We start from the raw sequence: 57,671 nt of genomic DNA, 5'->3' as shown, positions 1-57,671 counted from the left end.
CTGGGCGTCACCGGCAAGCTGCTGACGAAGTGGATTTGCTTGGGGACCTTGTAGCCGGCGATGTGCTGGCGGCAGTGCTCGATCAGATCGGCCGCACTGAGTTGCTGATCCGGCAGCAGCACCACGGCGGCGACCACGCGCTCGCCCCATTTGTCATCGGCAACACCGATCACGGCGCTCATGTTGACCGCCGGATGCCGCTGCAGCGCCTGCTCGACTTCGGTGGAATACACGTTCTCACCGCCGCTGACGATCATGTCCTTGATCCGGTCGACAATGTAAAAGAAACCTTCTTCATCCCGCTTGGCAGCGTCGCCGGTGCGATACCAGCTGCCGCTGAAACTGGCGGCGGTGGCTTCGGGCTGATTCCAGTAGTGGCTGAAGATCGTAGGCGTGCGCACCCAGAGCTCGCCAATCTCGCCGTGCGGCAGATCATTGCCCGCCGGATCGACCACGCGCAGTTCCATCAGCGGCATCGGCGTGCCGCAGGACTTGAGTTTCTGCTCGTCGTCGAGCCGATGCTGTTCCGGTCGCAATAAGGTCACCTGCCCGGACAGCTCGGTGCCGCCGTAGAACTGCATGAACCGGCATTTGAGCTGTTTCAGTGCGCGCTTCAGCAAAGTCGAGCTGATCGACGAGCCGGCATACATCACCAGGCGCAGCGAGGACAGATCGGCGGTCGCGGCGCGCGGATGGTCGAGCATCATCTGGATCGCGGTCGGCACCAGCGCGCAGATCGTCGGGCGATCGCGCTCGATCAGATCGATCAGCTTGCCCGGATCCAGCGCCGCCAGGATCGACACGGTCGATCCGTTGTACAGCGACTGCAACGCCAGTGCAGTGCCGACCAAATGAAAGTTCGGCATCACCATCAGCATCACGTCGTCCTGCTGCCAGCTCAACGCCGGCTCCAGGTGTTCGCAAAGGCGCATGTAGTTCAGCGCCTGATGCGAGATGCACACGCCCTTGGGCTTGCCGGTGGTGCCCGAGGTGTAGATCAGCAGCGCGGTCTGGCGTGGATCGATCGCGGCACTGACCGCAGGCTGCGATGCGGCCGCAGCCAAGCGCGCGTCCAGCTCGCTGTCGCCGCTGCGCGCGGAGTCCGCCTCGATCAGCGTGAACGTCAGCCCGGCGAGTTCCTTCGCCGCCTGCGCCATCGCCAGGAATTCGCGATCGGCGACCACCAGGCTGAGCTGCGCGTCGGCCATCACCGAAGCCAGCTCCGGCACCGCGAGTCGCCAGTTCAGCGGCAGCAGCGCGCAGCCGGCGCGCATCGCGCCGAACAGCACCTGAAAATACAGCGCCGAGTTCTTACCGATGAAGCCAACGTGTGCGGCTTCGGCGACACCCGCCGCGTTGAGCACACCGGCGAAACGCGCGGTGTTCTTCTCCAGCTCGGCGAAGCTCAGCTGGCCCGCAGGATCGACCAGCGCGATGTGCTGCGGCCGCTCCTGTGCATGGATACTCGGAATCTCCGCTAGGTTGCGGATGTCGGCGTGGCGCCACATGGCGATTCTCCCCCCGCTGCTTGTCGTTATGAGTTACCGCGTTTTGTTAGCCGCCGCCGGCTCAGAGTCCCTTGAACTGCGGCTTGCGCCTGCCGGCAAAAGCGGCGATGCCTTCGCGCGCATCGGCTCCGCCGGTCAGGCGTATCAGCGCCTGGGCCTCGTCTTCGAGCTGGGCTTCGAACGGTTGCTGCAGCGAGGTGCGGAACAGGCGGCGAATTTCGCCGTAGGCGCGGGTCGGGCCGTCGGCCAGCTTCAACGCGGCTTCCTCGGCACGCTTGAGCAGATCCGTGTCGTCGACCATGAAGTCGATCAACCCGGTTTTCTCGGCTTCTTCTGCACCGATGACTTCGGCGAGCAGCACGAAGCGTCGCGCGCGACCGATGCCCATGCGCGATGCCAGGCCGAAGGTCGCACCGGCGTCGCAGCTGTAGCCGAGCTGAGCATAGGCCGAGCCGAAGCGCGCCGAGCGCGCGCCGAACACCAGATCGCAATTGGCGATCAGCGCCAGCGAGCCGCCCATCGCGGTGGCATGCGCGGCCGCGACGATCGGCACGTCGAGCCGCGCCAGCCGCGCCAGCGCCATGTGCAGGTCCGCGGTCCACTGGCGGATGCGCTGCGGCAGGACCTCGAGATCGCGCATGAACGCCTGGATGTCGCCGCCTACGCTGAAGAAGCGCCCGCCGGAAGTGATCAGCAGCGCGCGCACGTCGCCGCGGTTGGCGATTTCGGTGGCGGCCAGCAGCAGGTCGCGGCACAGCGGCCCGTCCATCGGGTTGCCGCGTTCGCTCTGCGTGAAATGCAGCCGCGCCAGCGTGCCGTCATAGCGCAGATCCAAGGTCTCGTAGGCCATGGCCGCCTCAGATGCCGATGGTCGCGGGACGCGCCGATCCGCTGCGCTCGTAGCTTTCGTTGAACCAGTCCGGCCAGCCGGCGCGACGGTTCTGCGCGGCGGCGAGCGCCCGTTCTTCCGGCGTCGCGTATTCCAGATCCCAGCGCTTCAGCGCCGGCATAATCACCAGGTGATGCCAGACCGGCGGCAGCAACGCGGTCAGAAAGCACACGAACACGCTCGGCATTTCGATCGACTGGCGATGCGGCTTGAGTGCGTAATACGGCTGGTAGGAATTCTGGTGATGGTCGGCATGATTGGTGATCTCGAACGTCGAGGTGCGCGATAGCCAGCCCAGGTGATTCCACACATGACGGCGGCCGATGGTCGCGCCCGGCACCCGCACCAGGCCGTAGTGCTGGAAGTAGTTGAACGACTCGACCCAGCAGCGCGCAATCAGCTGCGCGCCGAGCGCGCACAGCACGCCCGTCCAGCCGCCGATCGAAAACATCACCACGTGAAACAGCAGCAGCGCCAGCGCTGCGCGATACGCGCGATGGCGGATATTCCAGCTGCTCAGGCCGCGTTTGCGCAGCGCCTCGGCCTCCTTATTGAACGCGTAGCGCGTGCTCTCGAGCACCGAGTTGGCGGTGAACAGATAGAGATTGCGGCCGCGCGGTGCGGTGTCGCCATCGTCGACCGTCGCCACGTCGATGTGATGACCGACGACGTGGCCGATGTCGCGCGTGCAGTCGAGGATGCACAGATGCGCGTAGTGACCGACGGTGCGCGCGATGCGGCCGCGCATGTGATAGAGCTCGTGTGCGGCCGGGATCAGCGGAATCACGCTCATCCAGGCAACGCTGAGTATCGCGCCGAACAGCTGCACGCCGCTGAGTTGCGAGTGAGTGACGCGCCAGACGAGCAGGCCGTACAGCAGCACCGGACCGACCGAGCAGATCCAGATCGGAATGTTCGCCAGCGTCGGCGAGCCGATACGGCGCGTGCTGTAGTCGCGCGGCAACAGTGAATCGATCACCGCCAATGCGGGGAACGTGGCAACGCCGAGCCAGACCCAGTCGCCGCCGAGGCTCAAGCCGACAGTGGCGGTGGCGAGGATCGCGACCGGCACCCAGTACTTCAAATAGTCCGTCATGGTGGTCTCCTCCACTCAAATATGAACATTGTGTTTATTCTTAATGATCATAGTGTAAGCTTTCAATAGTCGTATGTGTTCAACTGATAGACGGTCGTTATGCAAACTAAAAAGGGACGCAGCGCGACATTCCGATAACCAGATGAAGAGGAGAGAGCCATGCCGCTGTTCCACCCCGAAGCGCTAGCGGGAAAACGCATCCTGGTCACCGGCGGAGGCACCGGCCTGGGTAAGGCGGTGGCGACGCACCTGGCGCGACACGGCGCCGAAGTGCATCTGTGGGGACGCCGTCAGGAAGTGCTCGACGCGGCGGTCACCGAAATCAGTGCGCAGAGTCCGGGCAAGGCGTTCTGCCAGTCGGTCGATATCCGCAAGGCGGAACTCGTCGACGCCGCGATCCAGCAGATCTGGGATCGCCACGGCCCGCTGACCGGCCTGATCAACAACGCGGCGGCGAACTTCATCGCGCCGACCAAGGACATCAGTCCGCGCGCGTTCGAGGCGATCACCTCGACCGTGATGAACGGCGCGTTCAACACCACCAACGCGATCGGCCGGCGCTGGATCGACCAGGGCCTGAAAGGCTCGATCGCCTCGACCCTGGTGACCTGGGTGTGGACCGGCTCGGCCTTCGTCTGCCCGTCGGCGATGGCCAAGGCCGCGGTCCATGCGATGACCATGTCGCTGGCGGTGGAATGGGCGCGCTACGGCATCCGCATCAACGCGGTCGCGCCTGGCCCCTTCCCCACCGAATACGCCTGGCAGATGCTCAATCCGACCGGCGAGTCCTCGGTCGGCGCGACCCAGGCCAGCGAAGTGCCGATGGGCCGTTACGGCGAACCGGAGGAACTCGGCAACCTGATGCTGCTGCTGATGAGCGACGGCTGCGACTACATCACCGGCGCCTGCATCGCGATCGACGGCGGCCACCACCTGGCGGCGCCGTCGACTTTCGCCGGCCTGACCAAGCTCAGCGACGCGTCGTGGAAGGAAATACGCGATGCTTCCCAGGCGGCGAGCGCCGCGGCCAAGGCGCAACGCTCGGTCTGATGCCGACCGTGCATGGATGCGGCCACCCGCGGCAGGGCACACTAGGCGGTATCGCATCCACCGAGCCGGAGCCCGGGTTTTGATGGCAACGCTGACACCTCGCACCACGCGCCGCACGCGCGCCAAGCACGGCGGCCGCAAGGAGACCGTGGAAGAACGCCTGCTCGCGGCGATGGAGCGGCTGCTCGAACGCGGCCTCAAGTTCGGCTCGCTGACGGTCGAGCAACTCGCCACCGAAGCCGGCATGTCGCGCGGCACCTTCTACCTGCACTTCAAGGACAAGGGGGAGCTGGTCGCGCGGCTGATGGGCGTGGTCACCGAGGAGATCGTGCAGAGCGCCGGCGCCTGGCTCGCCTACGCCGACAAGCCGCAGCGCAAGGACATCGAAGCCGCGCTGTGGGGCGTTTCCGGCGCGTTCAAGAAGCACCGCACGATCATCGCCGCGCTCAACGACACGGCCTCGTCCGATCCGGCGGTGGAAGCGCTGTACATGGAAATGATGCAGACCATCTGCACGCGCTGCCGCCACTCGGTCGCTGCCGCGCGCCGCGACGGCGTCGCGCGGCCCGGCGCCAACGACGCCGTCGCCGACGCGCTGTCGTGGATCGTGGTGCTGTACTTCGGCCGCTTCGCCGCGGTACGCGAAGGGGACGAGTTCGAGCGTCTGACCAAGGCGGTCACGCATATCTGCGCGACCGCAGTGTTTCTCGACCCGGGCGAAGTGCCGGCCGAGCCAGCGCAGGCGCCCACCGCCAAACCGATCAGCGCGCGACGCCGTTCCTGAATTCGCGCGGCGTGCAGCGCTGCAGCGTCTTGAACGCGGCGGAGAAATGCGACTGGTTGGCAAAGCCCAGTTCCTGCGCGATGTAAGCCAGATCCAGATCGGACTGCTTCAGCATCTGCCGAGCGCGCGCGATGCGGCGTTGTGTCAGGTACTGGTGAAACGACGTACCGGTGGCGCAGCGAAATGCGCGGTTGAAAACAGCGCGGCTGACGCCGGCATGCGCGGCGACATCGTCGATGTTCAGCTTGCTACCGAGGTGCGTATCGACGAACGCCAGCAGCGTATGGAGTTCGGCATGGCCGATGCGGCCGGATGCATCGGGGACTTCGTCGGTATCGATCGCCGCATTACGATGCGCCAGATGGCAGAGCAGCGCGTCGCTGAGCTTGTCGACGTAATCCGGTGAAGGCGCATGGCCCCGGCGCGCGACGCGCAGCAGCGCCTGCATGCTGGCGCTGGCGTAGGCATCGCGGAACGCGAACGGATGTGACCCCGCCAAGGCACGCGTATCGAGGCCGCTGCGCGGCACGTGCAAAGTCACAAGGCTGATGCTGCCGGCGGTGCGGAATTCGGCGCGGCGTCCCGGCGGTAACACCGTCACCAGTCCGGGCATCGACACCGTCCGGCTTAGACCCGCGCCGGTAACCGCGCGAACCTGGCGCGAGCCGCCCAGATGCAGCGCGACGATCAGGTCGTCGGTCTCGGGCAGCGCGAAACCGTCCATTGGCGGCGTGCGCCAGCTGTAGACGCCGAGCGGCGCGCGGCCGGCCGGCTCACTGATGCGCTCGGGTTTCACGCGAAACGCGCTCTGCATCGCCTGTGCCGATGGCAGGTGCAAGGTGTGCCGGTGCAGTGCTGAGTTCATGCGCGCAACCCCGTAGGCAGCTGATCCGATTCTAGTATGGTTTTCGATCCGCTTTTGATAGATCGCCGCCCCGCGCGTCGCACACTACCGAGACCAGAAGAACCGAACATCAGGAGCGCGCGATGAAGAACCCGACACCGTCCACCGACTACGCGATGTGGAAACTGCTCGCCTGGTGCGGGCCGATTTTCATGGCGATCTTCTTCGTGCTGTGGGGCCTGCTGGCGAAGAATTTTCCGCCGCGCGGCGCCAATCTGTCGCCCGACGAAATCTATGCGCACTATATCGAAAACGGCATGGCGATCCGCATCGGCATGTCGGTTTGCATGGTCGGCGGCGCGTTCTACATGGCCTGGGGCTGCGCGGTATCCAAGCTGATGCGCAGAGTCGAAGGGCCCGAAGGTGTGCTCTCCAACCTGGAACTGATGGGCGCGACCGCGACCTTCACGCCGATCCTCATGGCTTGCGGCATCTGGCTGATCGCCAGCATGGAAGCTGCGGCGCTGGGCCCGGCCTGGGTACACATGATGTATTCGTTCGGCTGGATGGTCGTCGACCTCGCCTACATGGTGACTAGCTTCCAGATCTTCGCGGTGGCGATGGTCTTCATGCGCGACAAGCGCGAAAAGCCGCTGATGCCGAGCTGGGTCAGCTGGGAAGGCTTCATCACCGTCGCCTCGTTTTTCCCGGTCAGCCTGATTCCGTTCTTCAAGAGCGGGCCGTTCGCGTTCCACGGCCTGTTCAATTTCTGGATCGCCTTCCCGACTTGGTACATCTGGGTATCGGCGGTGAGCTTCTACACGATCAAGGCGATCCACAAGCTGGAGCAGGAAGAAGCGCAGACTCAGCCGATCGACGATCACCATCCGCAGTCAACGCCGGCCTTCGTGCGCGGTTGATCGCCAGCGATGATCGAGCGCATCGCGGCCGCAGGCCGTGCCCGGCGGCTGCCCGGCATTGAGGGCGTCTGGGTGTTCATCGCCGCGGACTTGGCGATCTTCGGCTTGCTGTTCGTGTCGTTCGCGCTCGATCGTCAGGAACAGGCCACGTTGTTCGAGCATTACCGCCGCCGGCTCGACGCAAACTTCGGGGGCATCAACACGCTGATACTGCTGAGCAGCTCCTATCTGGTGGCGCTCGCGGTGCAGGCGGCAAAGGCCGACCAGCGCCGACGCGTCGCGCGCTACCTGGCCGGCTCGCTTCTGTGCGGCTTCGCGTTCGGCGTGTCGAAAATCGTCGAATACCGCCGCGAAATCAGCGCCGGCTTTTCGCCGGCGACGAATGATTTCCTGATGTACTACTTCACGCTGACCGGCATCCATCTCATGCACGTGATCGCCGGCTGCGTTGTACTGAGCGTGCTACTGAAGAACGCGCGCCGCCAGGCTTACGGTCGCGACAGCCTGTGCGGCCTGGAGACCGGCGTCAGCTACTGGCACATGGTCGATCTGCTGTGGCTCCTGATCTTTCCGCTGCTATACCTGATGCGATGAACCGCGCCGACGCACCTACGCCGCTTCACCGGCAGCCGCTAAGCTGGGTCTGGCTGGCACTAATGGCCGCGACCGCGATCAGCACCTGGGGCGTGTCGGCGCCAGGCTTGCCGGCGGCGCCTTCGCTGATCGCGACCCTGCTGATCGCTGCGTTCAAGGCGCGGCTGGTGCTGCTGCATTTCATGGATCTTCGCGACGCGCCGTGGCGCTGGCGCGGCGTGTTCGAAGCCTGGATCCTGATCATCACTGCAGCGCTGCTGGCGATCACGCTGCAGCGCTGAACTAGTCGTCGTCGTCACCCGGCGATACGCCGAGGGCGACCATGTCGTGCTTGACCATCGCCAGCATGCTGCCGAGCTCCTTGCGCTGACCCGCCGACAGGCTGCCGAGGATGCGATTGCCGAACTGGCCGGCGAGCACCGACATCTGGTGAATGATGTGATGCGCCGGCCGCACCAGATAGACGCGCTTGACGCGCTTGTCCAGCGGGTCGTCGCGACGCTCGACCCAGCCTTCGGACTCGAGCTTATTGAGCATCACGCCGACCTGGGTCTTCTTGATGTCGAGCATCACGGCAAGCTTGGCCTGGACCATGCCGTCGTGGCGCGACAGCTCCGCCAGGATCGACCACTGCAGGCGATTGATGCCGAGCGGGCGCATGAAATCATCGTAGGCGCTGCGGTGCAGGCGCGCGACGTCGTAGATCAGAAAGCACAGGCGGATGCTCTCGCGATAGGCGTCGCTGGCATCCTCCAGGCCGTCGACCGCATCGGCCTTGGATAGGCTCCTGGTCGGGCTGGGCTCGGGCAGCCCGTGCATCGATCGCATCGCCGCGATGACACGCGTCATCCGAGCCGTGTTCTGGGTTTTGATGATTCGCGCCATTCTCTAACTTGTTGGATAGCGGACAGCCGCCACAGCAGCGGCGCCGGGTGCATGACGATTCTATGCGTTTACGGCCGACCCTTGCCTGCCGCCGCAAACCCGAGGCTTGCATTGACGCGCTCGGATTGTCCATAGCCGGCGTCGCGGCGGGCTGCGAACGCGCTTATCCGGCCGCGCGCCGGGCGCGCATGTGCTCAAGGTACGTGCTCGGCCACATGAACTCGGACCAGCCAACCCCGGTACGGCCGTTGATCTCGCAGATCATCGCGCCTTCGTTGAGAACCGTGTGCGGGCCTGGCACAAGCGGAAAATGCGCATAGTTGTGGGCGGTCATTTTTGTGATGCGGCCCGCCGAGTCGTGCAGCTGCAGCTCGATGTGGGTCTGGTTGCACTGGTCATCGACGGCGAAATCGATCACCAGATCGTCGACCTCGGCGATCACGCCTTCGCTGAGCACGTAGCCGCGCAGCTCGACCTTTCCGCGCGCATAAAACTGCCAGAAATGCAGGCACAGGTCCGGGCCGGCCTGCGCGTGCAGCCACTTCCAGTGCTGCGGCATCTGCCAGTCGCGCGTACCCCAGCTGTGATCGCGCGCGCCGAAGGAGTCGAACGCGATCTCGCGCGCGCCGATGCGCACCGTGCCGTGCACGCGGCCGGCCTGCTCGATGCGGTTGGTCGCCGCGTAATCCGGGCAGCCGTCGGGATGAAAGCCATAGGCGTAGGGTCGATGCAGCGCGTCGAAACGCGCATGAATGCCGGCGCGCTCGCCTTCGAGGCGCAACTCGGCTTTGTTGAACTGCAGGTCGTGTTGGAGGTGCACGGTGCCGACGCGCCAGTCGTCGAAGTTCATGACCTCGGGCACCTTGATGCCGTCGACGGCTTCTGCGATCGGCGCGTCGCCCACGCCCTTGCCGAACAGCACGAAAGCCGAGCCGGCTAGTGAATCCTTGTTGACCCAGGTATAGCAGAACGCGGCGATCTGCTGATCGGGCAGCACGAAGGTGTACGGGATCGACTCGCGCTCCAGCGGCAGATCGCGCAGCCGGTGACGGCCGTCGTTGGCCGGATCCAGCGTCGGCAGATTGCGGAACGGCAGCGTCGTACGCATGAAAAACCTCGCTATGACGTCAGCGCAGGCGGCGCAGCGGCGCGCCGCCTGAGAAAATAGAAAGCCCCCGACACGATACCGGGGGAGAGTGCGGTCGGAGGGGTACCGGCCGGCATGAAAGTCGCAGGCCCGGTGACGCAGCGACGCGCGCGGCGTCACCGGGCGAACATCACCGCTAGTTGAACGGCGTCGTCTCGGCGGCGGCTGGCTCAGCCGACCCCGCAGCAGCAGGCTCGACTACGGCCGGCTCGGCGGGCGCTGCCGCTTCCGCCGGCGCTTCCATCGATGGTGCCGGACCTGCGCTCGACACCGGCGGCATCGCGTCGCTGCCGGTGATCTTCAGCTCGATGCGGCGATTCATCTCGCGCCCTTCGTCGGTGTCGTTGTCGGCCACCGGCTGGGTTTCGCCGTAACCGACTGCGGTCATGCGGCGCGCCTCGATGCCCTTGTCGCTCAGATAACGCTGTACCGAGTGGGCGCGCTGCTCAGACAGCCGCTGGTTGTACTCGTCCGAGCCCTTCGAGTCGGTGTGCCCGCCGATTTCGAACAGGATATTCGGGTGCGCGATCAACTCGTCGCTGACGCCATCGAGAATGACTTTGGCGTTCGGCGTCAGGCGCGACTTGTCGAACTCGAAGGTCACGCCCTGCAGCACGATCAGGTCACCGGTTCCGCAACCCGCCAGCGACATGCGCTCGCCCGGTAACGGCGCCCTGCACGGATCGGTTTCGTCGTTGTCTTCCTGCGAACTGCAGCCGGCGTCGGCCGGGAAGTCGATCTTGCCGTCGCCATCGTTGTCCTTGCCGTCGGAGCAGGCCGGTGGATCGGTTTCGTCATCGTCGTCGGCGCTGCCGCAGCCCGGATCGGCCGGATAGTCGGACTTGCCGTCACCGTCGTTGTCGGCGCCGTCGGAGCAGGCCTTGGCGATTGGCACCACGGCGGCCACTTCGGGCGGCGACGCCGGCGGCGGCGTCAGGCCGATCGGCAGATACAGGCCGACATTGACCAGCACCGGCTCGAAGCGGCGAGGCGCGTCGATATCGATGTCGCGATCGTTGTATTCCTTCTCGCGGCGACCGACGCGATAACGCGCTTCCGCGCGGATCGCGAAGTCGTAGCGGCCGACCGACAGCGGCAGCAGGTAGCCGACACCGCCATCGACGTTGACGGTGTTGAAGTGCAGCTTGTCACCGTCGGCCTTGTAGTCGGTGTACTGAATGCCGGACAGGCCGATGGTGCCGTACAGATTCGGCAGGCCCTGGAACGGGAACAGCAGGCCGTTGACCGCAATGCCCTTGAACGTGCCCGGCTTCTGCTCGCCATACGTCGGCGCGATTTCCATCGCGTAGAAGTTACTTCGATAGCCACCGGCAAGTATGCCGCCGTAGCCGTTGTCGAGCGGCGTCTTGTCGGTTGGGAATACGCCGCTGGCCATGGGCGAGACGTAGGCGCCCTTATAGAACGGCGTAGGCGCATCGTCGGCTGCTGCCGTTGAAGCGTGGCCGAGAAGTCCGATGAACAGGGCGCTGGCTAGCGCCAGGCCGAGGCTGTGCGCGCGGCGAGAGTCATGCATGGTTGAGATTTCCGTAGCCGGTTCTTGATCGTGGCTGCAATCCTTGGGGCGATGGGCGTTCATGCTCAGAACTCCCACGAAACGGTGGCGCCGTAGGTGATGGGCGGCGCGATGGTGAACACGCCACCGAAGTCGGTCGAGATCACGCCCTGCGTATAGAACTTGTCGGTGAGGTTGTTACCGAACACGCGAATGCCGAGATGCCAGGGCGTGTACTGATAGCGCGCGTAGGCGCCGACCAGGCCGTAGGACTTCTGCTCGTAGTTCGGATCGTTGGACGCGCTGTAGTAGAAACCACTGTTGTAGTAGTAGTTGGAACCCAGCTCGATTTCATTGTTGCCTTCAACCCACAACTTGCTCAGCGACACCGTGCCCGAGAACTTCGGCGTGCGCGTCTGGCGGTTGCCGCTGAAGTCGTTGTTCGGGCTGAACAGGCCGGTGGTCTTGCTGTAGCCCGCCGCGCTGGTATACGTGCCGAACTTCGCATCGATGAAGGCACCGTTGAGCGACATCGCCAGGCCGTCGATCAGGTTCGGGAACAACTCGGTGGTCGCGTCGAAATCGATACCGGTGGAATGTGCCTTCGGAGCGTTTTCGAAAGCCAGAGCGCCACCCGAAGCCAGCGATACGTACTGCGTCTGCAGGTTCTTGATGTCGTAGCGAAACAGCGCGGCACTGACACGCGTCAAACCATCGAACAGCGAGGTGCGCAGGCCCAGTTCATAGGCCGTGGTTTCCTCCGGCTTGATGTACTGCGGCGGCAGGTAGATCGCGAACGCATTGAAAGCGGCGGCTTTCTTCGCCGTCTGGTAGGACGCGAACACCAGCGTGTCGTCCAGGAACGGATGGAAGTCGACGGTGACTTTCGGGAAGAAGCCCTTGGTGCGCTTGTGGTTGGGCACGACGTTGCCATCGGCGTCACGCGCGTTCTGCCAGACGATCGGCGGACGATCCAGCAGGGTTTCGCCGATCGCGGTCTGGAATGCGACGACATCGATGCTCGAGCGATACACGCTGCGTTCTTCGTTCTGGTAGCGGCCGCCAAGCGTCAGCGACATCCAGTCGGTGAACTTCATCGTGCTTTGCAGGTAATAACCGGCCGACTGCGTTTCGATGCGCGCGACAGCGCGCACACGATACGCTCGGCCATCCGGCAGTGCGCCGCCGGCGATCTGCGCAAGCAGGCCGTTCGGACCGAAGGCCTCGGTCAGCTGGTCGATGGTGCCCTGCGGCAGGAAGTCGGTGTACGAGGTGCCGAATAGCAGACTAGACGGCGATGTCGGATCGAAGTTGGCGACCGTGACTTCCACCGGGTTGAAGCCCTGGATGTTGTGGAACAGGAATACGCCGCCGGTAAGCTTGAGCCAGTCGTCATACGGCATCGAATCGTTGGAGATCAGCTGCAGTTCGCCCTGTCGGATGTCCGCCGGATGGCCGGGCACATCGAACGACACCAGCGGTTCGGGCGAGCTGTCGAAGTCGTAGTTGTAGAGAAGACTGTCGTGCTGCTGGCTGCCGAGCAGCTTCACGTCGACCCAAGGCGCGTTGTAAACGATCTGGCCACTGAACAGCTGCGTATCGGAGACGCCGTATAGGCGCTCATCGGATTCGACCGCACGCGGATTGTCCGGTGCCTGGATACCCGCAAGCTGTCCGAGAGGGCTTGGATGGAGGTTGACGCCAGCCGCACCGTTGCCCTGATTCCGGGTGCGCACCATGCCCAGCGTGATATCGAGCTCATCCAGCGGCGCCCAGCGCGCCTTGACGCGAACACCCTGGCTAATTTCGTCTCGCGGTTTCTGTCCCGCGGTGGTGCCCTCCAGGTACGACTCGGCATTGGAGTAATACGCGCTCAGGTTCATCGCGAAGTTGTCCGTGATCGGGACGTTCGTATAGATGCGCGGCTTGAGCAGGCCGTCGTTGCCGACGGTCATCTCCAGGCTGGTCGACGGAGCGGCAAAATCCGGCGCCTTGCTGGTGACGCTGATCGCGCCACCGACCGCGTTGCGTCCGAACAAGGTGCCCTGCGGGCCCTTCAGCACTTCGACTCTTTCGACGCCGGCGAAATCCTGGATGAAGGTCGGAGAGAACGGGAAGTACACGCCATCGACATAGCTCGCGATACTTGGATCGGCGGTCAGGAACGCTTCGGTACCGATGCCGCGCAGAAAGATCGTGGCATAACCTGCCTGGCTGCCGACGTCGAGACTGGGCACCGCGCGGGTCAAGCCCAGCTGGCTTTCGATACCGCGCGCAGCCAGGGCTTCCGGGCTAAAAGCCTGGATCGAGATCGGCACGTTGGCGAGTTTTTCTTCACGCTTCTGCGCGGTGACGATCACCTCTTCGACCAACGCGCTGCGCGCGCGCTCGCGTGTCGGTTCAGCCTCGGCAGGCGCGTCGGCGGGCGGCGCCGCAGGCACCGAAGCGGCGACATCGCCGCTCGGCGGAAGCGGCTCGCTGCTGGGTTCCGGCAGCGCAGCAGCAGGCGAATCGGCGGCGGCGGCAGCTCCGCTAGCGTTCGTTGCATCGGTTGCACCGAGTTCCTCCGTGCCGGTGTTCTGCTGCGCCAGCGTCATTGATGAGCTGAGCAGCACGCTCGCGGCGAGCGCCCCTTCTAGTAGTCGCATACGTTCTCCATGATGTTTTTTGTACGACACACGCATTGCGGCGGTCGGGACCTTCAAGGCCCAACCACGTTTTTCTTACGAATGTGAATGGCCGACCGCAAACGGGTTGCCTGGCGGCGCCAACGAATTGGTCGACAGGCGTGATGCGGGCGCTGCGCTGTTGCTCATATTCTCTCTCCCATCGCACGACGTGATACAGCTGTTGCAGCTGTCTGGAGAGGTGGCGCGGCGCTCCTGGCCGATGCACGCAGCGGGCTGCGATCTCGGCGCGGCCCATGACCGGGGAGATTCGGCAGCCAGACATCGGCTGCGCGACATCCACGACCAACAGGCATCAGAATTACGGCGACACTCCTCCAGGCACACGCTCCGGCCTTCGTTGGGCCGTGAGCTGTTTTAAGTCATCGAACTTATAAATTAGAGAAATATCCCATGTCAAGAACCAAAAACGCCGATAATTTACCTATTGGTAAAAATATTATTAAGTCAGTTGACATAAATAGGGAGGCGGCAGAAACTCGGCGCCCTAAAGGGGAAACGATGAAAAAAGCTTCGTCCGCCGACTCGGTCGCGAGCGATGCTCCAGCTGGAAAGAGTGAGCGCACTCGCATGGTCCTGATTCATTCTGCAGAGAAACTGTTCGGCGACTTCGGCATCGATGCCGTCGGTCTGCGCGCGATCAGCCAGGCCGCGCACCAGAAGAACAACAACGCCGTGCAGTACCACTTCGGCAACAAGCTTGGCTTGCTGGCGGCGATCTTCGAACTGCGCGAGGGACAGTTACAGCCGCAGCGTCAAGCGATGATTGAGCAGGCCGATGCCCAAGGCCGCCTCAACGACCTGCGCTGGATTCTCCGCATCTGCTTCGAGCCGAATTTCCGGCTGTATCGCGATTTGCACCAGATCAGCTATCTGAAGCTGCATGCCGCGTACCTCGCGACTCACAGGCCGCGCGGCGTACTGCATCCGATCGATTACGAAAGCCCCAACAGCGCCAGCTATCGCGCCGCGATCGAATTGCTGCGCAAGCGTCTTTCGTTTCTCGGAGAACGCCGCCTGTGGCTGCGTTTGGAAGCAGTCGGAACGATGTTCCTGAACACCTTCATCCAGCATGCCGGACGCCGCGATGAATTGAATTTGCCGATCGACGAATTGTTCGACGACACGATCGAAATGATGGCGGCCGCGATAACAGCGCCGCCCAACGTCGCCATGTAGACGCATGGCGGTAACCCGTCCTCGTTTTTCTGCAGCGAAGGACATGATTGGAGGAAGACAGATGTCAGATAGCGAAAGCGTGGTCTACACCCATTGGTTTGCCGAGCCGTCGGCAACCGATCTGGACATAGTCGGCGGCAAAGGTGCGAATCTCGGCCGCATGACGCAGAAAGGCTTCGACGTGCCGCCGGGCTACGTCGTCGGCACCGCGGCTTATACGGCGCACATCGCCGGGATCAAGGACCGCGTCGTATCGATGCTGTCGAAGGTGAACTACGCCGATGCCGATGCGCTGGACAGGGCCGTCGCCGAAATCCGCAGCCTGATCACCTCCACCGAGGTGCCAGCAAATATCGCTGACATCATCAAGGCCGACTATGCCAAGCTCGGCGATCAACTTTACGTCGCCGTGCGCTCCTCCGGTACCGCAGAGGACCTCGACGGCGCCTCGTTCGCCGGCCTGCACGACACCTATCTGGACATCCGCGGTGGCGACGACGTCATCGACGCGGTCAAGCGCTGCTGGGCGAGCCTGTGGACCGCGCGCGCGGTTGCTTATCGCAAAACCCAGGGCTTCACGCTGTTTCCGTCGATCGCCGTGGTCGTGCAGATGATGGTCGAATCCGAAGTCGCCGGCGTGATGTTCACCGGCAACCCGATCAACACCGCCACTGACCAGATCTTCATCAACGCAAGCTGGGGCCTTGGCGAAGCCGTGGTATCGGGTATCGTCACGCCCGACGAATACATCGTGCGCGACAAGAGCCTGAAGGTGCTAAACCGCACGCTCGGCACCAAGAAAGTCATGGTGATCCGCAATCCGGACACCGGCAAAGGCACTGTCCACGCCGACGTGCCGGAAGCCAAGTCCGCCGTGTTCACGTTCAACGACGATCAGGTCGGGCAGCTCGCCGCGATCGGCGTACTGATCCAGAAAGCCTACGACGGCTTCCCGCAGGACATCGAGTGGGGCTATGCCGGCGGCAAGTTCTACGTGCTGCAGTCGCGCCCGATCACCGGCGTCGAATTCTCCTGGGACTCGGACGTCACCGAAAGCGTCCAGGGCAACGACGACGCGGTGCGTTTCGATACCATCTGGTCACGAGTTTTTCCTGAGGAAATGTGGACTGGCGCGATTTCGCCGCTGATGTTCTCGTGGCGCTGCTGGGGCCTGAACCAGTGCCATAGCGTCGGCGTACAGGTGGCCGGCTTCCCCGAGCAGGACTACTCCTCACGCCGCCTGTGGACGTATTACAAGGGCGTGTCGTACTACAACGTCGAAGCGGATCTGGAGCGCATCAAGGGCTCGATCCCGCCGCAGCTGCGGGCCGGTATGCTGCACAAGATTCCAAAGATGTACCACGAAGAAGCGATGGCCGCGCCGTTCGACTGGGAGCGCTACATCGAGTTCTTCAACCGCACCGAAACCATGCGTCCGGACATGGGCCTGGCCTGGTGGAAGGCGATCCGCGACAAGTTCATCAAGAGCCCGGACTATCGCAACTACACGCGCCCGCGCACTCGTGCTGAACTCGGCGCGATGTCCGACGCTGAGGTCAAACAGCTGCTCAGCGACGTCATCCGAGAAGAAGTCGCGTCCTACGATCCGCCATGGTACGGCCTGCTCTGGTACATGGGCGAAAGCCTGGGCTGGATCGGCTGGATCACCGAGAACTGGTACACCGGCGGCCGTCCGACGATCTTCATGGACCTGATGACCGGCACGCGCCATCCGACCATCACCGGCATCGAGAATCACGCATCGTGGGAACTGGCGAACTTCATCTACAAGTCGCCGGAGCTGCTGTCGCTGTTCGAGAAATATCCGGACGAGCGTTTCTTCAATTTCCTGGATCAGTGCGTCGACGGCCCGGCGTTCCGCAAGAGGTACGAAGAGCACGTGCGGCTGCGCGGCCATCGCGGCCACCCCGACCGCGACATCTACTTCGACCGCCGCGCCGACAGCATCATGGTCGACTTCCGCATGCTGCCGGGCCTGATGGGCATGCCCGATCCGCTGATCATGGAAGAGAAGATGCGCGCCAAGCTCGAGGAGACGATCAAGCACGTTTACGACAACCTCAAATCGCAGCCGGGCATGGGCGTGTTCAAGGCCAAGCTGTTCCAGTTCCTGATCGACTTCTCGCACAACAGTCTGGAGTTCCGCGACAACGAGCGCGAAGTCATGGACTGGTCGACTTACTGCATCAAGCTCGCGTTCGAGGAAATCGGTCGCCGCTGCGTCGAGCGCGGCGGCCTGAATCACTACAAGGAAGCGTATTTCCTGACCATGGACGAGCTGTACCTGGTGCTCGAAGGCAAGGAGAACAAGCGCCTGACCCGTGCCAAGATCGACGTGCGCGGCAAGAACTTCCACAAGATCGACAAGAAGCAGGTGCATCCGGCGCCGTTCATCCAGGGTGGCCGTCCGGCGCCGATCGACGAGCCGGAAATCTCCGGCGACGGCGTCCTGCGCGGCAAGACCACCAGCACCGGCAAGGTCACCGGCATCGCGCGCGTGGTGCATGAACTGTCGCAGATCGGCCGCGTCAAGAAGGGCGAAATCCTGATCGTGCATGCCACCGACCCGGGCTGGACGCCGGTGTTCATGCTGATCAAGGGCATCGTGCTGGAAACCGGCGGCCTGATCTCGCACGGCGCGCTGCTGGCGCGCGAATACGGCCTGCCCGGCGTGCAGATCGAGGGCGCGCTGCGCCTGGTGCCGGACGGCGCGATGATCACACTCGACGGCGACAAGGGCCTGGTCATCATCCACGGCGATGACGACGAGGTGCTCGACCAGGCGGCCTGAGCCACTGGCTGAGCGGTAAAACGGCCCGGCCCTTTTGCGCATGCAAAGGGCCGGGCTTTTTTTGTGCGTACAGGAGCATCTCATGCTAAACCGCGCTGCCCCGGCGGGTGCTGATCGCCGCGGCATTCGGCACCGCTGCATTCGCCGGCAGCGACCGCCTGTCAATGGAGCCTGCGCCTGTCATGGTCGCCGCAGTACTGCGGCCGCAAGCCTTCTTCCAAGGAATCCCAATGCACCGGCACGCGCCTGCTGCTGTCGCGCTGGCTGGTACCCGTTTCGGCCAGCAGCTATTGCGGCTGCCGCGACGCCACACCGCTTAAGGCCGAGGTGGCCGAACACTTATCCCTGGCAACAATGAATCGCACGGCCGTAAGAACTGTGCGGTCAGCAGGGCGGCTGCATCGACGACGCGCAGCGCTATTTCAGGCTGTTCGATCTAGCCGGCCGCCGCGTCTCGGTGCCGCTAGAGCTGAGCCGCGAGGATTTACCGGCGGCGCTCAATCGTGTGGATATCCTGAGGCTGTTCGAGCAGCATAATCCCGAGCTTAACGTAGACGCGATCGCACTGCGCTGCTCGCGTCAGCGGCTGGACGAGATCGAAATCTGTCTCGATGGCCGCATGCAGTTCAGCCAATTTCCGGTCAGCGCTGACACCAGCTGTGGCGGAGACGTGCGGCTGCGCGCCAATTGCACCACGAAACGCTAGCAGCGCAGGTCGCCATCCATGCTGACCATGGATGATGCCCTTCATGCGGATAGGGCAACGCCAGCGCGGGAGCTGCTACCTGAGTGGACAACAGCGGCTGCTACCACTTGAGTCGCAAAAAACCGCGTGTAGTCCCAATCAGCTGCCGACCTGCAGTTTTCCTTCCGGCAGCTTGGCGACAACCGGAGACTCCGACTTGTTGCGGCTCATCACGTCACGGAACAGCGAGCGGCCGATGATGTGCTTCATGATCTCGATCGAACCACCGGCAATCTTGACGATGCGCGCATCGGCAAAAGCGCGTGCGATCGGGTATTCCCACATGTAACCCCAGCCGCCGAATAGCTGCAGACATTCGTCGGTGACTTTGCAGTGCAGGTTCGATAGCCACATCTTGGCCATCGCGGCATCGACTTCGTCGAGCTCGCCATCCATGAATTTTTTGATGCAGTGATCGGTAAATACACGCCCGATCACCGCCTCGGTTGCCAGCTCGGCCAGCTTGAACTGGGTATTCTGGAATTCGCCGATGGTGCGGCCAAAGGCCTTGCGGTTGCCGGTGTATTCCACCGTCAGTTCAACCAGATGTTCCGACACCGTGGCCGAGCGGATCGCCTGCGCCAGACGCTCCTGCGCCAGCTTGGTCATCATCAGCTGGAAGCCTTCGCCTTCCTTGCCGAGCATGGCGCTCGCCGGTACGCGCATGTTGTCGAAGAACAGTTCCGAGGTGTCCTGCGCCTTCAGGCCGAGCTTGTCCAGATTCTTGCCGCGCTTGAACCCTGGCGTCGAAGTGTCGACCAGGAACAGCGTAATGCCCTTGCCGCCGGCGACGCTGTCGGTCTTGGTCGCCAGCACCAGGACGTCGCACAGCTGACCGTTGGAGATGAAGACCTTCTGCCCGCTGATGATGTAGTGGTCGCCGTCACGAACGGCGCGCGTGCGGATGTTGCGCAGATCCGAGCCGGCATGGGGCTCGGTCATGCCGAGAGAACCGATCGCGGTGCCGTCGACCATCTTCGGCAGCCAGTGCTTTTTCTGCTCTTCGGTACCGAACGACTTGACGTAAGTGGACACCAGATCGCAGTGGATCAGGAATCCAGGACCGGTGAAGCCGCTGCGCGCCATTTCCTCGAACACCACCACGTCGAACAGATAGTCCAGGCCCAGGCCGCCGTACTCCTCGGGTATCGTGCAACACAGCAGGCCGGCCTGGCCCGCCTTCAACCACAGTTCGCGAGGCACGACGCCGTCTGCTTCCCACTGGCCGTGATAAGGCGCGATTTCCTTATCGATGAACTTGCGCACGGAATCGCGGAACATCTCGTGCTCTTCCCGGAACAGATTGCGTTCGAACATCTAGCGACTCCAGATTCGGGGCGGCTTGTCGCCGCCAATTATTTTGTATGAAGCCATATCATTTGGATAGCCTGGCTTCATCTCCCCCCTTGAAACCAGGTCGCCTGACCCGGCAGCCAACCGCCGCTTCAATAAGACTTGGGCTGGTCCAGCACTTTTTCCGCGATAAAGCTCATGATCATCTGCTCGGTAACCGGCGCGATGCGGGTAACCGTGACTTCGCGAAGCAGGCGCTCCACGTGATATTCCTTGGCGTAACCAAAGCCGCCCAAGGTCAGTACCGCCTGCAGGCAGGCGTCGTATCCGGCGCGCGCACCGAGGAACTTGCCGGCATTGGCTTCGGCGCCGCAGGGCTGATGCTGGTCGTACAGCCAGGCGGCCTTGGACACCATCAGATACGCCGCTTCCAGTGCCATCCACTTTTCCGCCAGCGGATGCTGAATGCCCTGATTCATGCCGATCGGGCGATCGAACACGATGCGCTCGCGCGCGTACTTTGAGGCGCGGCGCAGGGCGTCTTGCCCAATCGCGATCGCCTCCACGCCGATCAGCACGCGCTCCGGATTCAGGCTGTGAAGGATGTAGCTGAAACCCTTGCCCTCTTCGCCGATCAGATCGGAGTCGGGAATGAACAGGCCGTCGATGAAGATCGAATTGGAATCGACCGCCTTGCGGCCCATCTTCGGGATCTTCTTGACCTCGATCTTGGAGCGATCCAGGTCGGTATAGAAAACGCTGATGCCGTCGGTGGGCCGCTTGCAGTCTTCTATCTTGGTAGTGCGCGTCAGCAACATGATCTTGTTGGCGACCTGCGCGGTCGAGGTCCAGACTTTTTGACCGTGCACAATGTAGCCGCCGGGCACTTTCTGCGCGAAGGTCTTGATCGCGGTGGTGTTCAGACCGGCGTTCGGTTCCGTCACGCCAAAGCAGCACTGATCCTGGCCGGCCACCAGTCGCGGAATCCAGCGTGCTTTCTGGTCCGGCGTACCAAACACCACGATCGGATGCGGACCGAACAGGTTGATATGCACAGTGGATGCGGATGCCATGCCGCCGCCGTGGCTGGCGACCTCATGCATCATCACCATCGCCTCGGTCACACCCAGGCCGCTGCCGCCGTATTCTTCCGGCATCGTCAGACCGAGCCAGCCGCCGTCGGCCATCGCGCGATGGAATTCGCGCGGGAATTCGCCGTCGTCATCGCGGGCCAGCCAGTACTCGTCGCTGAAAGAGCGCACGACACTGCCAACGCCCTCGCGGATCGCCGGATGATCGGGATTAACTGCAAAGTCCATCAAAAACTCCAGGGCCACTTAAACAGACAACGATCACGGGAACCTTCCGACGGCTCGCAGCTTGCGGCCGTCGCGCCGCGCGATTTTGGGTCAGATTTTTTCTAGCCTTCTGACTCAGTCATGCGGACTCCCGCCGTCACGATCCGATTCGTACGATACCATACCTCTTCAATACGATATTCGTCCATACTAGTTTTATCAGTCCTGGCTTTTTTGTTTCCCAAACAAGCGTCGGTTGCGGCTTGCATCTCGACTCGGAGCAACCATGGACGCATACTAGTAGCTACACATACTATATTTTGGGACGCCCGGACCGATTCCAGGCGCTCATCGGTCAACAGGAAGGAGAATTCTCTTGCGCGGTCTAAAAGATAAAGTCGCCCTGGTCACGGGCGCTGCGAGCGGTATCGGCCTGGCGATCGCAACGCGGCTTGCCGAAGAAGGCATGATCGTCGGCGTGCTCGACATGAATGCGGAAGCCGCGGCGAACGCCGTCGCAAGCATCAAGGCCGCCGGCGGGACAGCAGAAGCCGCGATCTGCGACATCACCGATTACGAAGCGGTCAAGAAGGGGGTTGCCGAGATCGAAGCCAAGATCGGCCCGACCTGGGCGCTGGTCAACAATGCCGGCTGGGACAAGCCGATGCCGTTTCTGAAGACCACGCCGGATTTCTGGAAGAAGGTCGTCGACATCAATTACATGGGGCCGCTGCACATGACGCATGCCGTCGTGCAGGGCATGGTCGCGCGCGGCGGCGGCCGCGTGATCTTTATCGCCAGCGACGCCGGCCGTGTCGGCAGCAGCGGAGAAGTGGTCTATTCCGGCACCAAGGGCGCGACGATCGCTTTTGCCAAGGCACTGGCCCGTGAAGTGGCGCGCAAGAACGTGACGCTGAACTGCGTCGCGCCCGGCCCGACCAATACGCCGGCAATGGACGCCTTCGTCGGCACCGGCGAAGAAGGCCAGAAGATTCGCGATGCGATGGTCCGCGGCGTGCCGCTGGGCCGCATCGGCGAGCCGAGCGACTATCCGGGGCTGGTCGCGTTTCTCGCCAGCGACGACGCCGCCTTCATGACCGGCCAGACGATCAGCGTCTCCGGCGGCCTGAACATGGTCTGAGCCATACGGGCCGGCCACACAAACACAGCATCAAGTTCTGGGAGAAAACCGATGAGCGAATTCAAAGACATTATTTACGAAGTCGGCGCCAACGCCGTGCGCATCACCATCAACCGCCCGGAAGTATTCAACGCCTTCCGCACGCAGACGGTCGAGGAGCTGATCGTCGCGTTCCGTCGTGCGGACGAGGAAAAGAGCGTCAACACGGTGATTTTCGGCGGCGCCGGCGACAAGGCTTTCTGCACCGGCGGCGACCAGAAAGTGCATCTTTCCGAAGACGGCCTTTACGGACCGCGCGGCATGGTCGGCCTGCCGATCGAGGAACTGCAGAGCGCGATTCGCGATTGCCGCAAGGTCGTCATCGCGCGCGTGCAGGGCTTTGCGATCGGCGGTGGAAACGTGTTCGCGACGATCTGCGATCTGACCATCGCCTCGGAGAAAGCGCAGTTCGGCCAGGTCGGCCCGAAAGTGGGCTCGGTCGACCCGGGCTTCGGCACCGCGTATCTCGCGCGCATGGTCGGCGAAAAGAAGGCGCGCGAAATCTGGTTCCTGTGCCGCCGCTACAAAGCCCAGGAGGCGCTGGAAATGGGCTTGGTCAACAAGGTCGTGCCGCACGACGATCTCGACGTCGAGTGCGAAGCCTGGGCTGCCGAGATCAATCTGCTGTCGCCGACCGCCATCGCGATCGCCAAGCGCTCGTTCAACGCCGACAGCGAAAACATCCGCGGCATCAGCTTCATGGGCGTAGCCGCGGTCAAGGGCTATTACCAGTCTGAAGAATCCAAGGAAGGCGTGCGTGCCTTCAACGAGAAGCGCAAGCCGGACTTCAAGAAGTTCGTCTGAGGCACGCTGGCTCTCGTCGATACGCGACGAGAGACGGGCTTTTCTTCAAGGCCTCAAACCCTCTCCCCGCCCCCCGGCCACCCTCTCCCACACCTGGGAGAGGGCCAATCGGCGAGTCACCCGATGACAGACCCCAATATCCGCACCGATATCGACGCCGACGGCATTCTGCTGGCGACCATCGATATGCCGGGCCGCACGATGAACGTGTTCTCGGCCGACATGATGGCGTCGCTGGAAGCGCTGATGAAGCGCGTCGAGCAGGACGCTTCCATCAAGGGCGTGGTGCTGACGTCCGGCAAGCCGGCCTTCATCGCCGGCGCCGATCTCGACATGATACGAATGTTCACGGAACAGGCGCGCACGGGCTCGACCAAGGAACTGCATGAACTGTTCGGGCATCTCGGCCGGCTGTTCCGCCGCCTCGAATTGAGCAGGAAACCCTATGTCGCCGCGATCAACGGGCTCGCCCTCGGCGGCGGTCTGGAAGTGTCGCTGGCCTGCCACGAACGTGTTGCCGCCGACGACAAGGGCGTGCAACTCGGCCTGCCGGAAATCAAGCTCGGGCTGCTGCCCGGCGCTGGCGGCACACAGCGTCTGCCGCGACTGATCGGAACTGAAAAAGGCCTGGAAATGCTGCTGACTGGCGAGCCCGTCGGTTCGCAGCAGGCGCTGGCACTCGGCCTGGTCGACGAAGTCGTCGCGCCGGATCAGCTCGTCCCCGCAGCCAGGCGTCGTGCGAAGGTCTTGAGCGCGCCGCAGGCGCGCTGGGATCGCAGCGGGGCGCGCTTCGACGCCAGGCCTTTCGATTTCAGTAATCGCAACACCGCGTTCGCCAGCATTGCCAAGGCGATCGGCATCAGCGACTACCAGTTGAAGTATTACCCGGCATACAACGCGATCATCGATTGCGTGGTCGGCGGCTGGAACCTGCCGATGACCGAGGCCAGCACGCGCGAAATGGACATCTTCGTGGAGCTGATGCGCGACCCGGTCGCGGGCAACATGGTGCGAACCCTGTTCCTCAACCGGCAGAAGGCGGCGAAGGCCGGCTTGCTCGCGCCGACCAGCGTCTACGCCGAAGGCGGCGACTCGCTGCTGGTCGTGATCAAGGCGGCGAAGGATCGGGCGAAATCGCTGAAGCTCAGCGAAGAAGAGACGGTGCTCGCGACGGCGCTCGCGGCGCTGCGCGCTTCGGAGTCCGGCAAGGCCGAACAGCCGGAGCTCGCCGACGTCGCCGTGGTAACGGCTGGCCTGGTCCCGTCGTATACCGGCGGGCCGTTTACCTATCTGCGTCAGCATGGCGGCACCAGGGTTCGCGAACTCGCCGCCGCCGCCGCGCGGCACGACCCGGAACTGTTCACGGTGCCGGGCGCGCTGGAAGCCCTGGCCGCCGCCTAGCGCACCGCCGCGACCATGGGCACACCTCCGACTCAGTCGATCGACCAGGTACTCGCCGGGCTCGCGCCGGGCATGACGGTTTATGTTCCCGGGGTGTCGGGCGAGAGCGCAGCGCTGTATGCGGCATTGAAGGCTCAGCCCCATGCCGCAGCCGGCGTACGCTTCGTCGGCGCGCATTTTCCCGGCATCAATCGCAGCGACTACCTGGGACTGCATGCGGAAGCGCGGCAGCGCGGCTACTTCATGCAACCCGGTCTGCGCGCCGGCTTGCATAGCGGGCGAGTGGAATTGCTGCCGCTGGATTATCCCGGCATCTATCGCGATCTCCGCAATCTGCCGATCGACGTCGCGTTCACGCAGATCACGCCGCCCGACGAAGACGGGCTGTGCTCGCTCGGGCCCGCCTACGATTTCCTGCCCGCCGTCTGGCACCGTGCGCACCAGCGTGTCGGCCTGATCAATCACAGGCTGCCATGGACCAGCGGCTCATTCGTCGTGCGCCTCGACGAATGTCACGCGGTTTGCGATGCCGACAGCGAGGTGCTCGCTTTCGACGGCGGTACGCCCAGCGCGGCGATGGGTGCACACGCCGCACTGGTGGCGAGCCTGGTCCGCGAAGGCGATACGCTTGAATTCGGTGTCGGCAAACTGCAGGCGGCGATCCTGGCCTCACTGGCCGACCATCGGAATCTGAAGGTGTATTCCGGCATGGTGTCGCCACCGGTGCTGCAACTGCTCGACCGTCGCGTGATCGACGGGCGCAATTCGATCCAGGCCGGCGTTGCACTCGGCGACGCGGCGTTCTACCAGCGCATTGCCCAGGACGAGAGCTTCTTCTTCCGGCCGGTCAGCGAGACTCACGATGTGCGGCGGCTGGCTGCGATTCCGCGGTTCTGCGCGATCAACTCGGGCGTAGAGGTGGATCTGTTCGGCCAGGTCAACGCCGATTCGGTCGGCGGCAAGCTGATCGCCGGCGTCGGCGGTCTGCCGGCGTTCGTGAGCGGTGCGGGGCTGTCACCCGGCGGTCGCTCGATCATCGCGCTGTCGGCGGCGACCGACGACGGCAGCATCAGTCGCATCGTGCCGACACTGGGGCCGAACACCGCTATCGCCGTCCCGCGGCATGACGCCGACTACGTGGTCACCGAATACGGCATCGCCGAACTGCGCGGCGTATCGCTTGCCGAGCGCGCCCGGCGCCTGATCGCCATCGCGGCACCGCCATTTCACGACAGCCTCAATCAAGCCTGGGCGCAGCTTATGAAGCGGCTCTGACCGTTGCCATCGCGTCCAGATAAAAACAGAAGCATCGCAACTAGGAACCTGAATATGAGCGACTCCCCTACTCCACTGCTGGCCGGCAAGGTCGCATTGGTCACCGGCGCCGGCCGTGGTATCGGCCGCGGTATTGCGCTGGAGCTGGCCAAGGCCGGCGCGCGCGTCGTCGTCAACGATCTGGGCGTGTCGCTGACCGGCGACGGCACCGGTGACTCGCCGGCCGACAGCGTCGTCGCCGAGATCAAGGCGCTGGGCAGCGACGCGATTTCCGACACTCACTCCGTCGCCAGCTTCGAAGGCGCACAGGCGATGATCGCCGCGGCGCGCGAAAAGTTCGGGCGTATCGACATGGTGGTCAACAACGCCGGCAACCTGCGCGACGTGATCTTCCACAAGATGAGCGAGGAAGAATTCGACGCGGTAATCGCGGTGCACCTGAAGGGCAGCTGGAATACCAGCCGCGCGGCCGCGCCGTTTTTCAAGGAACAGGGCGGCGGGTCGTTCGTGCACATGACCTCCACCTCCGGCCTGGTCGGCAACTTCGGCCAGGCAAACTACTGCTCGGCCAAGCTCGGCATCGTCGGCCTGTCGAAAGCCATTGCACTGGACATGCAGCGCTTCGGCGTGCGCTCCAACGCGGTCGCACCGTTCGCGTGGACGCGCATGGTCAGCTCGATTCCAGACGAAACGCCGGAACAAAAAAAGCGCGTCGAAGGCCTGAAGAAACTGATCCCGGAGAAGATCGCGCCTTTCGTCGCGGCTTTGGGATCGGATGCAGCGAAGCACGTCACCGGCCAGATCTTTGGCGTGCGCAATAACGAAATCTACCTGTTCTCGCAGCCGCGCCCGATCCGCACCGCGCACACCGCCGAGGGCTGGACGCCGGAGGCGATCGTCGACCGCGTGTTCCCTCAGTTCCAGAACGACTTCTATCCGCTGCACAAGTCCGGCGACGTGTTTACCTGGGACCCGGTGTAGCGGTTCAGCGCTTCGGTGGCGCCTCGACGTAGCCGTAGACGTCGCGGCCCTCGACTGCGTCGGTGACGACGCGATCGAATTCGTGCAGGGAATAAGCTCCGTCGACATCGACGATGTTGACCAGAACCTTGCAGTTGGAGACGCCGGCGCTGTTGTGCGCCAGCGGCGCGAAGCTGACATGCGCATCCGGCTCGAGATTCAGCTGGATGAAGCGGCTGGCGATTCCGTTGCCGATGTCGCCGGCCTTCTGACCGCAGACCAGCTGCGCCAGTAACGGCCGATTGGCATAAATCGACATCTGGCCGGGCTTGTCGCGATAGGATTTCTTCAACGCGTTCCCGGTCTTCAGATCCTTGATCTCGCCCAGCTTGACGTAATAACCGTCGCGCTGTTCCTGATAGCCAGCCGATACCAGATCGGTGCTGGCGTAACTGGCACAGCCGGTCACCGTGAAAGTAATAGTCAGCACCAGCAAGCCATTGCGCAGCGACATGATCACTCCAGAACGATCGGACAAAATCCGATCAGCGCAATAGCATAACGCCGCGCTGCGCCCCCGATGTAACGCGGCTCAGCTGGCTGGTAACAACGGCCGCGGATCGAAGTAATCGGACCAGCGCACGATCAGGCCGTTGCGTACCGTCAACGTTCCGGCCAAAGGAAACGACAGCAGACGTGTGCCGTCGGCGGTATCCATATGATCGACGCGTTCGGTCAGCACGACATCGCCCGCCACCGCCACAGCGACCACGTCGATGACCAGGGCATGCAATCGATAGCCGTCGATGAAGCCCTGCATCATCGCCAGGATCTGCTGCTTGTTGCCGGCGCTGGGCAGGCCGCTGTTCTCCCAGCGGCAATCGTCGGCCATGTAAGTCTGGACTGCCGATATCAGTCCGCCAGCTTGACCAAGCTCGGCAAAGAATGCCCGCACCACGGACTCCGGATTTTGGTTTGCCATGATCACAGCACTCGATACACGCGATATTCGACGTGGCCGCCGCCGAGCAGCCGACCCGCCGCCACGAACAGCGTATGGTTGACCCAGGCATATCGCGCGTCGCCGCATTCGAGCCGCGGCGAGGTGCGCAGATAGGCATCGGCGAACTGGGTCTCCGTGCCGCTGCCGAGCGCGCTACTCAGCGCTGCGTTCATTTCGAGAAAGCCCGTATAGCTGACGTAGATGTAGGCGCCATCGTGAGTCTCGATCTGACCACGTACGTCGACGCGACCGTAGCCGTCTGGCCCGATCTGCAACCAGTCGCCGCCGCCGAGAAAGCGGCCACGCAGACGCTCCCCGCCGACGTTGCCGCCACCCATCTGGAAGCACATGCGTGCCCCCATCGGCCGACCTGCAGCTTGGATGCGCCGCCGGCCAGCCAGTGAGCGTTGTTGATCTCGAACGGCAATTTGAGCTGCGAGGCGATCAGCGATTTGAGGCCGCCTACCAGCGTCTCCAACGGTAGCTTGGTGTAAGCCGGCCCCGAGCGTTTCTCCTTTTTGTAAGTGAGCGCACGATCGACCTCGCGCTCGACCTCGAAGCGTTCACGCATCGATGCGGTCAACTCCGGCGAGGGCCGGTCCTTGTCCACGATCTGCATGTTGTTTCTCCTCCTGATCGCTGGTTTGAATGCTTATAAGGTGATGTGGCCGGACGACAGGGTCCAGCGACATGGCGCGGCGTACACCAGCGAACCGACATGGCAGATCCAGGGACCGCCGACTTCGGCCATGCCATGTGCGTGGAATTGCTTGCCGCGCTTGTCGGTGGCGAGAGACTCCACCGAATGGATCACGTTGCCGATACGGTGCGTGGTCAGCTCCAAATCCGTCAGCCCGTAGACCTGGCCGTTTTCCATGACGTAGCCCTGCGCCAGGCCGTGTTGTTGGTCGACCGGCTTGCTCGGATCCCAGTGGTTGATCCACTTGATCGTCATGTCCTTGCCGAAATGCGCATGCGAGCCGCCCATCGACGGCACGAAGATCTCGGCCCGGTTGCCCACCAGCGCGACGTACAAGGACACGTCGCAGGACTGCACACCGATACCACGACGGGCTACGGTGTAGATGATACCCATCAACTTCTCTTTGGGATTGTAGAAGCAGAACCAGTTGGTTTCGGCGTGTCGATGGTCGGCATCACTCGGGGTGTGGAACTCGACATCTCTTGCGGTGATCAACGCTGTCCTCCAACAAGCGGGGCGGCTCGACATCCAGGCGACACGCCGTGGAATCCGCTGTCGATTGAGGTAAGCTTATGAGGCGCCATGACACGGATTCTTTCGAATTCGGCTCGCGCGGATAATCAAAAAGTGCTCGCAAGAGCAGACGACGACGGAGCCGACTCCGGCGCAGCGGTGCCAGGAGATACACGATGGGCGAACTGTGCGGATTGCGTGCCGTCGATGCTTTCAGCCGGGGCCTGCGCGCGCCCCCGACGCTGGTCAATGATCAGCAGGCCTGGGGCGGGCTGTCGGTGTGCGAGTGGAAGCTGCCGTCGCTGGACGGCTTCAATCTCGACGAGAACGACGATTTTGTCGTGGCAAACCATAGTGATGGTTCACGCAAGGTGCGTGCGGCCTGCAACGGCCCGTTGAGCGAAAAGACCTCGATTCCCGGCTCATCAGCGTGATCCCGGCCGGTCGTAAGGTCGAGTACCGAATCGACGGTGAGGTGAGCTTTTCGTCGATCCACGTACCCGGCAAGCTGCTGCGCGGCCTGTCGGAATCCACGTCGTCGGCGGTGCCGGATTTTCGCTTCGCGTTCGAAGACGAGTTCGCCAGCTCCTGCATACCGATATTGCTGAGCGAAGCGCGTAGCGGTGGCTCGTTCAACTTTCCCTATGTGCACGCGACAGCCCGCGCGCTGGTGCTGCACTTGATGCGCGGCTTCGTCAAACCGGTGATGCCGGACGGCGTCGAGGCGATCCCCAATAGCGAATCGGGCCTGAAGCTCGATGCGATGCTCGACTTCATCGACTCACGCCTGACCGAACCCCTGTCGTTAAACGATCTCGCCGATCAGGTCGGCGTCAGCCGCTCTCATTCCGCGCGCCGCTTCCGCGCGGTCACCGGCATGTCGCCGCATCGCTACGTCACGCAGCGACGCGTCGAGAAAGCCAAGCAGATGCTGCGTGAAACCTCGCTGTGTCTGATACAGATCGCACTCGACGTTGGCTTCAGCAACCAATCGCACTTCACCCAGGTTTTCCATTCCTTCGCCGGCGAAACGCCGAGCCAGTTCCGCCGTCGCGCGGGTCACTGACGGCCTTGGTGCTGATCCGCAGACCGCCGCGGTATCCGGTTCTACCATCGGAGATCACGCCGGAGACGGTTTATCTAAGCCGCCGCGAGCTAATGACGGCGATGGGCCTCGCGGCCGTCGGCGCGGCACTCCCACACGCGGCACAGGCCGTCGAAACCAAGCCCACCGCACCGCTGCCGTGGCCGCTCGCGCAGGCACGCAACCTGGCCGGTGGCGAAGCACTCACGCCTTACGCGTACATCACGACTTACAACAACTTCTACGAATTCGGCAGCCAGAAGGCCGATCCGTCCAAGCACGCCGGCGCTTTCAACACCCGTCCCTGGTCTGTCGAGATCGACGGCGAGTGCGAATCGCCGGGGCGCCTGGATCTGGATGCGCTGGTGCGGCCGAATCATCTGGAGGAGCGCGTCTATCGGCTGCGCTGCGTCGAAGGCTGGAGCATGGTGGTGCCCTGGTCGGGTTTTGCACTGGCCGACCTGCTGAAACGCTTCAAGCCGACCAGCAAGGCCAAGTTCGTCGCGTTCACCACATTGCTGGACGCACGACAGATGCCGGGACAGCAGCGTTCGATCCTGGGCTGGCCGTACCGGGAAGGGCTGCGCATAGACGAGGCGATGCATCCGCTCGCGCTGATGACCGTCGGCCTTTACGGTCGCGTATTGCCCAACCAGAACGGCGCACCGCTAAGGCTCGTGGTGCCCTGGAAGTACGGCTTCAAGAGCATCAAGTCCATTGTCAGGATCACGTTCACGCAGCGCCAGCCAGCGTCGAGCTGGAATCTGATGAACCCGGCGGAATACGGCTTCTATTCCAATGTGAATCCGCAGGTCGACCATCCACGCTGGAGTCAGAGGACCGAGCGGCGAATCGGCGAGATGTTCAAGCGACCCACGCTGATGTTCAACGGCTACAGCGAAGTGGCCTCGCTGTATACCGGAATGAATCTGCGTACGCAGTACTGAAGTGTCGCGCTCAGCCCTTGCTGCCGACAGCCGCAGAACTCAGGCTGGAAGGCGCCGTCCGCACGGTAGTGCCGCGCGCCGCTCGCCAGTCGGCAACGGAAATCGGTGCCGGCAATAGCTGCGCCGCGGTTCGGACCAGCACCGCAGCGAAGCCAATGCTGATCAGGGTCGCGACGGTGATCAGGGCAATCGACGCGCCTTCTACATGCAAAGCCACGATTGTCGGCGAGCCTGCGCCGAAATTCGCGAAATAGAACATACAAGGAAACAGTACGAACAGACCTAGTAACGGCGCAGTGCCGTTGGTGCGCTTGCGCAGTTCGGCGGCGGCGACCGAGAAGCAGATCACTTGCGCCGTTTCCAGAACGCCGATGACCAGCGGATAGTCGAGAACCCTCAACACGTGCGGCCCCCAGTAAGTGTAGGCGCCGCCGTTGATGCCGATCATCTCGAAGCTGCACGACATCGCCAGTTCGACACCCGCCCATTTGTAGAGCAGGCCGGGTGTCATCGTGCCTGCGTTGATGCGTTTGGTGATCCAGATCGCCGGCGCCGCATACAGCACCGCATAACCGCTATGCGTCCACAGAGGCTGCGGAATGTCGAATGCAGTGAAATGCGTCCATAGCCCCGGCGTATAGAACAGCAGCATGAATCCGACGTCGTACAGCGGCTCGAAAAACGCGCCGAACATCGCTGCCAACACGATCAGCACGTAGAACGGTGTGCGCTCGCGCAGACAGAGACGCAGTGCGACCACGAGCAGCAAGAGGGTCAAAGCCCAGCTGCCGTAGGTCATGATGGCCTGCGTCGTCAGGTTCAATGGATGATCGTAAGGGGCGGTCATCATGTCGGTCTCCCGTATATCGATTTAGAACACGATGACCGGCTTGATGGTCTTGCCGGTCTCTGAAGAATGCGCCGCTTCGTTGATCTCGGCGAACGGGTACTTTCTGATCAGCCTGTCGAAAGGGAACTTGCCTTCCTTGTAGAGCGAGATCATCCGCGGAATGAATTCCTTGGGGTTACTGTCGCCCTCGACGTAGTACTTCACGCCGACGCCGCGAATCAGCATGCTCATCATGTTGGCAGGCACCGTGGCTTCCGCCGGCGGCACACCGAGCAGGGCGAGCATGCCGTTTGGCAGCACTGCTTCCACCGCGACCGCCATCACTGCGGGGATACCGGTGGTGTCGATCGCATGTGTGACGCCACCGCCGCTGAGTTCACGCAGCCTGGCGAGCACGTCTTGTGTTTCTTTCGGGTTGATCGTGTGCGCGGCACCCAAATCGATGGCAAGCCTTGCGCGCTCCACATTCGGTTCGATCACGATGACTGGACCTGCCCCCACCGCCAGCGCACCGAGCATTGCCGACAGGCCGACTGCGCCACCACCGAAGATCGCCAGAGAATCGCCCGGCTGCACTTTCAACGAATTGATTGCGGTGCCGGCGCCGGTCTGGATACCGCAGCCGAGCGGGCCCAGCAGTTCCAGCGGCAAGTCCTTGTCGACCTTGACCGTGTTGTTGATGTGCGCGATCGCCAGCGTAGAGAACGACGACTGATAGAACACCGCACCGAAGAGCGGCTCGCCTTTCTGACTCAGTGCGCTGCTGCCGTCGGGGCGCGTGCCGATCAGATTGTGTTGCGGCATGCTGAAGCAGTAGGCCGGCTGCTTTTTTTCGCAGTTGGGGCAATGGCCGCAGGAGTTCATCGACAGCACGACGTGATCGCCCGGTTTGACGTGCGTGACCCTGGATCCGATCGCCTCCACCACGCCGGAGCCTTCATGGCCCAGCACGATCGGCATCGGGATCGGCATCGCACCGTCGCGGAATACGATGTCGGTATGGCAGATGCCGGAGGCGACCAGGCGTACCAGTACCTCGTCCTCGCGCGGACTTTCGACCTGGATATCTTCAATGACGAATGGGCCGCCCGCCTGACGCACGACAGCCGCCCGGGCCGCGTGTAATTGACTGCTCATGCTGCTCTCCTCCGCATGATCACGCGGGACGGCATGCCCCGTCGCGTGCGGGTCACGGACACCCGCGTTTTTAGGATGGTGTCATACGATTATTGAGGAAGCAATGGACCCGGGCCGGTGGCGGTGCCGGATTTGCCTGCCATCGCGGTCGAATCGCATTCCGTTAGGTCTACCAACGCAGGTTTTCCTGCCGTAGCGACTCTACAGGCTTCTTCTGTTCATCTGCGGCCAAATTTTGCACCATCGCCCCTGTCGTCGCCCGATTGATACCGCTGGCAATTCGCCTTTGTCATTAATCGGTATGTAGCAATACTATTTATATCGTTGAACTTTCTCCTGTCAGGGAAAACGCCCGACAGCCGCCGAAAGGTCGAATCGCACGACCGCAACGGCAATCCCAGGCAGTAAGACTCAGGGGATGCAGGGCACTCGACAAGGGACGTCGATGCGCGGCGGCTGCTCCCTAAAAGCCGCTCGTGTAGTGTGATGTCAGCCTATGACCTCATCGACACCGTAGGCGGTGGGATGAGCTGCGACGCATATCCGCTTGAACCCGTATCTGCTGGCGATCCGCCGGGCCACCGCCCTGGCTACAGCCGGCGGAATGCTAGCGATGCTTGCAGTGACGCCAGCCATCGCACAAAGCTCAGACGCAGCTGAAGCCGCACCGGTCGCTGGGCCTCCCGCGGTTGGCGGCTCGGACGCCTTGGCGACCGACGAAGCTCTATCGGTTTTTGCGCAGTAGGTTCCTCGCGATCTCCATCGGTACAGAAGGCCGCCGGGGCGGGATGCACCTCGGCGGCCTTCGCCGCGGTGGCGGCGCCTTCGGGGCACAAATGCGAGACCGGATGCTTCCATACCATATGCAGCCATCCGAGGCTGCTATAGGATCGCGCCCGGGACCCAGGAGATTCCATTGAAAACTACCAACATCGCTTCAACCATTGGTGCCATTGCTTTGCTGGCCGCGGTATCGACCCCTGCCTTGGCGTACACCGGTGCAGACCTGGTCGGCTTCTGCACTGCTAAGACGCCGATGGAAAAAGGCTTGTGCACCGGCCTGATCAACGGCACCGTCAACAGCTATGTAATGGCCTCGCGCACAAGCAGCTTCCGACTGATGTCATCGATCGCCCGCAACGCGGGGAAGTCGGCCGAAGAGGCCGAGAAGGTCGCCAATGCGACGTTGCAGAACCCCGAAATGTTCATCATGTTCAACGGCTATTGCCCTCAGGACGGGCTGACCCAGGGACAAATCAATCAGATCGTCACGACCTACCTTCACGACAACCCTGGTGATCTGAGTCGGCCAGCCGAACAGGCGATTATGAACGCGATGTTCACCGCCTATCCGATGCAAAACTGCAATTGGAAACCGAAGGGCGAAACGGCCAAATAGTTCGCTTCGATCGTCCACGATACTGGTTAGCTGTTCGAAGTAAATGTCCTCCGGACCGCGGACTCAACCGATCGACGCCATCGCAGTAGAGAGCTCGTGTTTGGCCGCTACACAATGGTGTCATGGCAATGAGATAGCGGCCTGCAGGCGAAGCCATGCTGGATCATGGCGCTCCTGTCTAGCGCCCGGCGGTGGTGGAGCTACGGGACGAACCACGCCTATGACCGCGCAGCACTTCGTCGACAGCGCCGCGAGCCTGGGCGTGACCGTGGCGCACATCCAAGCGACCGCCATCGTCTAGAGTTCCGGTGCCGGCTTCGCGAATGGCCGGCCCGTACTGCAGCCCGAACCGCACCGGTTCTCGCGCGCGACGAAGGGCCGCTTCGACTCTAGCGATCAGCGCGTCTCGTATCCGGTATGGGATCGTGCGAAGTACCGGCGCACTGGCGCGGGCCGCTGGTTCGCGCTGGTGTTCGCCGCCATCGCATCTTTCGGCGAGGGATCGATCTGATCATTCGCTGACAGGTGTTCGCACGTCAGCCTCGATGCAGTCGCCGAATCCTGGCGCTTTAGCCCACGGCCCGCAGGCGTCGCTCGTGCCTTGGAAGCATCTTCGGTCGATGACCTAACTTTCGCTAGTGCCCACTTCGGACGAGCCGACTTAACGTAGACGACTCGCTGCACTGAGCGCGCAGGCAAGGCGGTTACCCGGTCTTCGGGTGCGCGCGCAGGCGGTATCACGGGAGATCGATCGATGACGTTGCTGTGCTTCCCCCAGGGTCGGGGTCTTGGCCGATGGTCATGCATGAGTCTGGCGCTGCTGTCGGCTGCGACGGCCATCGGCGGCTGCGACAACCGCGGCTCCGCATCAACGGTATCGGCGCCGCCGGGTACCGATGCGCCTTCGACCGCAACCCCTGTTTCAGGCTGGCCTATGGCGGTGTCGCTCACCGACAACGACCTGCTGCCCGAGGCGGTCCCCGGCATCGATGCCGTCGATGTCGCTGCGGCTTCGCCCACAGCGGCGAGTCGCAGCATCGCAGCACCATCCGAGACGGACTCGTTACCCGAGGCAATCGCCGGCATCGATGCGCCAGCGACGGCGCCGGATCCGGTCGCGTCCTCCGTCGATGCCGTATCGCCCGAGCCGGCTCGCGCGGACGCGACGGTACTGGCGGCGTCTGATGGCGACACGCCATCGGCGGCGACCGAAACCACGACCGCGACAGAAGCCTCAACTGAAGTCGCAAGCGAGATTGCAACGGCGCCGGCTATCGACGCAGAAGCCGCGACCGTCGAAGCACCGCCGTCGCGCATGGACGATGCCCGCAGCGTGAAGAAGCCGGGCGTACAGCATGTTGCGCGACGCATCGCCACGACGCCGTTCGCCGCGGACGTGCTGACGCCGTGGTGGACGCCCGCCGACGCGACACGCTTCGGTATCCAGTACATCGGCCAGGCACCCGCCGAGCCAACGCTGGTGTTCCGCTTTTCGCGCGAAGTGGCGGCGCGCTCTGCCGCGCGCAACATCCACCTGCTGCGACGCGACGGCGAACGCGTCGATGTGAGCTTCGAGTCCGGGCAGAATCGACACGTGCTGCTGGTGCGCAATCTGCACCCGGGGCGTTACACCGTCGAGGTGACTCCGGATCTCGTCAGCGCCGCCAACGAGCCACTGGGCGTCGCCATGTTCGGCCCGGTTTACATCGAGTAATACTGGCGCGCGACCCGTCGCCAGCCGCACCCGGCGCGGCGACGGGCGCCGCGCCGTCGCCGCCGGCGCAGATGTTCAGCCGAAGCGCTCGCGCAGTGTCTTCTTGTCGTTCTTGCCAACGCTGGTCTTGGCGATGACATCGACAAACACGATCCGCGCCGGCACGGCGAACCTGGAAATCTGGCCGTTCGCGGAGTAGGCCGCCAGGTGGCCCTTGAGTGCGACTTCACTGGATTGATGTCCTGGGCGGGTGACGACGAGTGCCAGGGGCCGCTCGCCCCACTTCTCGTCCGCCACTCCGATCACGGCGCAATCGGCGACCGCGACGTGCTGCGACAGCAGATCCTCGATCTCCAGCGACGACACCCATTCGCCTCCGGTCTTGATCACGTCCTTGAGTCGATCGGTGATCTTCAGGTAACCCTGCTCGAAGTAGCCGATGTCCTGCGTATGCAGGTAGCCGCCCGACCACAGTTCGGCCGATGCCTCGGGGCGGTCCAGGTAGCCTTGCGTGAGCCATGGCGCCCTGACGACGACTTCGCCGGAGGCCGCGCCATCCTCGGCCACGTCCTGCAGCTGCGAATCGACGCAGCGCAGTTCCACCAGCGGGACCGCCGCACCGGCCTTGCAGCGCCACACCACTTCGGTCTCGCGGTCGAGCGTGCCGAGTGCCGGGTGCAACTGCGCGATCGACAGCAGCGGGCAGGTCTCCGACATGCCGTAGCCGCCGAACACATCGATGCCGCGGTCTCGCGCCGCGTCGACCAGGCCGCCCGACAGCGCCGCGCCGCCGATGACGACTTTCCAGCGTGACAGGTCGACGGACGTCGCCGACGCTGACGACAGCAGCATCTGCAGAATGGTCGGCACGCAATGCGAAAACGTCACCGCCTCGGTGTCGATCAGCCTGAGCAGTTCGTCGGGCATGTAGCGCCCTGGATAAACCTGCTTTACGCCGAGCAGCGTCGCGATGTACGGCATGCCCCAGGCATGCACATGGAACATCGGCGTCATCGGCATGTAGACATCGCCGCGATGGAATCGCTGCGACACCTCCGGGCTGGCCAGGGCCGCCATGCCCGACAAGGTATGCAGCACCAGTTGCCGATGGCTGAAGTACACGCCCTTGGGCTGGCCGGTCGTACCGGTCGTATAAAACGTGGTGGCTCGCGTGTTCTCGTCGAAGTCCGGGAAAACATGATCGGGCTGCGCCTGCGACAGCAGGTTCTCGTACTCGCCGACACACACCGGCAAGCCGGGTACGGGCAAGCCCGCATCGTCCGCCAGCCAGATGATATGGCGGACATGTTCGAGCTCGGCACGCAGCTCGTCCACGACCGGCTTGAAGTCCGCATGCATCAACAGCACCTGCGCCTTGCTGTGGTTCAGCGTGTAGGCGATCTGGCTGGCCGACAGCCGCACGTTCACCGTCATCAGCGTTGCGCCCATCATCGGGATGGCGAAATAGCATTCCAGGTATCGATGGCTGTCCCAGTCCATCACCGCAACGGTGTCGCCGGCGCGAACGCCGATGGTCTGGAGCACGTTGGCCAGGCGAGCGATGCGCTGCCGGGTTTGCCGGTAGGTCTGCCGATGCGTTCCCTTGTAGACGATCTGCTGGTTGGCGGATATCGCGAGCGGCGAAAGCCAAAGCTGTTTGATCAACAACGGGTAGGCGTTTGCCTGGCCTGCCGGTGCATCCGCATTTTCATTCATGACTGGTCCGATATCGCGGCGCGCGCCGCTGTGCAGCGGGCGCTGATGGTTTCCTAGATCGTCCCGCGACCGATCTCGGTGATTCTGTTTCAGGCATTGGCGCCGCTCGCGGCGAGGAGCCTGCTGGTCTGCATGCGGCGCCCGCAGAAGGCAAACGACGCTCGCTCCGAACCGGCACTCGCTGGGACACCTGCAGCGCGCCCATGCTGGATGCGGCGGCTCGCGGCAATGACGACGTGGGCAAAGATCGGGCGTAACGCCAGCCTTGCATGATCCTTCGGCCGATACGTCGAGTCACCCAACTTTGGATATGTAAGGCGCCGCGTGCGCGACATTTCGGTCGGTGCTCCTGCTGCATCCCACTGCGTCAGCCGCAAATGGCCCGAACGCCGATACGAGGAGCTGCAGCTGCGCACCTACTGCGGCGAGTGCATACCGTTCGGCAGCTGCGCAGCGGCCGCTGGCAAGGCCTGCCGGTCGGATACCATAGCGAGCGAAAGCCAGTCGCATCGAAGCGGCGCCAGGAGCGGTTGATGCATGAGTTCCCGTTGTTCCAGATAAGTCGCGACCGCCTGATTGCCGATGATTCACGGCCGATCGTGGTGATCGAAGGACCATCCGGTTACGGGAAAACACTGCTTGCTCAAGCCTGGCTGAAGAAAGTGGCCAAGCCGGCACGCGCGATCTGGATCGCAATGGACGCCGAGTCCTGCGACCCGGCCGTCTTTCTCGAACGTCTGGCCGATGAACTCGCCGGCAAGCAAGCGCCGGTCGAAGGCGGCGGCCTGGATGAGTCGTCGCTGCTGAGCAATCGGTTTTCGCGCATCACCGATCAGCTGGCCGACCAGGAGCAAGGCATCCGGCTGGTGTTCGACGACGTCCATCTGGTCGCCGGCAGCGAAACCGCCGGCTACGTAAAGCGCTTGCTGATGGCAGCCGGCGGCCAGCTGCAGATACTGATCACCACGCAGCCGGTTGCGCTGGACATCGGCTTGTCCGACCTGTTGTCGAGCTCGAAGGTGCAATGGATCGGCTCCGAGTCGCTGCGTCTGACCAAGAGCGAGATCGCCTTGCTGGCGCGCCATCACGGGCACGAACTCAGCGAGCGCCAGGTCGAGTGGCTGGCCCAAGCCACGAACGGATGGCCCGCCATCGTCAAGCTGGCCTTCGCGATACCGATCGAGAGCCTGCCGTTCGGCTCGGGCTCGACGGTGGCGATCCTGGGCCCGGTGCGCGACTACATATACGAGAAATTCCTCAATCGTCTGGAGAGCCAGGAGCGCAAGCTGTTGTGGATGCTGTCTTGCGTCGGGCCTGCACAGCTGTCGCTGTTTCGCTCGATATTCTCCGCAGACGGCAACCTCGACCCGATCCTGCTACGGCTGTCCACGCTGGGCATCGTGCAGGAGGTCGGCTCGGAGCGGAACGAGCCGCGGATCGTGCTGCACGGCCTGGTCAGGGAAACCGCCTTGCGGCTGTTGGCGGCCGAGTTCAATGCCGACAAGCCCAAGATCATGTTCCTGGCCGCCACCTGGCTGCAGGAGCACGGCCAGGCGCCGGCCGCGGTGCGCCTGCTGCTGGAGCTGAATACGGCCTACCTGGAGGTCGCACGCGAATGGCTGGTACTGCTGGGTACCGAGATGGTGTTCGTCACCGGCCATCATCAGACCTTCGTATCGCTGGTCGACCAATGGGAGCACATCGCCCAATACCGCGACGCCACTCTCTACCAGCTCGCGACCTGGGCACTGATTTTTCGCCGGCGCTTCGTGCTGGCCGAGGAGAGAATCGACGACCAGACCAACGCCGTCTCCGGCAGCGCCGGCGGTGAAGCCGGCCTGCAGCGTGCGGTGATCGCGGCGCTCAGCGACGACTACGAAACCGGCGGCCGGCTGGCCTACGAGTGGCTCGAGCAGGAACCCTCGAGCTCAAACCTGTTCTTCACCGGTGCCGCGTGGACGGTCTACGGCTTCCAGCAAAAATGCCTGGGCGACATCGCCGGAGCGCAGGCCTCGCTGCGTCAGGCGGCCACGGCGTTCACCAAGTCCAAGTCCGAGTACGGGGCGTCGTGGGCGCACATCGTCGGCGCGCTGGCACTGATCAAACAGGGGCAGCATCGCGACGCACTGGTGGAAATCAGCCGCGGCCTCGACCACTGCCCGGCCAACGCCGGACTCGATGGACAGCGCTCGATGCTGCTGGCGATCGAGGCCTTCATCCGCTACGAACGCAATGAACTCGCCGTCGTCCGCGAGATCCTCGCAACCGCGCTGACGATGCTGCCCGATCAGGGCATCGTCGACACCATCGTGTTCGGATTCTCGGCCGCCGCGCGCGCGCGCCATGCGGACGGCAACCTCGGTGCCGCGCTCGACCTGCTGTCCGAGGGCGAGCGTTGCGGTGACCAGCGCAACTTCCCGCGGCTGACGATCAGCCTGCGTGCCGAACGCGCGCTGCTATTGCAGCGCGCCGGAGCGCCGGAGCAGGCGCTGAGCATCCTGCAGACGGCGATCTCCACCACCGGGGCACACGCGATCAAGGGCCTGATCACCGATCGCGCCGGGCGAGTCAATGCGCGCATCGCCATTGCGGACGGCAGGCTGGATATCGCGCTGCCGCTGCTGTCGTCGCTGATCGAGCACGCGCGTGCCGGGCGGCAGCAGTACAAGCTGTGCGAGCTGCTGATCCTGCTGAGCCTGACCTTGAGCCGGCAGAAAAACGACGCGGCCTCCGATGCGGCACTGAAAGAGGCACTGGAGCTCGGTGGCCTGGAAAACTATCAGCGCATTTTCATCGACGAGGGCGAGGAACTGTCGCTGCTGATCGGCCGCTGGATCAAAAACCACGGTGCGCTGGCGCGCAACAAGATCGCCACCACCTGGGCCGAGACCGTGATCGGCACCACTACTGCCAAGCGCGACTTCAAGGAGCCGGTGGTCATCGACGGCAGCAAGGTCGTGCTGAACAAGCGCGAGCGACAACTGCTGATCCTGATCGACCAGGGCCTCAGCAACTCCGAGATCGCCGCACGGTGCTTCCTGGTGGAAGGCACCGTCAAATGGCATCTGCACAACCTGTACGGCAAGCTCAACGTGCAGAGCCGCACCGCCGCGATCCATACCGCCCGCGCGCTGGGTCTGCTCAACCAGCGCTAGTCACGCCCGAGGCTGCGCGCAGCGCCGCGTCCGCGGGCGCGGCTCAGGCGACCATCGCCTCGCGCGTGCGTGGGGCCGGCCGATCCGCGGTGTGCTGCGGTGGCGCCGCCGGCCGCTCGCCGAGGATCAGCCGCGCCGCCATCTCGGCGATCACCATCGTCGGCGCATTGGTATTGCCACCGATCAGCGTCGGCATGACCGAGGCATCGGCGACGCGTAGGCCGCTGATACCGATCACGCGCAGCTGGGGATCGACCACGGCCAGCGCATCGATGCCCATCTTGCAGGTGCCGACCGGGTGGTAGATGGTCTCGGCGCGCTGACGAATGTCGGCCAGCAACTGCTCGTCGCTCTGTACGTCCGCGCCGGGCGCGACTTCGCCGCCATGGATCGCCTTGAATGCCGGCGCCGCCAGTATCTTCCTGACGAGGCGGACGCCAGCCAGCAATTCTTCGACATCGGCCGGATGATCCAGGTAGTTGGCAACGATCAGCGGATCGGCCAGCGGGTCGGCCGACTTCAGCCCGACATGGCCCCGGCTCCGGGGACGCAGCTGGCAGACATGCAGCGTGCAGCCATAGCCCGCCACCAGCTGGCGCCCATGATCTTTCAGCAGCGTCGGCAGAAAGTGGAACTGCACTTCCGGCCGCTCCGACTGCGGCGTCAGCCTGGCAAAGCCACCGCCCTCTGCGACGTTGCTGGCCAGAAAGCCGCGGCGGTGGAACAGATAGTCGATCAAACCGGCTATGGCGCGGCCGATGAACGAGAACGCCAGACCGATGCTGCTGCGGCTCGCATCGCGAATCATCACCGTGTAGTCCAGATGATCCTGCAGATTTTTGCCCACGCCATCGAGTTGATGCAGCTGCTCGATGGCATGCGGCCTCAACTGCTCAGCAGGGCCGATGCCGGACAACATCAGCAACTGCGGCGAGTTGACCGACCCGCCGCAGAGAATCACTTCCTTCGCCGACTGCAGTCTCGAACGCTGGCCCGACGACAGCTCGCACAGCTCGACGCCGACGGCCCGCTTGTCCTGCAGCAGCACGCGCGTAACGGCCACGCCGGTCATCACCGTGAGATTGGCGCGGCTACCTGGTGCCGGCAGGAACGCGCGTGCGCTGCTCCAGCGCTGACCCTTGCGCTGCGTCACCTGGTGCAGGCCGACGCCTTCCTGCCGGGCACCGTTGAAGTCCGGGTTCAGCGGTATGCCGGCCTGCACGCCCGCCTGCACGTAGACATCCGACAGCGGGTTGTGACCGCGCAGATCGCTGACGTGGAGCGGGCCGCCGGCACCGTGGAACTGATCGCTTCCGCGCTGGTTGTTTTCGTGCTCACGGAATATCGGCAGCAGCACTTCGTAGCGCCACGACGGGTCCTGCGTCAGCGCGGCCCATTCGTCGTAATCGGCGGCGTGGCCACGCATGTAGACCATCGCGTTGATCGAGCTGGAACCGCCCAGCACCTTTCCGCGTGGCCAGAACAGGCGCCGGTTGCCGAGATGGCGCTCCGGCTCGGTCTCGAAGCACCAGTTGAGCTTGCGATTGCCGATCAGGCCGGCGACGCCGATCGGAATATGGATCAGCGGATGGCGATCGCTGGGGCCGGCCTCGATCACGCAAACCGTGTGCTGGCCCGACCGGCTGAGGCGCTCGGCCAGCACGCAGCCTGCCGATCCGGCACCGACGATGATGTAGTCGAAGCTCTTCTGCACGCCTTGTCTCTCCATTGATTCATTCAAAGCCGCCGTCATCCGGCAGCGGCCAGCCGTTCACGCGCCAGGCTCACATCGCGACGACGTGGCTGCGATCCAGGAACTTGTCGAAATGCGTGTTTTCGGCCGCGATCCCGCTATCGGTGAATACTTTCAGACAGGCATCGATCATCGGCGGCGGGCCGCAAAGATAAGCATGATGCTCGGCCAGCCGTGCGCCGACGACGCTGGCGAAGTGCTGCGGGATGAAGCCGCGCAGGCCGGTCCAGCCCGAGTTGGCGGGCTCGTCCGATAGCACCGGCACGAACTCGAAACGCGCCATCCATTGGTTGGAAAGCTGCTCGATACGGCTCAGGCAATACAGGTCGCGCTGGCTACGCGCGCCGAAAAACAAGGTGACGTCGCGGGTGATGCGCTCGGCGCGCGCCTGTTCCAGCATGGCGATCACCGGTGCCAGGCCACTGCCGCCGGCCACCGCCACGATCGGCGCGGTGCCCGGCCTCAGCCAGAAGTCGCCATAAGGGCCATGCCCTTCGATCTCGTCGCCCAGCTTGGCATGCTTGAACAGCCAATCGGTGAATGCACCGCCCGGCACATGGCGGATGAAGAACTCGACGGTGTCGACCTTGTCCCTGACGCCCGGCGCCGCAGAAAACGAGTAGTTGCGCGATTCGCGGCTGTCGCCTGCGCCGACGCCCTTGACGTAGACCTCGGCAAACTGGCCCGCGGTATACGCCGCCGCGTCCTTCAGCCGGCACTCGACGCGCAGGATGTCGTGCGTCATCGGCTCCAGCGCCGTGATCACGCCCGAGGTATGCACGACCGGGTGGGCCGAGCGCGTGGCGATGTCGACCTCGATGCGGACATCGGTGAGCGCCACGCTCTGGCAGGCCAGGATGTAGCCCTGCTTCAGCTCCGCGGCGCTGAGCACGTAGCTCTTGTCCGTCATTTCCCTGACGCGACCCGACAGCAGCTTGCACTTGCAGGTGGCGCATCCACCGACACGGCAGTTGTGCGGGAACGCGATCGCCTGGTCCAGCGCGGCTTGAAGAATCGTGGTTTTGGCGTTGGTCTTGAGGATTTTGCCCGACGGCGCAATCTCCAGGACATGGTCCGAGCTGGACCTTTGAAACAGGCGAGAGAGCATTTTTTGAGTGACCTTGATGGGCGCGCGCCGGCCGACGCCCGCGTTCGCGGCGTCGGTCGGCACGGCTGACAGCGTACGAGGCGGCGACTAGCCGTTGGACAAGCCGACGACGCCGGCATTGCCGGTGCCATACGAGCGCACCTTGCCGGGGCTCTCGCGGTGCGCCGTCGAGCGTGTGTAGACCGGGTCACCGCTCTCGCGGTTCTGCTGCTCGATCAGCGGCCACTCGGCCGGAACGCTGAAGCGACGGTCCCAATCCAGCACCTTGGGCGTCATCACCTTGCGATACAACGGCGGCACCAGCGCGACCAGGATCATCGTCATGTAGCCGAACGGCAGCATCGGCGCCTGCGGATAGGCGCGCAGTTCCCAGAACGGATCTTCACCCTTGGCATGGTGATGGGAATGACGCGGCAGGTTGTACAGGATCCAGGTGCTCATGGTCTGGTTGCAGTTCCACGAATGCCGCGGCTCCACCGGCTCTCCGGGCACGCGAGCGATGCCGTAGTGTTCGACATAGTTGACCACTTCGAGATAGAACTTGGTGTAGACCGCCAGCAAAAAGAACACGGCCACACCGGTCCAGCCCGCCATGTAGCCAAAGAACGCGAAGATCGTCAGCGTCATCAGCTGGCCGCGCGCCGCACGGTTTTTCCAGGTGAATGCGGACAGACCCTGACGCGCGAGCCTTTCCTTCTCCAGCTTGAAGCCGTGATAGAACTGGCCGAGGGTCGAGGTGAACATGAACTTGTAAACGTTCTTGCCGCGGCGAGCGGACGCCGGGTCTTCGCGTGTGGCGATGTTGCGGTGATGGCCGTAGACGTGTTCGATCGAGAACGCGGTGTCGAAGCTGAAGGCCAGCATCCAGCGGCCCACCAATTGTGCGGCCGGGCTCCAGGTGCGATGCGTCAGTTCGTGGCCGACATTGGTGCCGATCAGCACGTAGGCCAGACCCATGGCAGCGAATCCGAATGCCAGTTCCACGATCGACGTCGCCGCCTTTGCAGCGACCATGTCGTAGCCGGTATGCGCGAGCACGAAGGCGCCCAGACCCAGCGGATCACCGTCGCCGAGATACCACGCAAAAACCACGGTCATGCCGATCAGCACCGGCAGCGACATGAACAGAAAGAAGTCGAGCAACCAGGTCGCGGTGTATTCGGGCTCGTCGAGGTCACGCCCGAAAGCGAAGTCGCCGCCGACTGCAACCAGAATCCAGAATGCGAAAGCAGCGACCATGTAGGCGTCGCCGAGCGCGAGCAGGATCGTGAAGCTCAAACCGACCAGCGTCATGCTGCTGTATTTCAAATGTCTAGCTAAGTTAGCCATGCTGTTCTCCTGTGTTTCAGCCCTGAAAATATAGGCCGGTGAAACGCCCAGGTCTCCCAACCTTAGTAGGGACTTTTGGCGTAATTGCTGTTTTCAGGCGATGCGCCTTCAACTCGGTCGCTTATTGGATTCATGCGTACATGACGCATGTCTCGGCATGGCGAAAACTCGCCGTCCGCACGACGCGCGCGCGTCGGCGGCGTCCGAATACGGCGGCGCTGTGCTGCGACCTGGCAGAGTCTCTGCGCCGACGCTGGCCGATCGAGCTAGAAGTGGCGTCCGAGCGACACGCCGATCGAATAGACCTCGAACGCGACATCCGCCTCGCCGCCGCCGAACGAAGCCGGAATCGAGTTGTGTCCCTCGACTCGCTTGCTCGGCTCGTAGGCGAAGAATCCGCTGTATTCCCAGGCTGATTTCACGTAAGTCATGCCGAGCGTGTAGTGCGTGCTGCTGGTGACGCAGCCGAGGAACGCCAGCAGCGTGTCGGACTCGCGCACCGGCTCGTTTGCATGGATGTAGCCGGCCCGCAGCAGCAGTGCCGGGTCGACCTGCCAGGCCAGTCCGAACTTGTACGCCGACTGATCGCGAAAGCCGAAGCCCGGGCCATCCTCAGCGCCGAAGCGCTGCCCTTGCGACAGCGCCGACAGGCGATTGCCGAACATTTTCTCCGACTCGTTCGCGATCCGTTGCCAATCGAAACCCGCCGTCCACGCCGGCCCGAATCGATAGGTGAAGCCGGCGCCGTAGACGGCGGGCAGTTGCAGCGATCCGCCACCGGGCAACAGCCCCGCATACTCCTTGTGCTGCTGCGCCCAGCTCCGCGATCGGTAGCCCGCCCCTGCCGCCAGCGACGGAGTCAGCTGCCCCTGCCAACCCAGGCTGAAGCCCGCCGTCAGCGCGCCGTCGTTGCCCATGTTCGTGGTGCGGCCGGGCTTGTCGGAAAGCTGTGACGCGGGCTCGGTTGCGCCGAGGAACTGCAGGCCCTGCACGTTGAGTGTCTGGTAGCCCAGACTCAGCCCCACGCCGACCGCCTGCGACGGCGTCAGGCGATACGCCAGCGCCGTGGTGAGGCTGGTGGATGCGAGATCCAGGCTGGCCCTGGGCGCGCCGCCAAAGCGCTGGTACGGGCTGTACCGGTAATGCGGCCCAAGTCCCGCAGAGTAGAGCGTGAAACCCAGGCTGGTGCGGTCGTCCAGCACGATCGCCGCGCCGCCTTGCGGCACCGGGTAATAGCGATCGGACTCGGTCAGATAGCGCGCGTCGGCCGGGCCCGGCGCCATGTTGCCGCGATACGCCGCCACGGCTCGCGGCGCAAAAATATCGACGCCGACATCAAAGCGATTGCCCAGCGCGACCGCGACCGCGGGATTGATCGGCAGGCTGGTGGACTCATCGCCGACCGCATACGACACGCCGCCGAAACCCATCGCCTTGATGCCGGCGCCGTGTTCGAACACGCCCAGGCCCGCCTGCGCGGGGTTCGCCATCGCCACCGCCGCCATCACGACCAACAGGCGGCCGGCGCCTGCGCCGGCCGAAGTGCAAGGGCTGATCTTGAACATGGTGTATTTACCGGTGATCGATGCGGTGGAGGTGTGTTGATCTGCGGCTTAGCGCAGCGGCACCGAATAAACGCCGAGTTCGCCGACGACCACCAGCGCCTTGCCGTCGATCACCGCACCGGCCAGGCTGCTCGACTTGCCGGCGACCTGGATGCTCTTGGCCAGCGGCTGGGATACACCCGCGTGGTTGATGCGGATCATCTGTCCCTCGGCTCCGACCAACGCCACCGAGCCATCGGGCAGCACTTCGCCGCCGAACAGGCTGCCCGCCGTTCCGGCCTCGACCTTGCGCCACTCGCCCTGGGCCAGATCGTCGGTGACAAACACATTGCCGCGCATGCCGAAGGCCACGGCGCCGGTCTGGCCCCAGGGCAGCACGCCGAAGAAAGAACCGTCGTACGGCGTCACCGACCGCGCCCACTCCGTCGGCGACTTCTGATAAACCACCAGGCCGCGCTCGCCTGCCACCGCGATCGCGCCGCCGGGCAGCAGCGTCGCCGCATTCAGATGATATTTTTCCTCGACGACCTGCGCCGGCTCCAGCGGCGTCCAGGTCCTGCCGCCGTCGTCGGTCTGACGCATCAGGCCGAAAGCGCCGACGGCGACCGCGTGCTCGCTGCTGGTGGCGATCACGGCGAAGAACGGCGCGTTCAGATCGGGCTCGTAGTTCTGGATCTCCCAGTGCAGACCGGCGTCCCGCGTGTGCAGGATCAAGGCGTCATGGCCCACGGCCCAGCCGTGGTCGGCATCGCCGAAGGCGACGCCGGTCAGCGTCAGATCGATCGGCGTCAGCACCTGCGACCACGAGCGGCCGTCCTCGGATTTGACGATCACGCCATTGCCGCCAACCGCGATCAGCCGCGAGCCGGCACGGGCAACGCTCAGCAGCAGGCCGGTTTGCGCATGCGCCGTGGCCAGCGCCGGAATCGTCGCCGGTGTCGCCGGCTTTTCCGCGACGGCGGGTGCTGCATCCTGGCCCACGGCCAGGCTCGCAGCCGACAACAGCAACAGCGCGGCAGCGACAGACTTGTTGTTCGAAAGCATGGTGATTCCTATCCGATGGCGGCGCGATGGATGACGACGAGGCGGGCGCATCAGGCGGTCACGAGGACCGGCTGCGGCGCGCTCTTCATCAGGATGGCGGCGAAGGCCGGCAGCATCAGCAGCGCGGCGAAAGCATTGGCCATGAACATGATCGTCAGCAGGATGCCCATGTCGACCTGGAACTGCAGGCCGGACAGCATCCAGGTCGCCACACTCGCCGACAGCGCGAATGCGGTCACGATCACCGCCTTGCCGGTCTGGTGCAGCGTATCGGCATAGGCCTGGCGCAGCGGCATGTGCTTGGACTTCAGGTTTTCTTCCAGCACGCTGTAGATGTAGATGCCGTAATCGACGCCGATGCCGGCAGCAAACGCCGCGACCGGCAGCGTCGCGACGGTTTCGCCGATGCCCAGGAACACCATGATCGCGTAGGTCATCACCGATACCGCGGCCAGCGGAACCACGACGCAAACCAGGCCGGCGATGCTCTGGAACGAGGCGATCACGCAAACCGAGATCGCCAGGTACAACCAGAACAGCACGGTGAATTCGGTCTTCTTGATGACGTCGTTGGTCGCCGCCATCACGCCGACGTTGCCGCCGGCCAGCTCCAGCTTCAAGTCCGGCAGCGCCATGCCGTCGTTGTCAAACTGCTTGATGGCGCTGATCACGTGATCGATCGTCGTCGCCTTGTGATCGGCGGTGAAGATGTACGTCGGCATCACGCTGCAATCGTCGTTGAGCAGGCCGGTGGACGTGGTGAACTGCTGGCCGGCCAGGATCAGACCGTCCTGCGAACGCGGCAGCTGTTGCCAGCGCGGATTGTTTTCGTTGTATTGCCCCCAGACCACCTTGTCCAGGCCGGCCAGCGACGTCGTCGACACGACACCCGCGGTGTTCTGCATGTACCAGCCGAAGCGGTTGATGCGGTTCATCACGTCGTAGTCGATGCAGCCATTGGTCTTGGTGGCGGCGTAGACCTGCAGGACGTCGACACCGATGGCGTAGTTGTTGGAGATGAACTCCGAGTCGAGGTTGTAGCGCGAGTCCGGCTTCAGCGCCGGCACGCCGGCGTGCAGCTCGCCCACCTGCAGATCGCGCGCGACGTAGCCGGATGCGACCCACAGCACGCCGAAAGCAGCCAGAATCGACAGCGCGATCGGCCGGTTGGTCAGCACCGCCAGGCCGTTCCAGATCGGCTTGAGCTTGGCATCGCGACGATTCTGGAAATCACGGAAGCGCTGCGGGTCCTTGATCTTGACGTAGGACAGCAGGCAGGGCAGCAGGATCTTCTTGCAGATGATCACGGCCAGCAGGCCGAACATCGCATTGATCGCCATCTCCTGCACGATGCCGATCGGGATCAGCAGGATCGTGCCGAAGCCGATGATATTGGTCACCAGCGCGGTGATGCCCGGAATCACGAGGCGACGATAGGTCGCGCGCGAGGCGGCGAAGCTGTCCAGGCCACGATCGGCGACTTCCAGCAGCCAGAAGCTGGTGATCTGGATACCATGCGAGACGCTGATCGCCAGCACCAGGAACGGCACCAGGATCGCGAACGGGTCCAGGCCATAACCGGCCAGGTGCAGGATGCCGAGTTCCCAGATCACCGCCAGCACGCCGCAGCTCAGCGGATACAGCGACACCACCAGCGAGCCCATGTAGTACGACAGCACCAGCCAGACCAGCAGCACCGAGATCGCGAAGAACGCGGTCACCTGCAGGGCCGCATCGGCGACGTCGCCGATCACCTTGGAGAAGCCGATGATCTCGACATCGATATCCGGATTGAACTCGGGATTGGCGACTTCGTTCATTGCCAGATGGCGGGCCGGCACCTTGTGCTCGCTGACTTCACCGTCGGCACCGCGCACCGTGGTCGTATAGCTTTTGAAGCGGCCGAGCAGCCCGCGCGGATCCTCGTACAGTGTGGCGATCAGGTCGCCGCTTTTGATTCCCTCGTAGTCCTGCTTGAGCTTGAGCTCGTACATCTTCGGATGCAGCAGGCGGCTGCGGATGGTCTCGAAGCGGTGCGCGGTCTCGATGTAGTCGAGTTGCTGATGCGTCCTCGGGTCCTTGTCGACGAGTTCGGCCACCACCATCGCCGAGCGCTCGTCATTGGATACCAGCCGCCCGATCACCGAGGCCTTGCTGACGTTGTCCCTGACCGTGGCCAGCGCGTCGTCGGTCGGCACGAAGCCGGACGGAATGACGTTGCCGCCGCGAAAGCCGCCTTCGACCGCCTCGAGAAAGCGCACGTTGGGCGTGTACAACGAACTGATGCGGGTGCGGTCGACGCCGGGGGTATAGAACACCGCGTCGGTTGCCGATTTCAGCGAGTCGAGAAACCGGCCATTGTAGATGTCGCCCTTGCCGGGCTTCTGGCTGACGGCCAGCAACACGCTGTTGCCGCCACCAAACTGATCCTGGTACTTCTTCAACACTTGGATGTACGGATGCCCCTTGGGCTGCTGCTTCTCGAAGCCGGCATCCAGCTTGAGGTTCGATGCCTGGTATCCAAGAAACAGCGTCAGCAGCGTGATAACGCTCAGCGTCAGCGGCCGCTTGGAAAAAATCAGCGGCTCGGTCAGCCTGACGAAGAGAGTCGCAAACCATCCTTTGGATTCAGCATGCATCGTAACCGCTCCAGTAAAACCTGATCCCACAATTGAATGAAGACGCAAACCTGGCGTCCGCAGCCGGGTCATCACGGCGCTGCAGCAGCCGGCAGGCAGCGTCGATCACCACACCAAGGCATGGCGGATCGAGGCGCTGGATTGCCGGTGGCGCAGCAGCTGACCCGCGCATGCCGCGGGTCATCGCGTATTCCGCTTTGCTGGCTTACTTGCTGGCGCGCTGCTGCACGGCGCTGTCGGTAAAGAAGCCGTCCGGATACTTGACGCTGTAGTCGTTGGGCTTGCCTTCCGCCTGCAGCGCCGTCATGAAGTAGCGCCCGGAGTCGAAGTGATGGATCACTTCCGGCACGGTGAACACGGTCTGCACGTTGGGCTGCGGCGTCAGGAAACCTTCCTGGAAATTGAACAGCGCACCCTTGGCGTCGTAGCAGTCGATCATGACGATGTCCCACGAGTCTTCGTCGACGTACAGCCTGCGCTTGGCGTAGGTATGGCGCTGGCCCGGGATCAGGTCGGCCTCGACGACCCAGACGCGATGCTTCTCGTAGCGGGCGATCTCCGGATTCGGGAAGTTGGGATGCACCAGCTGGTCGTACTTGGCACGCGACATCTTGAAGTTGTTGTACGGGACGATCATTTCCTTCTTGCCGACCAGCTTCCAGGTGTAGCGCTCGAGCACGCCGTTGTACATGTCGACCTGGTCGTAGAACTGCTGTCCGTCGCTGCCCTCGTAGGGGTTGTCGCAGCACACCGCCGGCGCGCGACGGATGCGCTTCAAGGCCGGCGCATACAACCACGCGGCGCGACCGGTCGCGCCGGTGCCGGCACTTTCGTTGACCAGAATCATCGTGCCGGCGGTACGCGCCGGCGACATGATCTTCGACAGGTAATACAGGAACAGACCCTTGCCCGCCTTCAACGGAACCGGGTTGGTGGAGTTGGCGTAGAGGAAGCTGATGTCCTCAACCAGCTGCGCCGTCTGCCCATGGCCGGAGGCATCGACATTGAGCTGGTCGTTGTTGCGGCGCACGGTATCGCCGCGCCACTTCAGACGGTGATTCCAGATCACTTCGGCGCCCGACTTGGGGATCGGGAACGGGAAGCCCTGCACGCAGTTGTCGGGATCGTCCGTGCCTTTGAGCTCGCAGGTGGTGGCGTTGGCGGCGGTGGACTTGTAGATGAACTCGGGCCAGGACACGGTGCGGTGGCTCGGGTACACCAGCATCTTGTAATCCGGGAACGTCTTGAGCAGGTACTTGCTGCCCTCGCTCAACTGGTCGCCGTACTTGGCGGTGTCGGCGGCGGTGATGGTCGCGATCGGCTTGTCGGCCTCGATCGCCGGGTCCGACGCGAATTCGCCGCTGAGCTTTCCGCGCTGCGCAGCCGGCGTCCAGGCCGGGATCGACCCGTCCTTGTTGCCGGCTTTCTCGGCGCCGACCGGCGTCAGTGTCGAGCCCAGCTTGGCCGCTTCGTCAGCGCCTACTTTCGCCAGCGCGGCCTGCGCGCTCAGTGCCAGCACCACGGCGGTACAACCTGATAGAAGCCTGTTTCTCATGTTTGAATCTCCTCCTGCTTAATTGCCGCTAATGTCCGTTTGACGTTGAGCTAAAACGAGTACTTGACGAAGAATCTCGCCGTGTCGCGATCCTGGAACAGGTTCGCGTCTCCACCACCGGCCCACATCTGGTAGCCGAGATTGAACGACCACTGCGATCCGTAGCGGACCTCGATGTTGGTGTCCCACAACACGCGGCCCTTGACGTAGTTCGACAGATAGCCCGGCGCGTGGCCGAAGACGTCGTACTTGAAGATGATCTGCGGATCGATGCTGATGTCCGGCAGGATGTTGTCCCAGCGGATCAGCACCACGGCGCCGATGCCACCCGACAGCTTGGTGGGATACAGGCCCAGCGGCGCCTGATGTGGATTGAAGCGCAAGCCGTCCGGGCCGTAGTTGCAGGCGACGTTGGTGGAGCAGGCCTGGCGCGAGCCATCGGCACCGGAGCCGTCCGCGCCCGCCGTCGGGCTGGTGAAGGTGCCCGGCACGGCCAGTGCCAGCTGGTCCTGGTCGGGCAGATTCAGCACCGCGCGAAAACCGAGTTCGGGCAGCCAGATGATCTGGTCCGCTCCGAGCAAACGCGGCGTGAAATCGGTATTGCCCTCGACGTAGGTTGCGCCGAAATCCAGCGACAGGGTTTTGAATCGCTCCCAGCCCTGGATGCGTGAATTGGCCGGGTTGGCGCCGATCTGTCCACCGCGATACGGGATCACGAAATTGGGGAACGAGCGGCCCGAGCCCGGCAGCTGGCCGACGATCAGATCATAAGTATCGTTGTAGGCGCCGGAGCCGTTGGCGGTCTGGTAGTTGCTGTTGCCGTACACACCGACGCCGCCATCGGCCTGGGTTCCAAGGCCGACCGTGCTGCCGCTGCAACCCGGCGCGATATGGCAGTTGTTGAACACCGGGCCGAGGCCGGCGAATGCAAGGTCGACGATATCGACCTGCAGCGGATCGTTGGGGCGATACGCCGCCTCGCCCTGCATCGACACATCGCCGAAGCTGGTGTTGAAGCTGAAGCCCAGCATCTTCACGTTCTTGGGATATTCCAGCCGGAACTTCATGCTGTCGAGCGGGAACGCGTCGCTGGTGGCGCCTTCCGGATCGTTCGGATGGGTCAGCGAATGCAGGAACGGGATGTCCGGGCAGGCCAGGAAGAACGCCACCGTATTCGTGGTGTTCTTCGCGCAGGATTCGTCGGCCGAGTAAATGCTGACGATCGGAACGCGCGAGGTGTAGTTGGCGAAGTAGAAGCCGAGATTGGTGCCGTTGTTGAGCCAGTCGGCGGTATACGTCAGCTTGAGTCCGAAGTTGTTGTCCGCGTCGTTGGGATTCTCGTCGCGCAGGCGGCTGGCCCGCGAGGTGGTGTTGGTGATCAGCGTCAGCGGACTGTCGAGCAGCGTGCCCTTGGCGTCCTGGTCCGGCGCCAGGTTGGCAAAGCTGATCGTCAGGTAGTCGGGGCCCTCGTTGTTGGTCCCGAGATTCACCGGCGAATAGAAACCGCCCTCCGCCGGCAGCTGCACCGGCTGGAATTCCAGCGCATACCAGGCCGACAGGTTGATGTTGTCCGACGGCGTCATCGCCAGCGAGACCGCATTCAGCGGCTGGTAGAAATCATCCAGGCCATTGCCTCCGATCCGAAAGAAATTATTCAGATTGGGCGGGTTCATCACGTTGATCGAGTCGAAGAACTCCAGCGTCGACTCGCCCCAGATCACCTGCTGCCGGCCGATCCTGACCTGCAGGGTTTTGTCGACGATCGGAACCGGCACGTTGCCGGTGAGGTTGAAGTCCAGCAACTGCAGGCCCAGGCCGATTTCCTTCAGCGTGGTGGAGTCCCTGCGCTTCTGGTAGACGACGCCGCCCGGGCCATAGACGACGCCGCAGGGGCCGGCACTCGGATTGCGATCGGCCGGGCACGGCGTCGAGTCGGTGCGCACACCCAGGCCGGGAATCCCGAGCGGATTGGACAGCAGGCCGGTCAGCAGGCTCGGCGGCAGTCCGAGCCCGGCGATCAGCGGCGCCAACACACCGGTGTTCTGACCGGTGCGCACGATCTCGGTACCGGCGGTCGACAGGTAGCCGACCTGCTGGTAGTTGTCCTTGGTGATGAGGTTGGGATGGTACTCGGTGAAGTTGTAATTCACCGGGTCGTAAAAGCCGATGCCCTTGGCAAAAAACGTCCAGCCTTTCCACACCAGCGTGACATCTTCGTTGACGCGCAGCTCGGCCTGCGTGATGTCGCCCTGGCGATAGTTCAGGTTGCCGTGGCTGAAATTATTGCTGAACGATCCGGGCGCATCGGCAAGATGCTGCGACGGAAAAATCTGCTCCCTGAAAAGGCCCTGGCACTCCTGATAAAAAACCTCGCCGCCGGCGGTGCGGCCGCAGACGTTGGGATTGAGCTCGTTCTTGCCGATGGAGCGCTCGCGCTGCGGCTCGGCGCGGATCGCCACGCCCTCGATCAGCGTGGTGTTCGACGTCGCCGTGATGTCTTCGTCGAAAAACGGAATCGTGAAACCCAGCGCCAGGGCGACGTTCGGTGACGCCGCCGCGGCGAGAAAGGCCAGCGACGACAACACAGCCGAACAGCGGGAACCCGCATTCATTCGAAGCACTCTCTCCTCCCGATCGCCCTTCAGGGCAATTCTTTTGATAAGCCCCGTTGCGTCGAACAAGGGCGATGCGTTGTAAGTCGTCAACGTGTGAGGGCCGTTCGCAGCTCGTGCTGCTGTACTCCGGCCCACGTCCACAGCCAGACAGTTGGCCCGGTTTCCGCCTGAGCCGCGTGGGGCTGCAGCAGGCGACCATCGTGTTCGTCGCATTGGGGGTCCGCTGCGACGGACGGATCATCTTCGGTGGCCCCGTGACTGTCACCGAACTTTAGGTAGGTAATCGCCGCAGTGCGCGCAGCGGTGGCAAACGCGCCACGCGGCGCCATAAAAGACCTACCAAAAGTTTGTTGACCCCGCGGCGCAGGCCGGTCGACCATCGCGAGTCGTTGCGGCCACAGCGCCTGCACGCAGACAGGTGCAGGAGTCGCCTCGCTACGGCGTCGCCCGGCGCCGGTACACACCGAGTTGACTCGCGCGCGCTTGAGGGACGCCGCACGCGTCGGCCGTCACTGCGGCATCAACGCCCCATAACCAGAAAAATTGTTCGAAAGGGAGAACGCATGAAAGCGATGCACGGATGTGGTTTCGTCGCGGCCTGTTGGCTGACGGCTGCCGTGGCGACACCGGCCAATGCCGCGCCAGCGCCAACCGACAGTGCGTCGACCGCGATCGGCGAGCGCATTTTCCTGTCACCGATGGCGCGCTATACGCTGGCCGATTCCGGCCGCCTGACCGACGACGGTCTGGGCGGATCACTGTCGGTGGGCCGCATCGTATCGGAGCGGCTGTTCGCCGAATTGAGCGGCCAATACGGTGTTTTTGGCCACGAGCAAGGCAGCGGCTCGGCGAAGATCGCGGGTCTCACCGCCAATGCGCTGTTCTTTCCCACCGCCCGCTCGGCTTACGCGCTGGTCGGCCTCGGCTATGGCAGCGTGCGCTCACAACCGTGCCTCGATGCCAGCTACGGCAGCGCTCTGCTGAACCTGGGTGCCGGCTACTGGTGGGCGCCGTGGACGTCGTCGGACATCGTCGTCCGCAGCCAGGTGACCTGGCAGCTCGACGCGCATAACGACCGCCGTACCGGCGACAGCCTCGGCAATGGCCGCAAGGCGTTCAACGATTTCGTCTTCAGCGTCGGCCTGGTGATCCCGCTGGGCAAGACCGCGGTGGTCGAGCCGGCGCCGGCGGCGCCGGTCGAGGTCGTCCCGGTCGCCGAAGCCGCGGCCGAGCCTGCCGCCGAAGCGGTCGCCGCCGCACCGCCGTGCCGCACGCCGGAGGCCGGACAGAAGATCGACTTCGCCGGCTGCGCGGCGGGCGACATCATCGTGCTGCGCGGCGTCAACTTCGACTTCGACAAGGCGACGCTGACGGTCAACGCCAAGACCTTGCTCGACGACGTCGCCGATTCGCTGCAGCGTGTGCCGTCGCTGAACTTCGAGATCGGCGGCCATACCGACGCGCGCGGCTCGGAGCCTTACAACCTCGGGCTGTCGCTGCGCCGCGCGCGATCGGTCGCCGACTACCTGCAGGCGCGCGGCATCGAGCCGTCGCGGATGCATACCGAGGGTTATGGCGAGACGATGCCGGTGGCGGACAACGCGACCGACGAAGGTCGCGAGCTCAATCGTCGCGTCGAGATCAAGATCGCCGGCGGAGCCGACAGCGCCGCGATCCCCGCCGACGCTGCCGCGCCGAGCGACTCGACCGCAGCACCAGACGATGCCGCCGGCACGACGACGGAACCCGCGACGCCGGAAACCACCGACAGCGCGGACACCGCGAACGCGCCTGGGTGATGCTGCCGCAGGGCGCTCCAGAACGGAAATGCCGGCGACGCTGGACAGCAGCGCCAGCGCCATGAACGCGGCGAGCACGCCGCGGCGCAGACGGCGATCGTCTGCCGTCGTGGCGGCGCTCATGCTGCGGGCCCGGCTGGGGTCATCGCGGTTCTCGAAAAGCCAAAATGCAGCCCCAGGTGATACACGCAAGCGTCGCTTCGGGAGCGACTGGTCCAACCAGTCGGCGACCCGCTGCGCGCCGCCGCGTGTGACACGAATGTGTCATTGCCGCTTGTTAGCGTGACTGAATATTCATCTCACCAGGGAATGGCAAATGAACTCAACAACGCTGGCTTCGACCGGCGGCAATGGGCCGCGCATGGATCAGGGGCTGGGCGCCGCCGGCAGTATCGGCTTCGGCGCCGCGGTGCTGGTGGCGATTGTGTACGTGGCCTACAGCGTCTATGTCGACGCCAGCGCGGCGGGCCTGCAGGCCACGGCTTACCTGCCCTTCGTCCTGCTGTTCATCGCGCTGCTGATCGCGCTCGGCTTCGAGTTCGTCAACGGCTTTCACGACACCGCCAACGCGGTCGCGACGGTGATCTACACCAACTCGCTGCCGGCGAATGTCGCCGTGGTCTGGTCGGGCTTCTTCAATTTTCTCGGCGTGCTGCTGTCCACCGGCGCGGTCGCCTTCGGCATCATCTCGCTGCTGCCGGTGGAACTGATATTGCAGGTCGGCTCCAATGCGGGGTTTGCGATGGTGTTCGCACTGCTGTTCGCCGCGATCGCCTGGAACCTCGCGACCTGGGCGCTGGGCATTCCCTCGTCCAGCTCGCATACGCTGATCGGCTCGATCATCGGTGTCGGCATCGCCAACGCGCTGATGCATGGCCGCAGCGGCACCGCTGGCGTTGACTGGACCAAGGCCACGGAGATCGGCAAGGCGCTGCTGATTTCGCCGCTGCTGGGCTTCGGCCTCGCGGCGCTGCTGTTCCTGTCGCTGAAACTGCTGGTGCGCAACAAGGCGCTGTACGAAGCGCCCAAGCCCGGCATCGCGCCGCCGCTGTGGATCCGCAGCCTGCTGATCTTCACCTGCACCGGCGTCAGCTTCATGCACGGTTCCAACGACGGCCAGAAAGGCATGGGCCTGATCATGCTGATCCTGATCGGCACCGTGCCGACGGCCTATGCGTT

47 protein-coding genes (2 of these 47 running past the window's edge) are annotated in these 57,671 nt (G+C 63.6%); 21 read left to right on the top strand and 26 right to left on the bottom strand.

All coding sequences use genetic code 11. From position 1 onward, the window contains the following. The 3 genes from ACQZF9_RS03455 to ACQZF9_RS03445 all read right to left on the bottom strand — a co-directional run. Window positions 1-1,508 carry the 5' portion of a long-chain-fatty-acid--CoA ligase gene (locus tag ACQZF9_RS03455; protein WP_428311878.1) on the bottom strand. Its footprint begins 52 nt before the window's first position, so 1,508 of the gene's 1,560 nt are visible here — the first part of the coding sequence; it begins with the start codon at window positions 1,506-1,508; its stop codon lies beyond the left edge, outside the window. A 61-nt stretch (window positions 1,509-1,569) separates the two neighbouring features. Next, window positions 1,570-2,358 (bottom strand): enoyl-CoA hydratase/isomerase family protein, encoded by a 789-nt coding sequence (locus tag ACQZF9_RS03450; RefSeq protein ID WP_428311877.1) that lies wholly within the window; start codon window positions 2,356-2,358, stop codon window positions 1,570-1,572. Window positions 2,359-2,365: 7 nt separating this feature from the next. Next, window positions 2,366-3,493 (bottom strand): alkane 1-monooxygenase, encoded by a 1,128-nt coding sequence (locus ACQZF9_RS03445; protein WP_428311876.1) that lies wholly within the window; start codon window positions 3,491-3,493, stop codon window positions 2,366-2,368. A 159-nt stretch (window positions 3,494-3,652) separates the two neighbouring features. On the opposite strand from ACQZF9_RS03445, the gene ACQZF9_RS03440 reads away from it, so the two are divergent. Together ACQZF9_RS03440 and ACQZF9_RS03435 are read left to right on the top strand one after the other, a co-directional pair. Continuing rightward, window positions 3,653-4,543, top strand: a complete 891-nt coding sequence (locus tag ACQZF9_RS03440) for an SDR family oxidoreductase (protein WP_428311875.1) — start codon at window positions 3,653-3,655, stop codon at window positions 4,541-4,543. Window positions 4,544-4,625: 82 nt separating this feature from the next. After that, window positions 4,626-5,327 (top strand): TetR/AcrR family transcriptional regulator, encoded by a 702-nt coding sequence (locus ACQZF9_RS03435; protein WP_428311874.1) that lies wholly within the window; start codon window positions 4,626-4,628, stop codon window positions 5,325-5,327. On the opposite strand, the gene ACQZF9_RS03430 is transcribed toward ACQZF9_RS03435, so the two are convergent. Further along, window positions 5,305-6,192 carry a helix-turn-helix transcriptional regulator gene (locus ACQZF9_RS03430; protein ID WP_428311873.1) on the bottom strand — a complete coding sequence of 296 codons (888 nt, stop codon included), beginning with the start codon at window positions 6,190-6,192 and terminating at the stop codon, window positions 5,305-5,307. The two genes, ACQZF9_RS03435 and ACQZF9_RS03430, sit on opposite strands and share 23 nt — an antisense overlap. A gap of 122 nt (window positions 6,193-6,314) precedes the next feature. Between ACQZF9_RS03430 and ACQZF9_RS03425 the strand changes: the two genes are divergently transcribed. The 3 genes from ACQZF9_RS03425 to ACQZF9_RS03415 are packed head-to-tail and all read left to right on the top strand — an operon-like array spanning window position 6,315 to window position 7,966. Then, a complete protein-coding gene (locus ACQZF9_RS03425; RefSeq protein ID WP_428311872.1) occupies window positions 6,315-7,091 on the top strand; it encodes a hypothetical protein in 777 nt (258 codons plus the stop codon). A gap of 9 nt (window positions 7,092-7,100) precedes the next feature. Then, entirely contained in the window at window positions 7,101-7,685 is a 585-nt protein-coding gene (locus ACQZF9_RS03420) for a cytochrome c oxidase subunit 3 (protein ID WP_428311871.1), read from the top strand. Further along, window positions 7,682-7,966 carry a cytochrome C oxidase subunit IV family protein gene (locus ACQZF9_RS03415; RefSeq protein ID WP_428311870.1) on the top strand — a complete coding sequence of 95 codons (285 nt, stop codon included), beginning with the start codon at window positions 7,682-7,684 and terminating at the stop codon, window positions 7,964-7,966. The genes ACQZF9_RS03420 and ACQZF9_RS03415 overlap by 4 nt, the downstream gene beginning before the upstream one ends. A gap of 1 nt (window position 7,967) precedes the next feature. Here the strand turns inward: ACQZF9_RS03415 and ACQZF9_RS03410 are convergent, their stop codons facing one another. The 4 genes from ACQZF9_RS03410 to ACQZF9_RS03395 all read right to left on the bottom strand — a co-directional run bounded on the left by ACQZF9_RS03410 (window position 7,968) and on the right by ACQZF9_RS03395 (window position 13,878). After that, window positions 7,968-8,570: a MarR family winged helix-turn-helix transcriptional regulator gene (locus ACQZF9_RS03410; protein WP_428311869.1), complete on the bottom strand. Its 603-nt coding sequence runs from the start codon at window positions 8,568-8,570 to the stop codon at window positions 7,968-7,970. 163 nt (window positions 8,571-8,733) lie between these two features. Further along, a complete protein-coding gene (locus tag ACQZF9_RS03405) occupies window positions 8,734-9,678 on the bottom strand; it encodes a DUF7064 domain-containing protein (RefSeq protein ID WP_428311868.1) in 945 nt (314 codons plus the stop codon). A gap of 175 nt (window positions 9,679-9,853) precedes the next feature. Beyond that, window positions 9,854-11,251 carry an OmpA family protein gene (locus ACQZF9_RS03400; RefSeq protein ID WP_428311867.1) on the bottom strand — a complete coding sequence of 466 codons (1,398 nt, stop codon included), beginning with the start codon at window positions 11,249-11,251 and terminating at the stop codon, window positions 9,854-9,856. A gap of 65 nt (window positions 11,252-11,316) precedes the next feature. Next, complete coding sequence (locus tag ACQZF9_RS03395; RefSeq protein WP_428311866.1) at window positions 11,317-13,878, bottom strand: TonB-dependent receptor; 2,562 nt, start codon at window positions 13,876-13,878, stop codon at window positions 11,317-11,319. 540 nt (window positions 13,879-14,418) lie between these two features. On the opposite strand from ACQZF9_RS03395, the gene ACQZF9_RS03390 reads away from it, so the two are divergent. Both ACQZF9_RS03390 and ACQZF9_RS03385 read left to right on the top strand, forming a co-directional pair. After that, a complete protein-coding gene (locus ACQZF9_RS03390) occupies window positions 14,419-15,096 on the top strand; it encodes a TetR/AcrR family transcriptional regulator (protein ID WP_428311865.1) in 678 nt (225 codons plus the stop codon). Between the two features lie 61 nt (window positions 15,097-15,157). Then, a complete protein-coding gene (locus tag ACQZF9_RS03385) occupies window positions 15,158-17,908 on the top strand; it encodes a PEP/pyruvate-binding domain-containing protein (RefSeq protein WP_428311864.1) in 2,751 nt (916 codons plus the stop codon). A 484-nt stretch (window positions 17,909-18,392) separates the two neighbouring features. Here the strand turns inward: ACQZF9_RS03385 and ACQZF9_RS03380 are convergent, their stop codons facing one another. The 3 genes from ACQZF9_RS03380 to ACQZF9_RS03370 all read right to left on the bottom strand — a co-directional run bounded on the left by ACQZF9_RS03380 (window position 18,393) and on the right by ACQZF9_RS03370 (window position 21,265). Beyond that, window positions 18,393-18,659 (bottom strand): hypothetical protein, encoded by a 267-nt coding sequence (locus ACQZF9_RS03380; RefSeq protein WP_428311863.1) that lies wholly within the window; start codon window positions 18,657-18,659, stop codon window positions 18,393-18,395. A 93-nt stretch (window positions 18,660-18,752) separates the two neighbouring features. Then, window positions 18,753-19,970, bottom strand: coding sequence for an acyl-CoA dehydrogenase family protein (locus ACQZF9_RS03375; RefSeq protein WP_428311862.1), 1,218 nt, complete (start codon window positions 19,968-19,970; stop codon window positions 18,753-18,755). A gap of 128 nt (window positions 19,971-20,098) precedes the next feature. After that, the gene (locus tag ACQZF9_RS03370) at window positions 20,099-21,265 is read right to left on the bottom strand and encodes an acyl-CoA dehydrogenase family protein (protein ID WP_428311861.1); all 1,167 of its coding nucleotides are present in this window, start codon (window positions 21,263-21,265) and stop codon (window positions 20,099-20,101) included. Window positions 21,266-21,620: 355 nt separating this feature from the next. Between ACQZF9_RS03370 and ACQZF9_RS03365 the strand changes: the two genes are divergently transcribed. The 5 genes from ACQZF9_RS03365 to ACQZF9_RS03345 all read left to right on the top strand — a co-directional run bounded on the left by ACQZF9_RS03365 (window position 21,621) and on the right by ACQZF9_RS03345 (window position 26,885). Further along, window positions 21,621-22,385: an SDR family NAD(P)-dependent oxidoreductase gene (locus ACQZF9_RS03365; RefSeq protein WP_428311860.1), complete on the top strand. Its 765-nt coding sequence runs from the start codon at window positions 21,621-21,623 to the stop codon at window positions 22,383-22,385. Window positions 22,386-22,436: 51 nt separating this feature from the next. After that, window positions 22,437-23,228 (top strand): enoyl-CoA hydratase-related protein, encoded by a 792-nt coding sequence (locus tag ACQZF9_RS03360; RefSeq protein ID WP_428311859.1) that lies wholly within the window; start codon window positions 22,437-22,439, stop codon window positions 23,226-23,228. 123 nt (window positions 23,229-23,351) lie between these two features. Further along, window positions 23,352-24,629: an enoyl-CoA hydratase-related protein gene (locus ACQZF9_RS03355; RefSeq protein ID WP_428311858.1), complete on the top strand. Its 1,278-nt coding sequence runs from the start codon at window positions 23,352-23,354 to the stop codon at window positions 24,627-24,629. A 15-nt stretch (window positions 24,630-24,644) separates the two neighbouring features. Then, window positions 24,645-25,904, top strand: coding sequence for an acetyl-CoA hydrolase/transferase family protein (locus ACQZF9_RS03350; RefSeq protein WP_428311857.1), 1,260 nt, complete (start codon window positions 24,645-24,647; stop codon window positions 25,902-25,904). Window positions 25,905-25,958: 54 nt separating this feature from the next. Continuing rightward, window positions 25,959-26,885 (top strand): SDR family NAD(P)-dependent oxidoreductase, encoded by a 927-nt coding sequence (locus ACQZF9_RS03345; protein ID WP_428311856.1) that lies wholly within the window; start codon window positions 25,959-25,961, stop codon window positions 26,883-26,885. A gap of 4 nt (window positions 26,886-26,889) precedes the next feature. On the opposite strand, the gene ACQZF9_RS03340 is transcribed toward ACQZF9_RS03345, so the two are convergent. The 4 genes from ACQZF9_RS03340 to ACQZF9_RS03325 form a co-directional block, all read right to left on the bottom strand. Continuing rightward, on the bottom strand, window positions 26,890-27,378 hold the full coding sequence (locus ACQZF9_RS03340) for a hypothetical protein (RefSeq protein WP_428311855.1): 489 nt from the start codon (window positions 27,376-27,378) through the stop codon (window positions 26,890-26,892). Window positions 27,379-27,456: 78 nt separating this feature from the next. Beyond that, entirely contained in the window at window positions 27,457-27,846 is a 390-nt protein-coding gene (locus ACQZF9_RS03335) for a limonene-1,2-epoxide hydrolase family protein (RefSeq protein ID WP_428311854.1), read from the bottom strand. 2 nt (window positions 27,847-27,848) lie between these two features. Next, the gene (locus ACQZF9_RS03330) at window positions 27,849-28,229 is read right to left on the bottom strand and encodes a DUF3237 domain-containing protein (RefSeq protein ID WP_428311853.1); all 381 of its coding nucleotides are present in this window, start codon (window positions 28,227-28,229) and stop codon (window positions 27,849-27,851) included. Between the two features lie 290 nt (window positions 28,230-28,519). Continuing rightward, on the bottom strand, window positions 28,520-29,065 hold the full coding sequence (locus ACQZF9_RS03325; RefSeq protein ID WP_428311852.1) for a hypothetical protein: 546 nt from the start codon (window positions 29,063-29,065) through the stop codon (window positions 28,520-28,522). Window positions 29,066-29,259: 194 nt separating this feature from the next. Between ACQZF9_RS03325 and ACQZF9_RS03320 the strand changes: the two genes are divergently transcribed. Genes ACQZF9_RS03320 through msrP form a run of 3 tightly spaced genes read left to right on the top strand, consistent with a single transcriptional unit; the run spans window position 29,260 to window position 31,114 of the window. Next, complete coding sequence (locus ACQZF9_RS03320; protein ID WP_428311851.1) at window positions 29,260-29,517, top strand: hypothetical protein; 258 nt, start codon at window positions 29,260-29,262, stop codon at window positions 29,515-29,517. After that, window positions 29,514-30,149 (top strand): helix-turn-helix domain-containing protein, encoded by a 636-nt coding sequence (locus ACQZF9_RS03315; protein ID WP_428311850.1) that lies wholly within the window; start codon window positions 29,514-29,516, stop codon window positions 30,147-30,149. The genes ACQZF9_RS03320 and ACQZF9_RS03315 overlap by 4 nt, the downstream gene beginning before the upstream one ends. Before the next feature lie 8 nt (window positions 30,150-30,157). Then, entirely contained in the window at window positions 30,158-31,114 is a 957-nt protein-coding gene (gene msrP, locus ACQZF9_RS03310) for a protein-methionine-sulfoxide reductase catalytic subunit MsrP (protein WP_428311849.1), read from the top strand. A gap of 10 nt (window positions 31,115-31,124) precedes the next feature. On the opposite strand, the gene ACQZF9_RS03305 is transcribed toward msrP, so the two are convergent. Both ACQZF9_RS03305 and ACQZF9_RS03300 read right to left on the bottom strand, forming a co-directional pair. Beyond that, window positions 31,125-31,964 (bottom strand): hypothetical protein, encoded by an 840-nt coding sequence (locus ACQZF9_RS03305; RefSeq protein ID WP_428311848.1) that lies wholly within the window; start codon window positions 31,962-31,964, stop codon window positions 31,125-31,127. A 21-nt stretch (window positions 31,965-31,985) separates the two neighbouring features. After that, window positions 31,986-33,101 carry an NAD(P)-dependent alcohol dehydrogenase gene (locus ACQZF9_RS03300; protein WP_428311847.1) on the bottom strand — a complete coding sequence of 372 codons (1,116 nt, stop codon included), beginning with the start codon at window positions 33,099-33,101 and terminating at the stop codon, window positions 31,986-31,988. 916 nt (window positions 33,102-34,017) lie between these two features. On the opposite strand from ACQZF9_RS03300, the gene ACQZF9_RS03295 reads away from it, so the two are divergent. From ACQZF9_RS03295 to ACQZF9_RS03285, 3 genes are all read left to right on the top strand, one after another. Next, window positions 34,018-34,500, top strand: a complete 483-nt coding sequence (locus ACQZF9_RS03295; RefSeq protein ID WP_428311846.1) for a Rap1a/Tai family immunity protein — start codon at window positions 34,018-34,020, stop codon at window positions 34,498-34,500. A gap of 337 nt (window positions 34,501-34,837) precedes the next feature. Further along, window positions 34,838-35,011, top strand: coding sequence for a hypothetical protein (locus ACQZF9_RS03290; protein ID WP_428313356.1), 174 nt, complete (start codon window positions 34,838-34,840; stop codon window positions 35,009-35,011). Between the two features lie 294 nt (window positions 35,012-35,305). Beyond that, on the top strand, window positions 35,306-36,214 hold the full coding sequence (locus tag ACQZF9_RS03285; RefSeq protein WP_428311845.1) for a hypothetical protein: 909 nt from the start codon (window positions 35,306-35,308) through the stop codon (window positions 36,212-36,214). A 75-nt stretch (window positions 36,215-36,289) separates the two neighbouring features. Here ACQZF9_RS03285 and ACQZF9_RS03280 read toward each other — a convergent pair whose 3' ends face one another. After that, a complete protein-coding gene (locus ACQZF9_RS03280; protein ID WP_428311844.1) occupies window positions 36,290-37,930 on the bottom strand; it encodes a fatty acid--CoA ligase in 1,641 nt (546 codons plus the stop codon). A gap of 533 nt (window positions 37,931-38,463) precedes the next feature. Here ACQZF9_RS03280 and ACQZF9_RS03275 point away from each other — a divergent pair. After that, complete coding sequence (locus tag ACQZF9_RS03275) at window positions 38,464-41,085, top strand: LuxR C-terminal-related transcriptional regulator (protein WP_428311843.1); 2,622 nt, start codon at window positions 38,464-38,466, stop codon at window positions 41,083-41,085. A gap of 43 nt (window positions 41,086-41,128) precedes the next feature. Here ACQZF9_RS03275 and ACQZF9_RS03270 read toward each other — a convergent pair whose 3' ends face one another. The 8 genes from ACQZF9_RS03270 to ACQZF9_RS03235 all read right to left on the bottom strand — a co-directional run bounded on the left by ACQZF9_RS03270 (window position 41,129) and on the right by ACQZF9_RS03235 (window position 54,690). Then, window positions 41,129-42,799 (bottom strand): GMC family oxidoreductase, encoded by a 1,671-nt coding sequence (locus ACQZF9_RS03270; protein WP_428311842.1) that lies wholly within the window; start codon window positions 42,797-42,799, stop codon window positions 41,129-41,131. A 70-nt stretch (window positions 42,800-42,869) separates the two neighbouring features. Then, on the bottom strand, window positions 42,870-43,946 hold the full coding sequence (locus tag ACQZF9_RS03265) for a 2Fe-2S iron-sulfur cluster-binding protein (protein ID WP_428311841.1): 1,077 nt from the start codon (window positions 43,944-43,946) through the stop codon (window positions 42,870-42,872). An 87-nt stretch (window positions 43,947-44,033) separates the two neighbouring features. After that, on the bottom strand, window positions 44,034-45,275 hold the full coding sequence (locus tag ACQZF9_RS03260) for an alkane 1-monooxygenase (RefSeq protein WP_428311840.1): 1,242 nt from the start codon (window positions 45,273-45,275) through the stop codon (window positions 44,034-44,036). Window positions 45,276-45,541: 266 nt separating this feature from the next. After that, on the bottom strand, window positions 45,542-46,840 hold the full coding sequence (locus ACQZF9_RS03255; RefSeq protein WP_428311839.1) for an OmpP1/FadL family transporter: 1,299 nt from the start codon (window positions 46,838-46,840) through the stop codon (window positions 45,542-45,544). A 48-nt stretch (window positions 46,841-46,888) separates the two neighbouring features. Further along, window positions 46,889-47,884: a WD40/YVTN/BNR-like repeat-containing protein gene (locus tag ACQZF9_RS03250; RefSeq protein WP_428311838.1), complete on the bottom strand. Its 996-nt coding sequence runs from the start codon at window positions 47,882-47,884 to the stop codon at window positions 46,889-46,891. A 50-nt stretch (window positions 47,885-47,934) separates the two neighbouring features. Continuing rightward, window positions 47,935-50,523 carry an efflux RND transporter permease subunit gene (locus ACQZF9_RS03245; protein ID WP_428311837.1) on the bottom strand — a complete coding sequence of 863 codons (2,589 nt, stop codon included), beginning with the start codon at window positions 50,521-50,523 and terminating at the stop codon, window positions 47,935-47,937. A gap of 205 nt (window positions 50,524-50,728) precedes the next feature. After that, window positions 50,729-52,078: a DUF1329 domain-containing protein gene (locus tag ACQZF9_RS03240; protein ID WP_428311836.1), complete on the bottom strand. Its 1,350-nt coding sequence runs from the start codon at window positions 52,076-52,078 to the stop codon at window positions 50,729-50,731. 50 nt (window positions 52,079-52,128) lie between these two features. Then, window positions 52,129-54,690 (bottom strand): DUF1302 domain-containing protein, encoded by a 2,562-nt coding sequence (locus tag ACQZF9_RS03235; RefSeq protein WP_428311835.1) that lies wholly within the window; start codon window positions 54,688-54,690, stop codon window positions 52,129-52,131. 566 nt (window positions 54,691-55,256) lie between these two features. On the opposite strand from ACQZF9_RS03235, the gene ACQZF9_RS03230 reads away from it, so the two are divergent. Together ACQZF9_RS03230 and ACQZF9_RS03225 are read left to right on the top strand one after the other, a co-directional pair. Continuing rightward, complete coding sequence (locus ACQZF9_RS03230; RefSeq protein ID WP_428311834.1) at window positions 55,257-56,492, top strand: OmpA family protein; 1,236 nt, start codon at window positions 55,257-55,259, stop codon at window positions 56,490-56,492. A gap of 316 nt (window positions 56,493-56,808) precedes the next feature. Beyond that, window positions 56,809-57,671 carry the 5' portion of an inorganic phosphate transporter gene (locus tag ACQZF9_RS03225; RefSeq protein ID WP_428311833.1) on the top strand. It continues 742 nt past the right edge of the window, so 863 of the gene's 1,605 nt are visible here — the first part of the coding sequence; its start codon is at window positions 56,809-56,811; the stop codon falls past the right edge of the window.

This window comes from Hydrocarboniphaga sp., from assembly GCF_965279055.1.
In the GTDB taxonomy this organism is placed as follows: Bacteria; Pseudomonadota; Gammaproteobacteria; order Nevskiales; family Nevskiaceae; genus Hydrocarboniphaga.
The sequence above is the reverse complement of the archived record's forward strand: the minus strand, read 5'-3'. Positions and strand labels throughout refer to the sequence as shown.

What these genes read in the sequence shown, in the direction of transcription:
- ACQZF9_RS03335 (WP_428311854.1), bottom strand. Translation starts at nt 27,846, where the DNA reads ATGGCAAACCAAAATCCGGAGTCCGTGGTGCGGGCATTCTTTGCCGAG.
- ACQZF9_RS03330 (WP_428311853.1), bottom strand. Translation starts at nt 28,229, where the DNA reads ATGGGGGCACGCATGTGCTTCCAGATGGGTGGCGGCAACGTCGGCGGG.
- ACQZF9_RS03370 (WP_428311861.1), bottom strand. Translation starts at nt 21,265, where the DNA reads ATGGACTTTGCAGTTAATCCCGATCATCCGGCGATCCGCGAGGGCGTT.
- ACQZF9_RS03245 (WP_428311837.1), bottom strand. Translation starts at nt 50,523, where the DNA reads ATGCATGCTGAATCCAAAGGATGGTTTGCGACTCTCTTCGTCAGGCTG.
- ACQZF9_RS03255 (WP_428311839.1), bottom strand. Translation starts at nt 46,840, where the DNA reads ATGTTCAAGATCAGCCCTTGCACTTCGGCCGGCGCAGGCGCCGGCCGC.
- ACQZF9_RS03345 (WP_428311856.1), top strand. Translation starts at nt 25,959, where the DNA reads ATGAGCGACTCCCCTACTCCACTGCTGGCCGGCAAGGTCGCATTGGTC.
- ACQZF9_RS03265 (WP_428311841.1), bottom strand. Translation starts at nt 43,946, where the DNA reads ATGCTCTCTCGCCTGTTTCAAAGGTCCAGCTCGGACCATGTCCTGGAG.
- ACQZF9_RS03285 (WP_428311845.1), top strand. Translation starts at nt 35,306, where the DNA reads ATGAGTCTGGCGCTGCTGTCGGCTGCGACGGCCATCGGCGGCTGCGAC.
- ACQZF9_RS03240 (WP_428311836.1), bottom strand. Translation starts at nt 52,078, where the DNA reads ATGAGAAACAGGCTTCTATCAGGTTGTACCGCCGTGGTGCTGGCACTG.
- ACQZF9_RS03340 (WP_428311855.1), bottom strand. Translation starts at nt 27,378, where the DNA reads ATGTCGCTGCGCAATGGCTTGCTGGTGCTGACTATTACTTTCACGGTG.
- ACQZF9_RS03355 (WP_428311858.1), top strand. Translation starts at nt 23,352, where the DNA reads ATGACAGACCCCAATATCCGCACCGATATCGACGCCGACGGCATTCTG.
- ACQZF9_RS03275 (WP_428311843.1), top strand. Translation starts at nt 38,464, where the DNA reads ATGCATGAGTTCCCGTTGTTCCAGATAAGTCGCGACCGCCTGATTGCC.
- ACQZF9_RS03235 (WP_428311835.1), bottom strand. Translation starts at nt 54,690, where the DNA reads ATGAATGCGGGTTCCCGCTGTTCGGCTGTGTTGTCGTCGCTGGCCTTT.
- ACQZF9_RS03450 (WP_428311877.1), bottom strand. Translation starts at nt 2,358, where the DNA reads ATGGCCTACGAGACCTTGGATCTGCGCTATGACGGCACGCTGGCGCGG.
- ACQZF9_RS03400 (WP_428311867.1), bottom strand. Translation starts at nt 11,251, where the DNA reads ATGCATGACTCTCGCCGCGCGCACAGCCTCGGCCTGGCGCTAGCCAGC.
- ACQZF9_RS03385 (WP_428311864.1), top strand. Translation starts at nt 15,158, where the DNA reads ATGTCAGATAGCGAAAGCGTGGTCTACACCCATTGGTTTGCCGAGCCG.
- ACQZF9_RS03440 (WP_428311875.1), top strand. Translation starts at nt 3,653, where the DNA reads ATGCCGCTGTTCCACCCCGAAGCGCTAGCGGGAAAACGCATCCTGGTC.
- ACQZF9_RS03250 (WP_428311838.1), bottom strand. Translation starts at nt 47,884, where the DNA reads ATGCTTTCGAACAACAAGTCTGTCGCTGCCGCGCTGTTGCTGTTGTCG.
- ACQZF9_RS03350 (WP_428311857.1), top strand. Translation starts at nt 24,645, where the DNA reads ATGGGCACACCTCCGACTCAGTCGATCGACCAGGTACTCGCCGGGCTC.
- ACQZF9_RS03380 (WP_428311863.1), bottom strand. Translation starts at nt 18,659, where the DNA reads ATGAAGGGCATCATCCATGGTCAGCATGGATGGCGACCTGCGCTGCTA.
- ACQZF9_RS03435 (WP_428311874.1), top strand. Translation starts at nt 4,626, where the DNA reads ATGGCAACGCTGACACCTCGCACCACGCGCCGCACGCGCGCCAAGCAC.
- ACQZF9_RS03425 (WP_428311872.1), top strand. Translation starts at nt 6,315, where the DNA reads ATGAAGAACCCGACACCGTCCACCGACTACGCGATGTGGAAACTGCTC.
- ACQZF9_RS03415 (WP_428311870.1), top strand. Translation starts at nt 7,682, where the DNA reads ATGAACCGCGCCGACGCACCTACGCCGCTTCACCGGCAGCCGCTAAGC.
- ACQZF9_RS03430 (WP_428311873.1), bottom strand. Translation starts at nt 6,192, where the DNA reads ATGAACTCAGCACTGCACCGGCACACCTTGCACCTGCCATCGGCACAG.
- ACQZF9_RS03445 (WP_428311876.1), bottom strand. Translation starts at nt 3,493, where the DNA reads ATGACGGACTATTTGAAGTACTGGGTGCCGGTCGCGATCCTCGCCACC.
- ACQZF9_RS03360 (WP_428311859.1), top strand. Translation starts at nt 22,437, where the DNA reads ATGAGCGAATTCAAAGACATTATTTACGAAGTCGGCGCCAACGCCGTG.
- ACQZF9_RS03405 (WP_428311868.1), bottom strand. Translation starts at nt 9,678, where the DNA reads ATGCGTACGACGCTGCCGTTCCGCAATCTGCCGACGCTGGATCCGGCC.
- ACQZF9_RS03305 (WP_428311848.1), bottom strand. Translation starts at nt 31,964, where the DNA reads ATGATGACCGCCCCTTACGATCATCCATTGAACCTGACGACGCAGGCC.
- ACQZF9_RS03320 (WP_428311851.1), top strand. Translation starts at nt 29,260, where the DNA reads ATGGGCGAACTGTGCGGATTGCGTGCCGTCGATGCTTTCAGCCGGGGC.
- ACQZF9_RS03420 (WP_428311871.1), top strand. Translation starts at nt 7,101, where the DNA reads ATGATCGAGCGCATCGCGGCCGCAGGCCGTGCCCGGCGGCTGCCCGGC.
- ACQZF9_RS03260 (WP_428311840.1), bottom strand. Translation starts at nt 45,275, where the DNA reads ATGGCTAACTTAGCTAGACATTTGAAATACAGCAGCATGACGCTGGTC.
- ACQZF9_RS03300 (WP_428311847.1), bottom strand. Translation starts at nt 33,101, where the DNA reads ATGAGCAGTCAATTACACGCGGCCCGGGCGGCTGTCGTGCGTCAGGCG.
- ACQZF9_RS03280 (WP_428311844.1), bottom strand. Translation starts at nt 37,930, where the DNA reads ATGAATGAAAATGCGGATGCACCGGCAGGCCAGGCAAACGCCTACCCG.
- ACQZF9_RS03390 (WP_428311865.1), top strand. Translation starts at nt 14,419, where the DNA reads ATGAAAAAAGCTTCGTCCGCCGACTCGGTCGCGAGCGATGCTCCAGCT.
- ACQZF9_RS03395 (WP_428311866.1), bottom strand. Translation starts at nt 13,878, where the DNA reads ATGCGACTACTAGAAGGGGCGCTCGCCGCGAGCGTGCTGCTCAGCTCA.
- ACQZF9_RS03230 (WP_428311834.1), top strand. Translation starts at nt 55,257, where the DNA reads ATGAAAGCGATGCACGGATGTGGTTTCGTCGCGGCCTGTTGGCTGACG.
- ACQZF9_RS03410 (WP_428311869.1), bottom strand. Translation starts at nt 8,570, where the DNA reads ATGGCGCGAATCATCAAAACCCAGAACACGGCTCGGATGACGCGTGTC.
- ACQZF9_RS03375 (WP_428311862.1), bottom strand. Translation starts at nt 19,970, where the DNA reads ATGTTCGAACGCAATCTGTTCCGGGAAGAGCACGAGATGTTCCGCGAT.